At 55.6% G+C, this 57,671-nt stretch carries 28 protein-coding genes (1 of these 28 only partly in view); 15 read left to right on the top strand and 13 right to left on the bottom strand.

Features of this window, described 5'->3' with window-relative positions; translation table 11 throughout:
- A protein-coding gene (locus GSQ91_RS13385; protein ID WP_158822141.1) for a TonB-dependent receptor crosses the window boundary here: on the top strand, positions 1-3,311 show its 3' portion. 280 nt of this gene lie to the left of the window's left edge; the window shows 3,311 of its 3,591 coding nt (coding positions 281-3,591); the start codon falls outside the window, past its left edge; its stop codon occupies positions 3,309-3,311.
- Positions 3,312-3,459: 148 nt separating this feature from the next.
- Positions 3,460-5,469, top strand: a complete 2,010-nt coding sequence (locus GSQ91_RS13380; RefSeq protein ID WP_158822139.1) for a glycoside hydrolase family 97 protein — start codon at positions 3,460-3,462, stop codon at positions 5,467-5,469.
- A gap of 51 nt (positions 5,470-5,520) precedes the next feature.
- On the opposite strand, the gene GSQ91_RS13375 is transcribed toward GSQ91_RS13380, so the two are convergent.
- From GSQ91_RS13375 to GSQ91_RS13360, 4 genes are all read right to left on the bottom strand, one after another.
- Positions 5,521-6,603: a LacI family DNA-binding transcriptional regulator gene (locus GSQ91_RS13375; RefSeq protein ID WP_254064563.1), complete on the bottom strand. Its 1,083-nt coding sequence runs from the start codon at positions 6,601-6,603 to the stop codon at positions 5,521-5,523.
- Positions 6,604-6,776: 173 nt separating this feature from the next.
- Positions 6,777-8,996 carry a glycoside hydrolase gene (locus GSQ91_RS13370; RefSeq protein WP_216845224.1) on the bottom strand — a complete coding sequence of 740 codons (2,220 nt, stop codon included), beginning with the start codon at positions 8,994-8,996 and terminating at the stop codon, positions 6,777-6,779.
- A gap of 349 nt (positions 8,997-9,345) precedes the next feature.
- Positions 9,346-11,637, bottom strand: a complete 2,292-nt coding sequence (locus GSQ91_RS13365) for a GH92 family glycosyl hydrolase (RefSeq protein WP_158822135.1) — start codon at positions 11,635-11,637, stop codon at positions 9,346-9,348.
- Between the two features lie 60 nt (positions 11,638-11,697).
- Entirely contained in the window at positions 11,698-13,983 is a 2,286-nt protein-coding gene (locus GSQ91_RS13360) for a glycoside hydrolase family 3 N-terminal domain-containing protein (protein ID WP_254064561.1), read from the bottom strand.
- A 728-nt stretch (positions 13,984-14,711) separates the two neighbouring features.
- On the opposite strand from GSQ91_RS13360, the gene GSQ91_RS13355 reads away from it, so the two are divergent.
- Positions 14,712-15,944, top strand: coding sequence for a hypothetical protein (locus GSQ91_RS13355; RefSeq protein ID WP_158822133.1), 1,233 nt, complete (start codon positions 14,712-14,714; stop codon positions 15,942-15,944).
- Positions 15,945-16,676: 732 nt separating this feature from the next.
- On the opposite strand, the gene GSQ91_RS13350 is transcribed toward GSQ91_RS13355, so the two are convergent.
- Positions 16,677-18,659, bottom strand: a complete 1,983-nt coding sequence (locus GSQ91_RS13350) for a phospholipid carrier-dependent glycosyltransferase (RefSeq protein WP_158822131.1) — start codon at positions 18,657-18,659, stop codon at positions 16,677-16,679.
- A 372-nt stretch (positions 18,660-19,031) separates the two neighbouring features.
- Positions 19,032-22,376 (bottom strand): glycoside hydrolase family 38 C-terminal domain-containing protein, encoded by a 3,345-nt coding sequence (locus tag GSQ91_RS13345; RefSeq protein ID WP_158822129.1) that lies wholly within the window; start codon positions 22,374-22,376, stop codon positions 19,032-19,034.
- Between the two features lie 627 nt (positions 22,377-23,003).
- Between GSQ91_RS13345 and GSQ91_RS13340 the strand changes: the two genes are divergently transcribed.
- The 6 genes from GSQ91_RS13340 (at position 23,004) to GSQ91_RS13315 (ending at position 35,827) form a co-directional block, all read left to right on the top strand.
- On the top strand, positions 23,004-23,585 hold the full coding sequence (locus tag GSQ91_RS13340) for a carbonic anhydrase (protein ID WP_158822127.1): 582 nt from the start codon (positions 23,004-23,006) through the stop codon (positions 23,583-23,585).
- Between the two features lie 99 nt (positions 23,586-23,684).
- Complete coding sequence (locus tag GSQ91_RS13335; protein WP_158822125.1) at positions 23,685-24,356, top strand: HD domain-containing protein; 672 nt, start codon at positions 23,685-23,687, stop codon at positions 24,354-24,356.
- A 553-nt stretch (positions 24,357-24,909) separates the two neighbouring features.
- Positions 24,910-28,527 carry a TonB-dependent receptor gene (locus GSQ91_RS13330; protein ID WP_158822123.1) on the top strand — a complete coding sequence of 1,206 codons (3,618 nt, stop codon included), beginning with the start codon at positions 24,910-24,912 and terminating at the stop codon, positions 28,525-28,527.
- A gap of 447 nt (positions 28,528-28,974) precedes the next feature.
- Positions 28,975-30,084 (top strand): efflux RND transporter periplasmic adaptor subunit, encoded by a 1,110-nt coding sequence (locus GSQ91_RS13325; RefSeq protein WP_158822121.1) that lies wholly within the window; start codon positions 28,975-28,977, stop codon positions 30,082-30,084.
- A 231-nt stretch (positions 30,085-30,315) separates the two neighbouring features.
- The gene (locus tag GSQ91_RS13320; protein WP_158822119.1) at positions 30,316-33,498 is read left to right on the top strand and encodes an efflux RND transporter permease subunit; all 3,183 of its coding nucleotides are present in this window, start codon (positions 30,316-30,318) and stop codon (positions 33,496-33,498) included.
- 172 nt (positions 33,499-33,670) lie between these two features.
- Positions 33,671-35,827, top strand: a complete 2,157-nt coding sequence (locus GSQ91_RS13315) for a DUF262 domain-containing protein (protein WP_158822117.1) — start codon at positions 33,671-33,673, stop codon at positions 35,825-35,827.
- A 1,400-nt stretch (positions 35,828-37,227) separates the two neighbouring features.
- Here the strand turns inward: GSQ91_RS13315 and GSQ91_RS13310 are convergent.
- Positions 37,228-37,884: a rhomboid family intramembrane serine protease gene (locus GSQ91_RS13310; RefSeq protein ID WP_158822115.1), complete on the bottom strand. Its 657-nt coding sequence runs from the start codon at positions 37,882-37,884 to the stop codon at positions 37,228-37,230.
- A gap of 432 nt (positions 37,885-38,316) precedes the next feature.
- On the opposite strand from GSQ91_RS13310, the gene GSQ91_RS13305 reads away from it, so the two are divergent.
- On the top strand, positions 38,317-39,132 hold the full coding sequence (locus GSQ91_RS13305; protein WP_158822114.1) for a TIGR03435 family protein: 816 nt from the start codon (positions 38,317-38,319) through the stop codon (positions 39,130-39,132).
- Between the two features lie 116 nt (positions 39,133-39,248).
- On the opposite strand, the gene GSQ91_RS13300 is transcribed toward GSQ91_RS13305, so the two are convergent.
- Positions 39,249-39,653, bottom strand: a complete 405-nt coding sequence (locus tag GSQ91_RS13300; protein ID WP_158822112.1) for a helix-turn-helix domain-containing protein — start codon at positions 39,651-39,653, stop codon at positions 39,249-39,251.
- Positions 39,654-39,753: 100 nt separating this feature from the next.
- Between GSQ91_RS13300 and GSQ91_RS13295 the strand changes: the two genes are divergently transcribed.
- Positions 39,754-40,740 carry a chlorophyllase gene (locus tag GSQ91_RS13295; protein WP_158822110.1) on the top strand — a complete coding sequence of 329 codons (987 nt, stop codon included), beginning with the start codon at positions 39,754-39,756 and terminating at the stop codon, positions 40,738-40,740.
- A gap of 145 nt (positions 40,741-40,885) precedes the next feature.
- Here GSQ91_RS13295 and GSQ91_RS13290 read toward each other — a convergent pair whose 3' ends face one another.
- A complete protein-coding gene (locus GSQ91_RS13290) occupies positions 40,886-43,582 on the bottom strand; it encodes a glycoside hydrolase family 3 protein (RefSeq protein WP_254064560.1) in 2,697 nt (898 codons plus the stop codon).
- Positions 43,583-43,815: 233 nt separating this feature from the next.
- Here GSQ91_RS13290 and dcp point away from each other — a divergent pair, with 233 nt between their 5' ends.
- The gene (dcp, locus tag GSQ91_RS13285; protein ID WP_254064559.1) at positions 43,816-45,945 is read left to right on the top strand and encodes a peptidyl-dipeptidase Dcp; all 2,130 of its coding nucleotides are present in this window, start codon (positions 43,816-43,818) and stop codon (positions 45,943-45,945) included.
- A 180-nt stretch (positions 45,946-46,125) separates the two neighbouring features.
- Here the strand turns inward: dcp and GSQ91_RS13280 are convergent, their stop codons facing one another.
- The 4 genes from GSQ91_RS13280 to GSQ91_RS13265 form a co-directional block, all read right to left on the bottom strand.
- A complete protein-coding gene (locus GSQ91_RS13280; RefSeq protein ID WP_158822105.1) occupies positions 46,126-46,686 on the bottom strand; it encodes an alpha/beta hydrolase in 561 nt (186 codons plus the stop codon).
- A 22-nt stretch (positions 46,687-46,708) separates the two neighbouring features.
- The gene (locus GSQ91_RS13275) at positions 46,709-47,833 is read right to left on the bottom strand and encodes a formylglycine-generating enzyme family protein (protein ID WP_158822103.1); all 1,125 of its coding nucleotides are present in this window, start codon (positions 47,831-47,833) and stop codon (positions 46,709-46,711) included.
- 47 nt (positions 47,834-47,880) lie between these two features.
- Positions 47,881-49,317: a sulfatase gene (locus tag GSQ91_RS13270; RefSeq protein WP_216845222.1), complete on the bottom strand. Its 1,437-nt coding sequence runs from the start codon at positions 49,315-49,317 to the stop codon at positions 47,881-47,883.
- A 133-nt stretch (positions 49,318-49,450) separates the two neighbouring features.
- Entirely contained in the window at positions 49,451-51,790 is a 2,340-nt protein-coding gene (locus GSQ91_RS13265; protein ID WP_158822101.1) for an arylsulfatase, read from the bottom strand.
- Positions 51,791-52,570: 780 nt separating this feature from the next.
- Between GSQ91_RS13265 and GSQ91_RS13260 the strand changes: the two genes are divergently transcribed.
- From GSQ91_RS13260 to GSQ91_RS13250, 3 genes are all read left to right on the top strand, one after another.
- The gene (locus GSQ91_RS13260) at positions 52,571-55,711 is read left to right on the top strand and encodes a DUF1549 domain-containing protein (RefSeq protein WP_158822099.1); all 3,141 of its coding nucleotides are present in this window, start codon (positions 52,571-52,573) and stop codon (positions 55,709-55,711) included.
- Positions 55,712-55,747: 36 nt separating this feature from the next.
- Entirely contained in the window at positions 55,748-57,127 is a 1,380-nt protein-coding gene (locus GSQ91_RS13255) for a DUF1501 domain-containing protein (protein WP_158822097.1), read from the top strand.
- A gap of 266 nt (positions 57,128-57,393) precedes the next feature.
- Positions 57,394-57,671 (top strand): hypothetical protein (locus GSQ91_RS13250; RefSeq protein ID WP_216845220.1); only part of this gene is annotated, 278 nt, incomplete at its 3' end.

The following is a 57,671-nucleotide window of genomic DNA, read 5'->3' as shown; positions in this document are numbered from 1 at the left end:
CCACGGCAAAGGGATTTGGAACAACCAAGCAGGAGAACCTCCACCTCGATGCGGAACAGAGATTATTCGTGGTGATGACGCTTAAGCCGGGGGCGATAACGGAGACTGTCACAATTACCGAAGCTGAGCCCTTGTTGCAGACACAGGATTCAGCCGTAAGCCAGGTGATCAGCGCAAAAGAGATCAACGATACCCCGCTCAACGGAAGGAACTGGGTCTATATCGCGCAATTGACGGCTGGCGTTGCGCCGCCTTTTGGAAATACGCGCGGCAGCGGCAGCGGCGACTTCGTAGCCAACGGCCAGCGCGCCGAGCAGAACAACTTCATTCTCGATGGTGTGGACAACAACACCAATCTGGTAGATTTTCTCAACGGCTCCAGCTATGTCATGCGGCCTCCGCCGGACGCACTCTCCGAGTTCAGCCTCCAGACCAGCAACTTCAGTGCTGAGTTTGGGCACTCCGCAGGTGGTGTCATGAACGCCAGCATCAAGTCGGGGACCAACCAGATCCACGGCGATCTGTGGGAGTACCTGCGCAACACCAACCTGGACGCGATCAACTGGAACGCGGGTCCTGACGCAAAGGTTCCGCCGTACCACCAGAACCAGTTTGGAGCCACGCTCGGATTCCCCATTTGGAAGAACAAGCTCTTCTACTTTGGCGATATCGAGGCCAATCGTATTTCCATCAGCAACCCAACGCTGATCAACGTGCCGACGGCGTTGATGAAGCAGGGTAACTTCTCCGAACTACTGGACGGCACCTTGACCGGCGTCGGCGCACCAACCCTGCTGTATGAACCAAACTCAGCCGACAAGAGCAAGCCACTGACCTGCAACGGACAACTGAACGTTTTGTGCTCCAACCAGATCAACGCAGTCGCTTCGACTATCCTCAACCTGTATCCAGCGCCAAACGCCAATAACGGAAAGACCTATAACAACTACCTCGTCAATCTCGGCAACAGCGACAATGTTGTCCAATGGGATCAACGCCTGGATTGGAGCATCCGATCGAGTGATCAGGCCTATGCCCGCTACAGCTATCTGCACGAGATCAAGACAAACGGTCTTCCGCTAGGTCCACTGTTGGACGGCAGTGGCTATGGCGGTCAGTACGATACCAACCTGGCCATGAACTTCATGGGCAGCGAAACCCACATCTTTACGCCCACCCTGACCAACGAGTTTCGCTTCGGCTACAACTGGGGCGTCTTCAACTTCCAGCAGCCGAATGCCAACAATCCCACAGTCGCTACTTCTCTGGGGCTGGGACCGCAGTCACCCGATCTAAAACCAGGCCAGTATGGTCTACCGTTGGGTTATGTGAACGGCACGATCCAGCAGTGGGGTTCGGAGGCCATCAGCAGAGAGTCTCAGAACGTCTATCAGATCCTGGATAACGTAACGAAGATATGGGGCAATCACTCGCTGAAGTTCGGCATCTCGCTTCAGGCCGTCCGGTTTTACTACATTTATGCCCCCTCTGATCTTGGTGAGTATCACTGGAACGGTCAGTACACGGGGATACCTGGTACAGCCAATACCGGCTCAGCCGTCGCCGACATGCTGACGGACCAGGAAAACTATGCGACCGTCTCGCGAGCACCCAACGTCAACGATGCTCAGTGGTACAAGGCCGGCTACGCGCAGGATGATTGGAAGCTAACACGGAGGCTGACCCTGAACCTGGGCATCCGTTACGACTATTACCAGCCCTACAAGGAGAACGCAGGGCAACAGGCCAACTTTGTCGTGACCGGGCCGTTGGGCATAGGCACCGGCTCCGGCGCCTTCCAGTTGCCGAAGAGCCAGCAGAACGTTCCCCTGGGTGCGCCGTTCCTTAGCGTACTGGCGAAGGATCACGTCAGCGTACAGTACGTCGACAACGACCGGCTGGTAACAGGACAGAAGACGAACTTCGCTCCACGCATCGGCTTCGCCTACCAGGCACAACCGACCACAGTTGTCCGCGGCGGTTTCGGGATCTTCTATGGCGGCCTGCAGTCGGAAGGCAACGGAAACCTCGGAGCAAACTTCCCCTATTCCAACCAGGCGAGCTTCACGGCTCCAACCTGCTCCACGGAGAACTGCCCATCGCTAGCCGCGCAAGGCATCACGCTTCAGGCTGGACTGCAGCCCTCTCTCGGGGCAGGCCTGCAGACATTTGTCTCCCAGCCCGGATTCCACTCCATTGACCCGGAGGTAAAGACTCCTTACACGATGAACTACAGCTTTGGGGTGCAGCAGGCAATCTCTTCTAACCTTGCTGCCACCATCAGCTATGTGGGCAATGTCTCCCGTCACCTGGAGCTGTATTACGCACCGAACACCGCGCCCGGTCTATGGCGGCCTAACACCAATATCAACCCCTTCAATCCATTCCCGGACCTCGGCGGCATCGGCCAGATCCACTACGGAGGCGTAAGCACCTACAACTCGCTCCAGACCAAACTGGAGAAGCGCTATTCGCATGGACTGTCCTTCCTGGCAACCTATACCTGGTCACATGCTCTCGATGACGCCAGCGATGCAGGTGGGCTCTTCACGGGAATCGGCAACCGCAACCAGGCGCTGATTCCATTCATCGACGAGCTTACAAACTCGGTCTTTGATATTCGCCATCGCGTCACCGTCAACGGCAACTATGAGTTGCCGTTCGGTAAAGGGAAAGCATTCCTGAACCACTCGCGCTGGGTCGACGAGACGATCGGCGGCTGGGCATCGAGCCTGACCTGGGCAGCGCAGACCGGCGTCCCCTTCACCGTATCGCCGAACGTCAGCACGGCGGCCAATGGCAGCGGGCGCGCTATAGTCGTCCGCAATCCGTACAGTGGTGGCGGCATACCCGATCCAACCAACCCGAGCCTCACCTCCTGCCCCGCTGAGGTGCAGACAAAGCTGAACTACATCAACCCCTGCGCCTTCCGCAACCCCATTCCGGGAGAGACAATTGCGGACGCTACACACCCGGTGGGGTCCGTCAATTCGGATGGCGTTCCTGTCCTGTACGCTTCACCAGTCACCGACAAGGCTACGGCCATCGCTCTCCTTGGCGGTGTGCAGAATAACGTATACGGCCCGGGGTACTACCAGGTGAATATGTCTATCTTCAAGACGTTCTCAACCTGGCGCAAGCAGAACCTGCAGTTCCGTGCGGATGCTTTCAACATACTGAACCATCCAACGTTAGGAAGTCCTAACGGATCCATGAACGCGAATGGAGGTCTGATCTCTGGCCCGAAGACCTTCCAGAACAACACACCGGATGCTCGCTTCTTCCAGCTATCGCTGAAGTACGTGTTTTAGTGCCCGGTAAGTCACCTACAAAAGAAGATGAAGGGATTGCAGATGCAACTCTCTTCACCTTCTTTTGTGGTCTCCAACAGCTTTCATCTCCCACAAAAAATTACAAGTGACTCACCTCACATCTTTCCCCAAGAGGTTATTGCCATCTATGCACTTCCCTTTCAGAAAAAGCGCCCTTATCGCAACTGCTTTGACAGCCTTCTACAGCGGAAAGGGCTTCACGCAATCCGGATCGGCTACGCTGTCTTCTCCCGACCAGCAACTCGTCATACAGTTCAACACGACCAGAGGGAAAGACTCTACCAGCGCTGAGGGGAAACTTGTCTACTCTGTGATATTCCATGGCAAGCAGCTGCTTGATCCATCGGCGCTCGGTCTTGAGTTAGTCGATCAGCCAATACTGGGCAGCAACGTGCAGATCGCCTCAAACACTCCGGGAAAAGGAAGCGACGACTATACGCTTATCGCTGGAAAGTCCGGAAAAGTCCACGATGAGTACAACAAACTCGAGCTGCACCTGGTGGAGAACAGCGCGCCGAAGAGGTCACTGATCATTGAGGCACGCGCCTATAACGATGGCGTTGCCTTGCGTTATGTTCTTCCTGAACAAAGCGCGATCAAAGACCTGCGTTTGAAACAGGAAGACACGGAATTTCGGATCAGCACAGACGCAACGACCTGGGCATTGGAACTTCCGAACTACCGAAGCAGTTATGAGAGTGAGTACGTAAAGCTGCCAATCTCAGCCTTCAGCAACCAGGGAGGAGTCTCAAGCAGCTTCCTGATCGGTATGCCGTTGTTGATGCATTCCCCTGGAACCGCATGGATGGCACTTACGGAGGCCGATCTTGAAGGCAATTCAGGTATGTACGTCACCAATCCTTCAGGAAACTGGGCAGGACACTGGTTCGTGTCCAAGCTCTCCCCGCGATTCGACGATCCAAACTTAGCCCTATCAACAACGCTGCCATACCACTCTGCGTGGCGCGTTTTATTGGTGGCGGATGAGCCCAGCAGGTTGATGGAATCCAATCTCGTCACAGATCTAAACTCCCCCAATCGAGTACAGGATACGAGCTGGATACATGCTGGAAAAGCCTCCTGGAACTGGTGGGCTGGTGACATCGGACCGGATGGAAAATCGGCTTTCACCACGAAGAACATGGAGTACTACGTGGACTTCGCTGCGAAATCGGGATTTCCCTATATGCTGCTTGACGCCGGGTGGGCTGACGGCCGGAACATCACAAAACTCCGCGGCAATGTCGACGTGCCTGAGCTGGTGCGCTACGCCGCTGCCAAGAATGTCAAAGTATGGATCTGGCTATACTCCGGTTCGGTGATGGAACAGATGAAGGAGGCCTTTCCACTCTTTGAGAAATGGGGTGTAGCCGGCGTGAAGATCGACTTCATCAATCGTGATGACCAGGAAGGTATTAAGTTCTACTATGATGTCGCTCGCGAAGCCGCGGATCATCACCTTATGGTGGACTTCCACGGCGCCAGCAAACCATGGGGTATCGAGCGCACGTATCCAAATGTGCTGAGCTATGAAGCAGTTCTTGGTGCAGAAAACAACAAGGTTGGCCGACGGGATAGCCCGGTCGATCGCAGCGTCTTCCCTTTCACGCGCATGCTCGCCGGACCTTTGGATTACACTCCGGGAGGTTTTAACAATGCAACGGAAAGCGGCTTCATTCCAAGGGATCAGAGCCCCATGGTGATGGGTACTCGCGCGCAACAGCTGGCGCTATACGTTGTCTTCCAGACTCCGTTCCAGATGGTTTCTGATAGTCCCCAGGCTTACGACAATCAACCTGCATTCCAGTTCATCCACGACGTTCCGGCCCAGTGGGACTCCATGCACGTTCTCAATGGCGAGCCGGGTGAGTTCGTTACTATCGCGCGCAGCCATGGGAAGGAGTGGTATCTCGGAAGCACAACGAACTGGACGCCACGCGAGCTTCATGTACCTTTGGAATTTCTCGGCACAGGACAATACGTAGCTGAAATCTATGAAGATGGACCAGACGCGGCGATTCACCCTCAGCATGTAACCATCACGCGAAAGGTCGTAACCAGACAACAGCAGCTGACGCTGCGGCTGGCTGCGGGCGGGGGCTGTGCAATCCGGTTCTTCCCGTCACATGGGAAGTAGATAGGCCAGCTGTCCCTTCAGAGTTTGCAATGAATGTCTGGGGGACAGCGACTAAGATTCTTCAGGCTCTGCCAGGCTGTTCAAGCGGTCCGCGAAAAGATGAAGGTTGCTTCGAAAGATAATGTGCGGTGCCAGACGAATCATTGGAGCGGTCTTCTTATCTTCCAGCAGATACGTCACGAGGCTTTCAAAGGCAACCTTCCCTTGCGTAAAGGGACGCTGGTAGAGAGTTGCAAGAATTTTTCCAGTCTCGATCAATGGGACTAACTCCTGGAAAAGATCGGTGGCTACAACCTGGATCTTGCCGAGCAAACCTTCTTCCTCGAGTGCTTTCAGGACCGGAATGCTATTCGCCGTGCTGATGTACAGGCCTTGTGGTTTTGTCTCTCCATGAAGCAAAGCAATCGTCTGTCGATAGGCTTCCTTGGGTCGTTCATGAGACTCGACTGCCGGCAACAAGCTAAGATGTGGCGCAATCATAGCGAGCGTAGCCGCGAAACCGCGGAGCTTCTCCGCATGATCGAGAGTCGTGAGTTCGCCGGTGATGGTGGCCACATGCGTTTTGCGAACGAGCTTAAGCGCCAGAAGCTCTGCAGCGATTGCACCGCTGGTGTAAGCATGAGCCGAAACCAGCCCAATTCTCGCGCTGGCTGGCGCATCACTCGCCACACAAAGCATCGCCGTGCCCTGGCTGGCGAGGCGACGGATGATGGGATCTAATCTTCTGGGATTGCCGGGGGTAAAGATGATCCCGTCGCATTGATCCTTCAGCCTGGCCTCAAGCAGTTCAAGATCACCTTGGCCCAGCCGCGGATACTCGTAGAAGGTTACGTTCACATGCATTCCGACGGTTGCATCCGCCGCGGAGCGTATTCCGGCACGCAGAGGATCGAAGAAGTGAGAGATCTGCTTAGGAAGAACAACCGCTATTTCTATTCTGCGGTTGAGCTTCAAGGCTTGCGCGGCAAGGTTAGGTTTGTAGCCCAATTGTTCGGCCATCTGCAGAACACGGGCTTTGGTCTTTAAACTGACCCCCGACCGTTCGTGCAGAGCTCGATCGACCGTGCCGATCGAAATTCCGAGAGCCTTCGCTATGTCCTTGATACCAGCGGTTTTGGGTGTGCTATTCATCATGGGAACAAAAGTATCCGCTAAATTCTAAGACCCATGTTATTGCGATTCCTCGTCCTCCGCACAAACCTTTTGCAGCAGGTTCACTTCAAGTCACAGTCACTTGGCATCTTTGCGAGATTTGTTCAGGTTCCAGACCTTTGTATAGACCAGGTTTGTGTTCGCAGTGCACGCCGTCATTGGCTATCGCTGGAAAGACCAATTTGAACGGATCCAAGTTGCTTCGCCAACCGCGCAGGAGAACCACTCACGGGTGCAAAGCGCCGGTTCAGTATCGGCTCTCCATGCTTTTCGATGAGATACGTTGTACCGGCCACAGCTTGGAATGTAATGGTCGGCCCAACTGCACCTTTCACCACTTTCGTACCGGTTTTGCCGGCTACAACATCGACTGAATGCTCTGGCCACGGATTGCGAATCTTGAGTGGCTCTGTCGTTCCTGCCTCAATGACCAGGGCGGCTACAGCTCCATTCCGCACCTGTGCATCAACTTTCGTACGCCCTCGCACATAGACGCTGCCATCGAAGTCCCATCCTGCCGGAATAGCGGGTGCAACGCGTATCAGCCCGTCATAGTCCTGCACCAGTGCTTCCTGTAGTGCGTCTGCGACGACTCCGACCTGTTCTACATAGAACTCTCCATACGCGGCGTCCCAATTCGCCAAACCGTTCACAGAGTGCTGAGACCTCTCTGTAATCTTGATCAGAGTCGAGCCCACTTCGTCGCCCAACGAGAGCCGTGCAGCTTGAATCGGATCGAAGCTCCAATCCGCAACCGCCTGGAACGAGCGATGCGCATAGGTACGCTGCGCAAGGGCAAATAGAGGCGATGTGTCTCCGATCAAGTCATACGGCCAGACTGTCTCAAGCCCGATGTTTTCGGCATTATGACCGGTCGCGCCCGGAAGATACGACTCGGCAATCACATCTGTTCCATCAGCATCTGCCGACGAAGGCAACAGAGTCCGCGGGCCAGTCTCCTGGGTGCGGGGAAATGGCGGGATCTTCCGCAGTGCCTCCTGCAACTGCCGAACCAGATCAGCATCCCTGCCTAACAACTTTGCAGCCTGAATCGTAGCGGGATAAAGAGCCATGCTCGCGGCGATGTCGGTAGTCGGATCAGTCACGTCCCATTGTGTCTCGTGCGCATTGGATGGAGTTGTGTGCAACAACCCATCCGGTTCCTTCTTCTGGTAGGCAAGAAGAAAGCGGGCAGAGGAAGTCATGAGCGGATAATTGTCAGCGAGGAATTTTTGGTCATTCGCAGCTAGATACTGCTGCCAAACCCAAAGCGATACCTCCGCTCCTGTGGAGAGCGTCCGCGCGTTGTAGTAGGGTTGCCAGTCGGCATCGCAGTCGTGGCCGATACTGATCGGCTTCCAACTGGATTCATATTCAATACCCCGTCCATTGAAGCGCATTGTTTCAGGCACGCAACTTCCAGGACGTCCTTTCATGTGCTCCTTCGTCCAACTCTCGATGCTAGCCAGGTTCTCCCTGTAGAGATTGAAATACGGCGCATTGAGTTCCGTGAGGCCAGCTCCTATGTTGGCCGCGACCTGCATGCGAAGATTCCAATGCCAAAACGCAGACGAATCCCAGCGATGCGCGTCACGCGCGGAAGAAACCATGTCGGCGACGCCAGCCTGCGAACCGGGAAATTCGACACCTTTCTCGATAGCCGCAACAAAGAGATAGATATTCCGGAGATTCTCCATATACTCACCGGCACCATCCTTCGAGCTAACCTTGATTACCGCCGCGCGCTTCCAGAAATCCTCCCACCATGTTCGATGTGTAACTTCAGAGGCTGAAGAAAGCTCCGAGCGAACGATGTCCCCTGCATCTTCTTTGCCGTCATAGTGCGGCGACGCGACGATAACCCGAAAACTGCCATCCTTAAAGGGCCTGAACGAAACACTGATAGTCAGAGGATCCGTAACCGTAGCGGAGACATCGCGGCCTTGCGCGGTGATGCCCGATAGCGATCCGAAGGCGCGTCCTGATGACTCCGGATTCTTGTTATCCACCCACGCCTCTGGCAGTAAGCCGACCTGTCCCTTAGCGGATGCTTTTGGAGTGCGCGGCGACCATAGCCTGAGTTGCGCGGTTTGCAGCTCGTCGGGTTTCGCGCCAGTTACGGCGATCACCAGGCTATCGCTATGCGGCTGCACATAGGCTGTAACGGTCATGCCTCCGCCCTGCTCCTGAAACTCCCCGTGATACAGATCGAGGCGTCCCGTGTAGTCCTTAGCGTGTGTCAGTCTGGCGATCCCAGGCAGTACGACCTGGCCTGGAGAGAGACGATCCGGAAGTGTGTCGGCCCGGTTGAGTTGCGCTGTGAGTCCATCCGCTGACCATATGGCAACGCCAAGACGGCCATTTCCAAGCGGCATCGCCTGACCAGGCTCCACATTCGGTTTGCCTAAAACGATGTCCGATCGGCCGATTACATGCTCAACCTCGACCTGAAATCTGCCATCATGCCATGCGGTTGTGATATCCGATGCAGCGGATTGGGCCAGAGCACACGTTGTATACCCAGCACACAGTAAAAGGAGAACAAGTGTGCGCGTAGTTCGCCCATTATGCAGGTAGCGAAAAATAAAACTCTTCTCACACATGAGACTCTCCCGAATGAGGAATGTGTATTCGAACACGTCCGATGACAAATAAGCTACGCAACGATATTTACAGCATTCTTGATTCCAATCTGGAGATAACTACTGATGTCGCGAATCCTTGCTACTGCACAGCAGCTGTCATAGACGGTGGCGCCTCCAATGGAGAGCTACCCCAACTGGTGTTTGGGCTGTCTGCCATTTCCAGAACTAGTGTTCCTCCACCAGCGATATCTGATTGCTGAAACCACGGCTTGTTAAGGGGCTTACCGTTCAGTTGAGCTGACTGAATATATTTGTTGCGCGCCGAGACATGATTCGCTATGACGGTGAACTCCTTCCCACCACTCAGCTTTATAATGCTTCTCGCGAAGATCGGACTTCCAATCTCATACACTGCGCTGCCAGGGCATACCGGATAGAAGCCAATTGCGCTGAAAACATACCAGGACGAAGTAGCACCACCATCGTCATCTCCGGGAATCCCCAGTGGGCCATCCCCATACCAGACATCCATCAGTTGCCGCACTCGCCGCTGTGTCTTCCATGGCTGCCCGGAGAAATCATAAAGATAAGGAATATGAAAGCTAGGTTCATTGCCTTGGGCATAAAGACCAACTAGACCCGTGGCATCGGGAAACTGATCGAGAAAATGGAACTTTGAGGTCCCGTACTGTTCTATAAACAACTGATCGAGCTTCGTGTTGAAGGCATCGCGGCCTCCAAGCAGATGAATTAATCCCGCGACATCCTGCTGAACGCTGAAGGTATAGAGCCACGAGTTCACCTCAGTAAAGTAATCTCGTCCTCCCTGTCCTCCACCTAGCTTCGGATCGAAATCAGCCACCCACTTCCCGTCGCTGCTTCTTGGAGCCATAAATCCAATTGCCGGGTTGAAAACATTTTCGTAGTTATGCGCCAATTTGCTGAAATAGGCCTCGTCCGACTGTTTGCCCAGCGCCTTGGCAAACTGCGCGACACACCAGTCGTCATAGCTATTTTCCAGGGTTACAGAAACCGACTGACGCCGCTCGCCAGTCACCTCCGGAACCGTTTCCTTTTCCCCGATAGCCAGTGCAGGGAAAAATCCTTTGTCGAAATACACACGGTCCAAACTCGTGAGCGGTCCTCGGCTCCACGGAAGCATAGTCGCTTCCGTAGCATTTTTTCGCATAGCCGCATAGGCTTCTTCGACATCGAAATCGCGGTAACCCTTAACGTAGGCATCCAGGATAAAGGCCGCCGCATGGTGACCGATCATAACCGCCTGATCCCCGGCCACAGAAGGAAACGAAGGCAACCAGCCGCTCTGCTCATACATACGAAGATAGGAGCGAACCATATCCTCTTGTTGTCTGGCATCGAGCAAAAGCTGCAGAGGATGGAGCGATCGGTAAGTATCCCAAAGCCCATCGTCTATGTAGAAATCATGCCCACCTGCGTCGTGAACGGTGTGATCGTAGCCACTGAAATATCGGCCATCCTCTGTAATATCGGTCATTCGACCAAGAGAGCGATAGAGAGCCGTATAGAAAATCGTGCGTTGCCTCTCCGTTCCGCCAACAGTTTGGATTCCTCCAAGCGCCTGGCTCCAGAGAGCGCGTGTATCTGCTTTTACGCGCTCAAATGTCCAGCCGGGTATCTCCCGCTCGAGATTTTTGCGAGCCTGTTCTGCACTGATATAGGACAATCCCACTCGAACCTCGACCCGCTCTCCTGCAGCAGAAGGAGAATCCGTAACAAACCCAATGTGATTGCCGGTCTGCTTCGAGGTGTCACTTAGTTTGCCATTCTGCCATGTCTGGTAAAGATTGAAGGGACGAGAGAACTCTACATAGAAATACTCCCTCGTCTCGCCGCCCTCGTTTGTAATCTGTCCAACTGGGCCGGCGATGCGTTGACTCCCTTCCAGCGCATGGTTGCCAACTACTTTAAGTTCCGCATTGTCTCCCATGCTGAGAGCCAGATGAGCATGAGCACTGGCAGGAAAGGTAAACCCGTAGTACGCCGCCTGATGGCTTGCTGTAAGTTCCGCCTGAATCCGCCACGTCTGCAGATCTGCTTCGTAATAATAGGGCGTAGCGGTTTCGAAATCGTGGTCGAAGTCAGACGCATACGCCGATGGCTTTGTGCTGATTTCGCCGACAGAGGCCATCAGAGTCGCAGGCCCCACAGGAAAGCCGTAGATCTTATCCGCAAGATAGCGGTCGCCGATACCAGGTGTAGTAATAGGAGCGAGCCGCGCCATCCCATGGGGACACTGCACATAGGGAATCGTCGCGGTGAGCAATTGCCCGATCGTCCCAATATTCGGCGAACCATAGTCCACAGGTTCTTTTTGATGTTGCCCAAAGCCGGACAAACTACTGCCGCCCAAAATGGCCGATACGACTAACAACGTAACTGCACTCTTCATCGCCATCTGTCCTTTGTCGCTGCGTCCACTCAGCCGGAGCCTTATTCATTTTTGAATAAATTACGGCTTTAGAAGGAACCCCTTTGATAAGGCTGCCTTCGAAGATCCGCCTACCCAGGCTGTATAGTTGCCCGATTCCACGGCCCATGTCTCTTTCGCATTCCAGACAGCAATCTGCTCCTGGGGAACACGGAAGGTAACAGTTTTCGTCTCCTGCGGCTTGAGGTGTATCCGGGAGAATCCTTTTAACGAGCGATCGGGAGTCTCAACGCTACTCACATCTTCCCGCAAATAGAGCTGGGCAACTTCGTCCCCTTCCTTGTCCCCGGTATTTGTAACATCGACCGTGACCTGAATATCACCCTTGCTTCCGGACGCTGGAACCTGCACCGCGAGATGATCGTACCGGAAACTGGTATAGCTCAATCCAAATCCGAAAGGAAACAGCGGCTCGCCGTCGTCGTCTACATACTTATGGACGCGTGACGGATCAGCGTTGTAGAAGTCCGGTAGTTGTCCTGTGTTGCGCGGGAAGGTGATCGTCAGACGGCCAGCCGGATTATTCTCACCAAAAAGCGTCTCGGCAATGGCCTGACCTCCAAACTCCCCTGGATACCAGGCTTCGAGGATCGCGGGTACATGTTCCTTCGCCCAACCAATCGTGAGAGGCCGCCCATTTTCGAGCACCAGTACCTCGGGCTTACCAGTAGCAGTAATAGCTTCGAGCAGTTGTTCCTGATTGCCCGGCAGATCAAGGTTCGAGCGGTCGAAGCCTTCTCCTGAAATTCCCTGCCATTCTCCCAGTCCGAGAATGACAACATCCGCCTCTTTCGCCAGCGCTACAGCTCGGGGAATATTCTCGCCGGCGTCGAATGTGACAGTGGCCTGTGGAAGCAGCTTACGAATGCCGTCCAGAAGGCTAATGTGCATACCATTCGCTTCTTTTTCGTAATCGCCATACCTCGCTACATTTCCATTGGGGCCGATCACCGCAATGTGCTGGACGGAGCGGGAAAGAGGAAGCACGTTTCCCTCATTTCGCAACAGCGTCATGGACTCACGTGCAGACTTCAGAGACAAAGCCAAATGCTCCGGAGACCTATCTACTTTGGCATTCAAGCCAGTGTCCACCAGAGGATGATCGAACAGACCCAGAGCAAATTTGACCCGAAGAACAGAAGTAACTGCCCGGTTGAGATCTTCCTGGGACAGCGTTCCTTCATGCACGCAATCTATCAACGCCTTTTGAAAAACCGCGTGCTCAAAATCATAAAACTGCATATCGACGCCTGACTGGATAGCCATGCATGACGCGTCCTTGGGCGTTGCGGCAACATGATGCGCGTCATAGAGTCGCCGAATCGCACCCAGATCTGAGAGCACAAACCCTTGAAAACCCCACTCGTCACGCAGAACCTTCTTCAACAGAAAGGGGTCCGCCGTAACCGGGATGCCATCGATCTCGTGATAGGCGGCCATTGTCGCCATCGCATGCCCTTCGCGAAACGCTGGCTCGAACCCACGCAGCATATCGCTGCGCAACTCGCGTTCTCCCATATGCACGGGCGACGTATTCGTCCCCCCTTCTGGAGAACCATGTCCGGCGAAGTGTTTCGGCTCGGCGACCAGGGTGTGATCCGTATTCAGACTCTCTCCCTGGGCACCGCGCACGTAGGCCAGGCCAAATTGACCGGTAAGATATGGATCTTCTCCGAAGTCCTCCTCAACCCGTCCCCATCGCGGCTCACGGGCAAGGTCCAGCACAGGAGCCAGAATCATGCCAACGCCTGTAGAGCGCGCCTCAGCTGCAATGGCCGCGCCTGTCCATTGTGCAATATCCGGGTTCCAGGTGGCAGCCAGATTGATCGGAGCAGGAAACACTGTTCCCGTGTCGAAGCCATGCAGGCCCTCTTCCACAAACAGGGCGGGAATGCCAAGACGATTGTGTGCAATGACCCAGCTCTGGATGGCGTTGGATTGCGTCGAGGTCGGATAGACGTCATGAATACCACCAACTCCAAGCGCTCCCCACATCTCTTGTGCTTTGCCTGGGAGGAAGGCTGCATCAAGAGCGACATGGTCCTTACCGGTATGCTTGTCCTCCAAGGTTCCGACGCTCGCATACAGATCGAGCTGCCGGACTTTCTCCTCCAGAGTCATGCGGCCCAGCAGATCGTTGATGCGGCGCTCGATCGGCGCACTTGATTGCTTGTACAACGCGTCTGCGGGTACCTTCTGGTCCGCCTGTTGCGCCTGAGACGAAGTGGACTGGATAGCGAGAGTTAGACAGGCAGCCAACAGCACGGCGCCCCCGGAGACAAATTGGATCAGGAATGGCGCCCTCACTTTTCTTCTTAGATCCCCATCAATCTCTGGCGATGTACATTCATCGCTCGCTAGCCCTGAGTTGATATTCCGCATGTCGACCGAACTTTTACCCACACTCGTATTGTTATGTCTGCTCACTTTGCGTTTTTACTCCCAATGCTTTTGCCAGCGCTAACCACCCTAATAGGGCGTACGGAGGATAGCAACGTTAGCTCCGCTTCTAACTGAATTTTATTTCTATGAAAATAAATGCCTTTACTAGGCTACGAAGTGCTAACAGTAGATACGTTAAAGCGAGTCCCATCATAAGGGTATCTGCGAACCATCCGCAATTCTTTTCTGTCTTGGAACAACTTGCGTCGAAGTGAAAGGATCACCTCGCAGCAACAAGCAAGGCTCATCTATTAATAGCGGCCTGAAGGAAAGTTGATAAACGTCGTTCGATCCAGCCCAAAGATCGCCACGTAGCTACTGTTACGGCTGCTTATCACCCATAAAATTCATTTATTATCAGATACTTGCCAACGCTCCAAGCTCCAGACATAACCTTGTTTTGGAGCTAACCATCGCCTACAGTGGTCTTCAGGATTTGCATCGGACACTGGATGAGATGTCCGTGCATGAAGCCTATCTTCTATGCGGATCAATCCCGTGCCGAGGTAGCTCGGGTGATCCTGCCACAACGCCTCAGCGTATCGAAGTTGTTTTCGGCGCAAAAGGTGTGAACTTTTCCTCGTGGAGGCTTCGTGGAAAGACGGCGTTTTCTGACATCCTCTCTTGAGGCGTCTGCCTTCGCTCTGGCAAAGAGAGCATTCGGTAGCTTTCCATCGGCATCTCCCCAACGTAGCTACGAGTTCCACCGGGTAATCTCGCGTGAGGTGCTCGGTCACTATTTGTCCCGAGCGATCTCGATGGAAGGTCTGCTCAACGGCAGAGGCAATCTCGATGACAACATTCGCATGCTCTCCTCTGTCGGCGCAAAGTACATCGGGCGTAGCCTCTGTCTGTGGGGTGGCGAAGCCAGGCTGCTGCAAAATTTCGAACGAGCGAAGAAGCAGCTTCCGCAGGTCCACGCCGCCGATCCAGAGATGATTCTCGAAGCCTGCATCTTTGAGATTGTTACTCCTGAAGTGGAACAGGTTCCCGTGCCGGACTGGGCCTTTATCGCGCTGGGCCTCCCGGTGGAGAAACGAAGTTTCCGCTATGAAGCGATGCTGTATCCCCCGGCACAACGCAAGCGCTCCTGGGGAAATGGCGGCATTCCCGATGTGAGCCAGACGGAAACCCAACTCTGGTTCTATTTTCTGGCTGCGTCCTATATCGACCTGGGTTGCGAGGGCCTTCACTTCGGCCAAATGGAAATCATGGATCTCAACGATCCCGATCTTACCCACTATGCTCGCGTCTTTGCCTTGGTACGCGCTTATGCCGAAAAACATGCGCGCCGCGGCATGGTGCTCTGCAATGCTCATGTTCCGAGCGGAGGCCTGGTGCGCAATGGTCAGTTGCTGCTCGACTTCCATGCCTTCCCGCTAAGAATCAAGGAGGTTCCCGACCGACCGCAGGAGGCAATTCTGGAAGTCGGTTTCTCCGACGGTATCTATGGCCGCAGCAAGGGTGGGGGGACATACAGCGGCTGGCAGTGTGAGCACCTTCCGTATCTCGTGGAACTCGATAACTGGGGAGCCAGTAAGCAACCAGGACAGGCTCGCGCGGGAGAGAACTGGGTTTGGGGGTATGACGAAATTAGCTGGTTTGCTCACCAGAGCAAACAGTACCGTAGCCAGTGGCTCCGCTATGCGTGGGATTGGGTCAGAAAAACGGATCCCAGCGGCTATCTCGAAATGCCAGGCAGCCGGACAGAGACCTCACCGCTCGATGGTCACCGCTGGTACTACGCCAATGCGCCAAGTCCCAAGGTGCCAGAGGGACTCGGCGATGAAGAAGCGATTCGCACGATCTGGGGAAGCGATCGATAGTAATCCTGAAGCTGACTCAGGGTTGCGCTCGATCAATTGAAGTGCGCTTGGTAAACGGAAGCGAGTTCGCTGGTACCTATACGGCTTACATGCATTCCGGCCTCTCAACGTTATCAAGAGGCCGGCTTCAAATGGCTCGCCGCTTGGAATCCTCCCGATCTTTTACCTTTGAATAGAGGACGAAGGCGACTAGAGCGACAGTCATCAATAGAAAGATGTAGGCAATATTCCGATCTTTGCGACTCTTTACAGCGAAATCTTCAAGGGAGATCATCGTCAGTTTTTGAGAGTCGTAGTAAACCACCACGGTATGTCCGAGCAGACGATAGGAATCGGATGCGCTATCGCCTGTGTATGGCTCTCCGTCAACTGGGAAAACATAACTGCAGTGATATCCACTACGCCCGGATCGCTCACAGTCGCTGATCGTCCCGAAGCTTGTTCGCTGCCTGCACGCCGCATCGTTCTCTGTCGCTGCCTGTGAGGCGAAAATCAAGAAGCCAACCAGACACGGAAGGGCCTTCCACAGGGAATGCCAGGACTTCCAATCATTCTTAGAGCGAGGCGCGAAGAGGTCCACACCTTATTATCCCGCGCGGAATTCGGAATGTCAGCAGTTTCTGTAAGATCAACGCTCCCCGCAAATTCGAAGTCGTCACGTGGTGAGCGATCAACGCTGAACGGCTAGGTTCATCCCGGAAAACGGCATTTCAGCAACCGGGAGAGACGACATCATGGATGCAGCTTCTGCTCTAAATCCGGCACAAACAGCGGCTGCGCGTCAGCTTCCAATTTATGCGCTGCCGCCAGCGCCAATTCATAGGCAGCTCGTGCACTTTTTTTGTCGCCTAATGCCGTCTGGGCATCTCCCAAGGCCGTTTGCGCCAGTAAATTCTCCGGCTGCAAAGCGACCGCCTTCTTTGCCGCAACCAAAGCCTCTGCGGGCTTATTCTCCGTCAGCAGGATCTTCGACTTTTGGACTGCTCCCAACGCTGCCGCTTCAGGCACATGGAAATCGCCATGGTACACAAACACACTGTGATCGATCTGCTCCGCCATCGGCATCCACCGAAATCGCTCGAAGACATTCAACTGGTCGCTGGGCCAGTCACAGGCTTCGAGATCGTCGGCGCTTAACAGGAGGTTGCCATGGATGGTCTCTGGCACGTCGACCGGCAGGATCTCTCCTCCGGTATGGGCCGTGGGCAGCGGGTGGCAGGGAATGCCGTAGGCTTGCGGACGAAGATCCGGATAAGCGGAATAGGCGAACCAGCACTCCTCGCCAGGATGGGCGTCAACCCATTGCTTGACGTGTGGCAGTTGCTGCGCCCAATCCACACTGGAGTCGCTCAGGTATTTGTGAGTGTTTGCCGTTCCGCCCCAGGCTTCGTTGGCGTACGCCATCTCTGCCGGAAACACCGCCAGGGCAGAAACGACATGACACGCCACCAATCCTCCACCGATCCAAATCCAGCGTCGGCCATGCTGCGCGAGCGCTGTCAGACCCGCTGCTGCCAGCAACGCGGCCAGTGGATACAAGAACAGAACATGACGAGTGCCGATGTTCATACCGCTGAGGATCGCCACAGCCAGATAGATAGCGCCAGGCACAACCAGGTACGCCAATTCTCTTTTCTGCCTGAGCCGCCTGCTGGTCAGCGCAATACCGGCCAAAACCACCAGACCGATCAAGCCCAGAGTGGTCTTGATGGATAGCGCGACTGGAAAGTACCACCAAACACCGTGAGCATAGTCGTGCCCTAGCAGAAAGATGGGGTACTGCTGCGCTGCATAGTGGATGTCAGTCATCCCCATCAAGTAGGATTCTGGCAGCAACCGCCAGTTGGCGAGATGTCCTATCACCCAACTGTTCATCCCAGTGAGGGGTGCAGCGTATTCGCTCAGCGTCGGGTTCATAACCAGCCCTGCCGATCTGGCCACATAGCGAAAACCGTAGAAAGCCCAGAGCACCACAACCGCGAGGATCACGATGGCTGCAAACCCGCCAAACAGTGTCCCAGCCATCCGCTTGCGCCGTCCCCGCTCGGCACAGGCGATCTCTACCAGGGTCAATCCCAGTAGCATCGGAGCCAGCAAAATCCCGCTGTGCTTGGCCGACAGCGTGAGTCCAGCAGCCAAGCCGGTCAGCAATAGACGAAGCACAGATGGCTGCCTTGCGTAACGGTAGAAGCAATAGATTGTGGCCAGAAAGAAGCAAGCGACTCCCATATCGGTCGTGACCAGATCACTGTTGGCCAACACATTGGGCTCGAAGACCACCAATAGCAAAGCCAGCAAACCAGCGGACTCGCCAAAGAACTTGCTCCCCATCAGAAATACCATCACCGAGAAACCCACGGCAAAGACACCTGCGGCCAGGCGCATGCGGAAGAGCAGGCGATGCCTTGGGCCATCATTACGTTCCAGAAAATCACGGCCATCCCGGTACGCCTCTGTCTTGAACATTCGCTGTTGCAGTGGAGGCACCCAAAGCTTCTCCTGCAGCAGAGGCAGTGTCGCCACCAGCTTCACCAGCGGCGGATGTTCGGGATTCAGACCGTAGTCGCCACTATGCCACATCATGTAGCCGGCGAAAATATGGTCGCCCTCATCGAAGGTGAGCGACTCGCCATGAACGATGATCGCAACCAGGATCATCTGCAAGAGGATCAATCCGCCTGCAAAGGACCAGACGGGCATTTTCAATCTATTCACCGACCCTCCACCTCCAAAGATTTACGGGTGCAATGCAGTAACTGATGAAAACGCTATGCGCAATGATTCGCGCCTCCATTATAGGGAGTTCCACGAAGGACCTTTTTCCGGACGGATTCCTCCGCACTTCGCCGTGTAACGTGCCAGCGTCGACATGCCCTTGGCTTGGTTGTCGCGCACGATTGAGAAACAAAAAACGCGCTTCACTTTACCGATACTCACTCTGGACGAATGATAAATCTCTGATGCACTCATCGAGCACTTGGGACCCTATGGATTCAAGCTGAGCCATAACCATAGTGCGCGAGTTTGTCCTACCTTCAGTCCTCGAGACACCGTCAGATTAAGAAATCTTACTCTTGTTCTCGATGGCTATTGAATCGGAGCAGGATATTCCACCTTGACCGTCACAATCTCATAGGGATGTGTAGGAACGGAGACACTGTCTCCATTTTGAATAGCGAGCGGGGAGCCTTCGGGCTGTTCCAGCAAATTCGCCAATCTAGCCGTCGTTGCTCCTTTCGGAATCTGAATCCGAACGTCGCCGTCCTTCCCTGCCCATTCATAAAAGCGAAAGATCAGTGCATTGTTGTCTTCCGCCTTCTTCACTGCCGTTAAAACGACGTTTTGAGCGGCTACTTCTACGAAGGAATGCCGCAGAGGCAACGTCCCTGTATGCGCACCAACCTGTATGCTCTGCAACTTGTAGTTGTACTCATAACCCCGCCTCACAGTCAGCGCCTGTTTCCAATCCCCGGCATGCGGATAGAGAGCGAAGCCAAAGTGATGATGCCCGCGGTCGGCGTCCGGATCGGGATCAGTGGGAGAACGCAACAGCGAGATTCGCAACGTGTGACCTGCAGCGTCATACCCGTATTTGGACTCATTGATCAGGCTGAGCCCGTGCTGTCCGTCACCGAGATCCGCCCAGCGTATCGCTGGTACCTCGAACTTCGCATCTTCCCAACTGTTATTGCGAGTCGTAGGCCGCTGGATGGTTCCGTAGGGAATCTCATAGGTCGCAAACGGACTCGAAGCCGCAAGATCGAAAGCCGCTTTCAGCAGAACGTGAGTTTCGTGCCAGTCGATGTCGTTGACTACGTTCACTTCATCCGTGCCGCTGTAGAGCACAATGTCCTGCACAAACTTTGAGCTCTGCCAGGAATGCGTCACCCGAATGACAGCGCGCAGAGGTCCACTTTCAACGAGCTGAACGGAATCGGCCTTATCCAACTTGGTAGAGGATTTTTCGAAATCCGCATCGATATTCCAAGCGTCGAACATCTTAGGCTTGTCCGTAAAAGCAATTAACTCATTGCCGCAGCTGTTCTGGGTCAGAGTTTCAAATTGAGCCTTCTTGTCATAGAGGCTGGTGATGCATCCCGTCTTGGAATCGACAGTCACCTTTAATGCAGAGTTCTCAATCGTCGTCTCGCTTGCTTTCAAGTCGCTAGCAAAGCTCCGCTGGTTCGGCACAACCCGGACGACCTCATACCCGAGCGACGGAATACCCTTGGCTGCGATGAGCAGATGAAATGTGTTCGTTGCCTTATCGCTCGATAGGATCTCTGAGGGCAGAACATGCCCTGTCGAATCAAGAACAGAAAGACCCGCGGCCGCGGTCGGCATCTGGACATCAGCCTCGATCATGCCGGAGCGCTCCCATCCCAGCGGGTTCACGATCAGCAGTTGTACCGAGCCGGGAACAGACCCGGTCTGTGTATCGATACGCGTCTTGAGCGTATCCAGGGACTTGGAAGCTATCTCCTGTGTAGCCCACCGCACGTCATCGTAGTCCTTCTGCGCATCCTTATAGATAACGCCGATCCCCGACCCGGCGGCCAGATCGTGAAACTGATTGAAGACTACCTTCTTCCAGGCATCCGTCAGTTCCGTCGCGGGATACGGCTGACCGTCGAGCCACGCCAGCGACGCATACTTCTCCGCATTCAGGACCAGTTCTTCGCTCTCCCGCATATTGCGCTTGTGATTGCTCTGCGTGGTAAAGACTCCCCGATGAAACTCCAGATAGAGCTCATCTTTCCAGGTTGGAATGCTGGTCTTCCCTTCCGCAGGTGTGGGAAGGTTTGTCTCACCCTTGGCCACCGTTTCATAGTTCCACACCGGAGAGTTGTCGGAAATACTGCCCTGCACCTCGTTGAAATAGGACTGCGCTGTGCCAAACTTCGTCTTCGCGACAACTCTGTCGGGCGCCATCCATTGCAATCCCTCATCCAGAAGCGCACGGGTCGGGCCGCCGCCGTGATCCCCCACCCCGTAAAGATCCATAGTCTCGCTAATGCCCGGATCGACTTTTCTGGCATGGGCAAAATCATTCGCGAGGCGGACCGGACTGAAGTTGGTGTTGCCGTAGCCCTCCGGGAAGTAGGTCAGCACCTTGCTCCCATCCGGAGACTCCCACCAGAACAGTTTGAGGGGAAGCTGGTTGGTTTCATTCCATGACATCTTCTGCGTAACAAAGTAATCGATGCCCGACTTCTTATAGATCTGCGGCAGTTGCCAGTTATAGCCGAAAGAATCCGGATTCCATCCAATCCTGACATCGACGCCATACAGATCTTTGAACGTGCGTTTCCCGATCAGCAATTCGCGAGCCTGGGACTCTCCGTCCGGCATGTTGAGATCCGGCTCGACCCACATGCCACCTACCACTTCCCAGCGGCCTTCATCGATCCTCTGCTTGATCTTCTGGTTCAGGTCCGGATACTTATCCGCCATCCACACGTTGTACTGCGCAGCCGATTGCGTGTAGGTGTACGTCGGATATTCATCCATCAACTGAATAGCACTGCCGAACGTGCGCTTCACGACATCCACTGTCTCCGTCCACGGCCAGAGCCACGCAGCGTCGATGTGGGAGTTCCCTGTAAGCTGTGTCGTCGCCGTCCCGAGAATCTTCCGGATCGGTTCCAGGTCCGATGTTGCCTTGTTCAGTGAAGCATCGAAGGCCTCCTGGTTTCCTGCGTCCAGAGCCTTCAGATCGACCGCTGCGATCGACTGCTCCAGAGCATCCTTCGCCGAGGCATTGCCTGCGGCCAGTGACGGAACCAAAATCGCCGCCGATAAAAACTCTGTATACAAAACCTTTGGATTCGGACGATTCGAAGCGAAGTCGACGTGCAATTCCATGCTGCGGAGTTTTTTAGGGGCTGCCGTTTTTTCAAACCGGACCGCGAGCAGCAGTTTATCCCCTGGTTTGGCGGAGTCGAAGAGCACGATCGGCTCCATATCCTCTCCCCGGGCTACCCGCTGGCCGTTCGTGTAAATCGTCACACCGCCACGTGAGCGAGCCTGAAGCCAGATCTTCGCACCCGCCGGACTGTAGCCATCAAATGTCTTCGGGACTTCGATCCATCGCCGCAGCCAGATAGCATCAGCTGAAGCAGTGAAAGGCATCTTGATGGTCTTCCAGGAAGAATCGTCCAGGTTGACGCTCGCGCCGTTCGGAAGATCCCCCTCGTAGTAGCGAAGATCGTCGATAGGCAGGGATCCTATCTTGGACAATCGCGTCATCACCGCCTGCGCTCCCGGGGAAAGACTCTTCAACGCTGCGTCCGTTTGTGCATCTGCCGAGTAGGTGACGCCGATTCTCTGGGCGAGAGTGGCCTCACCGGTACAAAGCGTAATGACTGCCAGGGCTACGAGAAAGGGGGAGCAGAGCTTTCTGAATTGTCTTTGCCGGAACTGCAGATTCATGACTACCTCTGAACACTGGAATATCTTTCTTCCTGTTGCAGAATGAATGTGCAATTCTGCGAAACACAAACCGCTATCCACGCTACGCCTCTCCACGTGGGCAATGTCAACGTTACGTCCCTCGTAACGGCATAACGCAACCACACATAAATCAATGAGATATCAAAAGGGAGCACTTCTAACGGTAGAGACCGTCCGTGACAGACGTCCTCAACCGGTATGAGAGCGATGATCCCCCAAAAACAGGTATTGGCATCGTTACCAAAGGCTTCGTAACTATGACGAGTCAGCATGTACGAAAGTTTGAAACAATTTCAAAAACTAGAATGGATTTACCTCACGATGTCAGCAGAACGACGACGCTCTGCTTGACGCGCTTCTATCGAGCAAGTACCTTCTCGGTATGCACTCCAGCGCCTCAACCTGTTGTCGCCCCTGCAGCTCTTTGTCCAGCCGTTCCTGCTGACGAAACTTCAGGCTTCCGAGTGCCTTTCGCTCCGTACAATCCCAGCCTTTTATCTCTCGCAAAACGGTTTGCCATTAAAGCACCGTGAATGGGTACGACCATGTGGTCATAGCCTGTTCATTCCTTTCACACCGCACGAGCAACAATAGGAGCCATTAGCGATGAGCCAGATTCTCACCGAAGTTCTAGCTGCAAACCAAGCCTACGCCGACAGCTTTGGCGATAAAGCCTCCCTCGCCCTTCCGCCAGCCCGCAGCTTCGCCATCCTCACCTGCATGGACGCGCGGCTCGACCCAGCCAAATATGCCGGCTTATCCGAAGGCGATGCGCATGTCATCCGCAATGCCGGCGGTCGAGCCTCCGACGACGCGATTCGTTCGCTGGTCATCAGCTACAAGCTGCTCGGAACCCGCGAGTTCTTCGTTATCCACCACACCGATTGCGGGATGCAGTTCTTCACCAATGAGGTCATCCGGGGTCTGCTCGCGAATAGCCTCGAGACTGCCGCTTTGACGCCGGAAGGCTTCAAAGATGTGGGCAAAGGACCAGGCTCGACGGCTGCGGAGTTTGTCGAATTCCTCACCATCAAAGATCAGGTGCAATCCGTACTCGCCGACGTAACCCGTATCCGTACCAGTCCGCTGGTACCCACGTCCATACCCATCTATGGCTACGTCTATGACGTCCACTCAGGCAAGCTCATTGAAGTTCCGTCAGCTACTGAAGCTGGCCGCGTTCAGTAAGTAATAGTCATGTCCGAAATTGCTGTATCTGCGTCGTGGAAGTGTCTCTGGATCGAGGCTATGGTTAGTCCTGTGAGAAGACTCACAGGAGGTATCAAAATGGCTACTACCGCACATCTAGAGCACACCGCACTGGAGTCGATCTCTGGCGTTGGCGTTCCCGACACCAGGCTCGCACGAGAGATCAAAGAGTTCATCCGGGACACCGAAACCGAACTGCTCTTTAACCACTCCAGCCGCGTTTACTACTTCGGCGCGCTTGCAGGAAAGCAGCGCGGGCTGAAGTTTGACGCTGAATTACTGTATGCGGGCGCCATGTTCCATGACCTCGGCCTCATGCCAGGCCATAGCAGCCCAACCGATCGCTTCGAGGTCGACGGTGCCAATGCCGCGCGCAACTTCCTCAAAGAGCGCGGAATTCCTCAGGCCGATCTCGATACTGTGTGGACGGCAATCGCGCTCCATACAACGCCCGGCATTCCGCAATATATGCACCCAGTCGTCGCCCTGGTAACAGCTGGCGTTGAAATGGACGTCCTGGGTCTTACCTATGCCGAGTACTCGGATGACGTACGCAATGCCATCGTCTCAAAGTATCCACGTACGTCCCACTTCAAGGAAGACATTCTGCAGGCGTTCTACGATGGCATCCATCAGAAGCCCGAGACAACCTTCGGGAACGTCAAAGCTGACGTTCTGGCGGACAAGGACCCGAAATTCACTCGTGGCAACTTCTGCAGTGTCATCCGCAACTCCGCTTGGGTCGGTTAAATCTGTCTTTCGCGGAATGAAGAAGCCCTGCTCCTGCGAGCAGGGCTTCTTTCTTTGGGCGTCATGACGGCAAAAGCTTCTCGACCCATCCCAGATGAGCCCAAATAGAGGAAAAGGTTTACCAAGAAGAGGCGCCATTGGAAGCCGACGCGGTGTTTTGCCTCGCCCCCAAAACACCGCGAAACTCTCCTCGCCGATCTCTAAGGCTCACTGGGTGAATGGTTTACCCCTGAAATCACAAATGCAGGAATAAAAGACAAATTTTGCATTTGTCGAAAATAACTCATATTTGTGATTTTTAAATGGCTATTCGCGCATTTATGTTTTATTTTTTGTTAACTAACAATTACCGAAAGACACATCAAGACCTCCCTCGTTTGCCTTGCAGAGCCTGTTTCGAGGTGGGCGACCCTATCCAAAAATCTCCAATTTGAGGCCTCCTATGACGTCGACACAGCATCTCCAAGCATCCCCGTCCACAAACTGCATCGTCCGCCCCTCCTCTCATGGAGGAACATGGAATTTCATTGGCGCAAGCCCTCTACAGAGGTTATTGAGTAGGTTTCTGGGTATTCTGCTGCTGGCCTTCGTCTCCGCGGGAGCCTTTGCCCAGGTGGATCAGGGAAGCATTTCAGGAACGATCACCGACTCCACCGGAGCCATCATTCCCGGCGCGAATGTCGTACTGACGAACACCGATAACAACCTGACGTTCACGCGCACCACAAGCAGCGCTGGCGAGTATACGTTTACTCCTATAAAAGTAGGAAATTATTCCATCAAGGTCAGCTCTCCCGGATTCGCAACGGTTCAAAGAGACCACATCCGCGTGGATGTGAGCGGTTTCGTGGGTTTAAATCTGAAGCTGAGCCCCGGTGCGGTCAGTGAAGTCGTCGAGGTCAAGGCGATAGGGGACTTGCAGACGGAGGACGCCTCCACCGGGCAGGTCTTCAGCGCGGCGCAACTCAACGATTCCCCACTCGAAGACCGTAACTACCTCTTCCTGGCCCAACTGACGACCGGCGTGAGTTCGCCAAACCAAGGCAATTCGCAGACGTCAGGCTCGGGGGCATTCGCGTCCAACGGCAGTCGCGTCTCCCAGAACGACTTCATCCTCGATGGCGTCGACAACAACTCCAATATGCAGGACTTCCTCAACGGCGCGACCTATGCTGTTCGCCCTCCGCCGGACGCGCTGGAAGAGTTCAAGGTGCAGACCAGCAACTATAGCGCCGAGTTGGGGCGCGCGACCGGAGCCGCGGTCAACGCCTCCATCAAATCCGGCACCAATGTTGTCCACGGCAGCCTGTGGGAGTACTTCCGCAACGACCGACTGAAAGCCAGAGACTACTTCCAGACCTCGGGCACAACCGCCTACCACGACAATGTCTTCGGAGCCACACTGGGTGGCCCCATCCTCAAAGACAAACTCTTCATCTTTGCCGACGCGCAGGGAACGCGCATCTCCTCTTACGTTGGAGAGCAGCCGAATAACACCGTTCCAACGGATGCCATGAGGAACGGCGATTTTTCCGAGATGCTGAATCCAGCCAACACCACGGCGCTTACCACCGGCCCAGTCCCTCTGTACAAGACAGGCGGCAATATCTCTCTAACGCCTGGTGGCGCTGAGATCACGAAGAATCCAAGCCTCTACTACTCCTGTCCCTCCGCGACTGCCGTCTACCCGACATCCATTCCCGGCCAGAACGTGATCTGCCCGAACGCCATCAATCCAATCGCCCAGCGGATCCTCAAGCTGTTCCCAGAACCCAATCAGGGACCTGCTGGCACCGCCTTCGATAACTACACGATTCCCGCCACCGCATTCACGAATGACACCACCCAGTTCGATGTTCGCGTCGATTACAACCCCTCTTCCAAAGACCAGGCCTTCGCCCGTTACAGCTACTCCAACAATCCCACAAACTATGCTCCTCCCTTCCCCATCCTGGACGGCGGCAGCTTTGGCAGCGATGGCCAGACTTCCAACTATGCCAAGGGTGGCGTATTCAGCGAGACGCACTTCTTTTCACCGACGCTGTCCAATGAGTTCCGGGTCGGCTACAACTATCTGCACGCGGCTTATTTGCAGGTGGGCAGCCAGGCCAACGTAGCAGCTGAGTACGGTCTGGGCGGTATTCCGTATGGCCCATCGCTCGGCGGCTTCCCCGAGATCAATTTCGGCGGAACCATCGGCGGATACGTCAATGGCATCGGTATTCCAGCTTATTTACCCTCCGACGAAAAGCAGAATGTGATTGAGTTTATCGATAACGTCTCCAAGGTCTGGGGAAAACATACCCTCAAGTTCGGCGTCAACATTCAGCACACGCGGTTTTATGGTTTGCAATCGCCGAACCCAACCGGCAGCCAAACCTTCAGCGGACTCTACACCAGCGATCCCGGAGACCTTAACCCCAATGACAAAACCGGTTCAGGCGTTGCCGACTTCCTGCTCGACTCGATGCACAATTCCAGCCTGAACAGCGATACTCCGGTCAACGACTTGCGCTGGTATGATGCGGCCTACATCCAGGACGACTGGAAGGTCCGTCCGAACCTCACCCTGAACCTTGGGCTGCGCTGGGAGTATACCCAGCCGTTCGTCGAACTGCATGACATGCAGGCGAACTTTGTTGGCAACTACGCCGGCATGAACCAGGGCAGCGGAACCTTGCTCATCCCTCAATCGCAGAGCAGCTACCCGATCCCTGCGGCAATTGCGGCCGACTTCGCCAAGGACAACATCACGGTGCAGTACACCTCCAATCGGTCCCTGGTGAATCCCGATTACCATGAGTTTGCACCCCGTCTCGGATTTGCCTATCAACCCAATGCAACGACAGTTATTCGCGGAGGTTTCGGTATCTCCTACGGTGGCCAGGAAAACATCGGATTGGGTCTGAACCTCTTCAACAATCCTCCGTTCTTTCTCAGCGCCGCCTACAATCCCACCCCCGCATCCTGCTACAACACGGCCACCACTGGCGTTGTATGTCCGACCAATGGCCAGACTCTGGAGACGGGTTTCGGCGCGGCAGCCAGCTCGAACACCGCCCTGGGAACGAACTTCAGCGGATACCCGTCGCTCTTTGGGCAGGATCCCAATGCGAAGAGCTCGTACACCGAGTCCTACAATCTGACCTTGCAGCAAGCCTTCACTCCCACCCTGTCTTTCACGCTGGGCTACCAGGGAAATCAAAGCCGCCACTTGCGCGTCAGCTATAGTGCCAACCAATATCCGGGTGTAGTCCCCGTGGATATCGCAACCGCTCAGACCTATCAACCCTTCTATGACATCGGCACCATCGATGTGGTCACGAACGAGGGTCAGGGTCGTTACGACTCACTCCAGACAAAGCTCGACAAGAAGCTTTCCCACGGTCTGTCTTTCCTGGCGGGATATACCTGGTCGCACAGCCTTGACGACGCCGTTCAACCCCTTCAAGGCACGGATGGCGGCGAGGCAGGCAATCCTGCCTTCCTCGGCCTGAAGTATGAATATGGAGCCAGCAACACCGACGTACGCAACCGCTTCACCTTCTCCCCGCAGTACGACCTCCCCTTTGGCAAAGGTAAGGCGTTCCTGAACCACGGGGGATTCATCGACGAACTGATCGGCGGATGGAAGACGACGGCTATCTTCCAGGTGCAGACGGGAACGCCGATCGCCCTTCCACAGCGGTTCCGCGTTGGCAACCCATTCACTCCAGGAGGCACCGCCAACACGACCACTCAGGCGAACGAGTTCTGCTCCTCGACAACGAGAACGTTGGCACACTGGTTCAACCCCTGTGCCTTCAGCCAGGCGCCCTCCGCCTACCTTACTGAGGCAGATCTCCTTGCGGCTGAGGCTAATGGGCCAGTCAATGGGGTCCTTCTGAGCCAGGCCGGAACCCTGCCTTACGGGCAGCGTGGCAGACTGACGGTCAATGGCCCTGGTTTCAACCGGCTCGACCTGTCTCTCTTCAAGAGCTTCCATCTCCCCTTCCGTGATTCCGCCCTCCAGTTGCGTGCTGACGGATTCAATGTATTGAATACTCCCTCCTTCAGCGATCCCAGCAACGGCATTACGGGATCGAATGCAGGCGACATTACTTCGGTCAAGTTCAATGGCATCCTGCCCAACGCTCGCGTTATCCAGGTCGCCGCACGCCTGACTTTCTAACCCAAATCGCTAGTCATCACTGAAAAGAGCGCGGCCCCTGCTGGGGGGCCGCGCTCTTTTTGGGGCAGAATGTTGAAGACCTCAGCTGCTGACTGCAATTGCAGTGATCTTGACCAAGAATTCTTGTTCGATATTCGCACATTCTTTGTTTCAATACGGACCGGGTGGCAAAAAGCGGCTTTTACTGCAAAGCCCAACAGTCTTCGAAAGAAGCACTCTCTATTGTCAGCAGCGGTGTATTACCATTCCCTGAGATTTAATGCTGTCCTTTTTACCGTCTGAAAAGTACCCAGCACGACAGGGTCTGGGTGGCTTTTGGCTCTGAACAGATCGTTATGGGCTGGTGCTAAAGAATTAGCACCTTTGTTTGCCTCGGGTTCATCCATTCAACAGATAACCAGACCTGAGACACTAGACAACAGCATCTCTTCAGGAGTTTCCGCACTGATGAAACGTTTGACTTTTCGTAGCACCGTCCCCGTTCAACTGCTTCTTGCTTCTTCGTTCGCGATCGGGCTCGCCGGCTGCAAGCAGGCCCCGCCAGCTCAAGCGGCTGGTGGCCCTCAAGCCATGCCCGTGCAGGTGTCGACGATCTCCTTGTCGTCCGTACCCGCAAGCGATACCTATGTCTCCACCATCAAGAGCCGGCGTTCGGCCACCATGCAGCCTCAGGTGGACGGTAACATCACTCGCATCCTGGTTAAGTCTGGCGACCACGTCAAAGCGGGCCAGCTGCTGATAACCATCGACCCGCTCAAGCAGCAGGCCACCGTCGCGCAGCAACGCGGCACCGAACTGCAGAAGAAAGCCGTCGTCGACTACAACCGAATCGAAGAGAACCGCCAGAAGCAGCTCTTTGAGGCTGGCGTGATCTCGCGCGATGCCTACGACCAAGCCGTACAGTCGCTCGGCAACTCGGCCGGCGATTACGACGCAGCCGTACAGGGCAGGCAGACCCAGCAGGAGCAACTCGCCTACTATCAGATCCGCGCTCCCTTTGCAGGCATCATCGGCGACGTTCCCGTCCACCAGGGCGACTATGTTTCGCCGACAACGGTACTCACCACCGTGGATGAAAACTCCGGCCTGGAAGCCTACATCTATATTCCGACTGAGCGCGCTACGCAGGTGAAGCTTGGCCTGCCTGTAGATTTGCAGGACACCGCCGGCAACACCATCACGAAGTCCACCATCAGCTTCCTCTCGCCGCAGGTGGACAACGGCACCCAGACCATCCTCGCTAAAGCCGAAGTGCCTTCCGGAACCGGCGCATTGCTGGTTCGCAATCAGCAACTCATCAATGCGCGCGTCACGTGGTCCAGCAACCCCACACCGGTAGTTCCGGTACTTGCTATTACCCGCGTCGGCGGACAGACCTTCGTCTTTGTCGCTGCCTCTGGAGGCAACGGATACACCGCGCATATGGTGGCAGTCACGCTCGGCGACACCCTCGGCAATACCTATCCAGTCCTCACCGGTCTCCACGCTGGAGACAAGGTCATTCTCTCCGGTCTGCAGTTCCTTCAGGAAGGCATGCCGGTCAAACCACTTAGCTAACTGTTTTTTGTTTTGCGACGTCATCCTTAGCCGTACGGGAACTTCCAGCGAATGTTCTTTGCTCCATGGGATGTTTCAGCAAAGAGCCACCGCCGATGTGGTGGTATCAACTACGGGAGGGCTTTTCAGCCTTCCCCTTCGCGTTGTTCAGGTCAAGGATTCGGGATAGCGGCGAAAGCAAGCAGACAACCAAAGCTCTTTATTTTTCTGTGAAGTACGAGGTACGCACTCTTGTTCGTAGACTTTTTCATTCGCCGCCCGGTCTTCGCCTCCGTCTGCGCCCTGCTCATCGTGCTTGCCGGAGCGGTCGTTATTCCTGGCCTGCCGATCTCACTCTATCCGGATCTGGCTCCACCGCAGGTTCAGGTAAGCAGCGTCTACATCGGCGCCAACTCCCAGGCCGTTGAGCACGACGTCACAACGCCGCTCGAAGAGTCTATCAACGGCGTTGAAGGCATGCGCTACATCACGTCCTCCAGCAGCAACGATGGCAGCAGCAACATCACAATTACCTTCCAGACCGGCTATGACATTAATATCGCCGCCGTCGACGTGCAGAATCGTGTCTCCAGCGCACAGGGCCTGCTGCCGCAGGCCGTCAAGAACACCGGCGTCACCATCACCAAGTCGAACCCGAACTTCGTCTTCGCAGCCGGCTTCTACTCCGACAACAACCGCTACTCGCAGGACTTCATCTCCAACTACATCGACCTGTACGTCAAGGATCCGCTGGAGCGCATCTCCGGTGTCGGCGCCGTACAGATCTTCGGTGTTCGTAAGTATGCGATGCGCCTCTGGCTGGACCCCACAAAGCTGGCTGCGCGCCAGCTTACAGCTACCGACGTCGTCAGTGCGCTGCAGGAGCAAAACGTCGAGATCGCCGCAGGTAACGTCGGCCAACAGCCCATGTCGCCGCCGCAGGACTTCCAATATTCGGTTCGTGCTGTAGGACGTCTCACCACGCCGGAGCAGTTCAACAACATCGTCCTCAAGAACGGGCCTACCGGCATCATCCAGCTTCGCGATGTGGGCCATGCCACGCTGGGCGCCGAAGACTACGGCTCGAACCTCAACTTCTCCGGCGCTACTGCCGTTGGCGTAGGCGTGCAGCAGCTATCTACCGCCAACGCACTCGATGTGGATCGCAAGGGCAAGGCCGCACTGCTCGAACTCTCCAAGAGCTTCCCTCCCGGCCTGCACTACACGGTTGCGTTCGATACCACTACAGTCATCGGCGACTCCATCCATGAGGTTGTTATCACCCTCGCGGAAGCCATCATCATCGTTATTGCCGTCATCTTCCTGTTCCTGCTCGACTGGCGCGCGACGATCATTCCCGCCATCACGATTCCCGTCTCGCTGATCGGGACGTTTGCCTTCATTAAGATCTTCGGCTTCTCCATTAACTCACTCACGCTGTTCGGCATCACACTTGCCACAGGCCTGGTCGTCGATGACGCGATCGTCGTCATCGAAAATGTGCAGCGACATCTCTCCGAAGCGGACCCCAACAACCCGGACCACGATCCGCACAAGGCGACCTCTGTCGCCATGGCCGAGGTCACCAGCGCTGTTATCGCAACTTCGCTCGTGCTGATCAGTGTGTTCGTGCCAGTCAGCTTCTTCCCCGGCACCACGGGCATTCTGTACAAGCAGTTCTCACTGACGATCGCATTCGCTATCGCGATCTCGGCGTTCAACGCGTTGACACTTTCGCCCGCACTCGCTGCGCTCTTCCTGCGTGGAGAAGAAGACAAGTACAAGCTTTTCGACTGGACGCATGTCGATATCCTCAAGCGAGCCTATCGCGGTTTTGTACACCTCGTGGACAACTCGCTCGCGGCACTTGCCTCCGCGTATGGCCGCGCGATTCACTTCATCCTGCGCATCCGCTGGGTCATGATGGTGCTCTTCGCCGCCGGCCTTTGGGCCACCGCCTACATGTATCAGCATGTGCCGACGGCGTTCGTCCCCGGAGAAGATCAGGGCTACTTCATCCTGCAGGTGCTTGCCCCGCAAGGCGCATCGCTAACCTATACAACCCATCTGGCCGATCAGGCGCAGGCGATTCTTGCGCAGGATAAAGATGTGCTGGGTACCTTCTCCATTATGGGTTTCGGATTCGCCGGCACCGCACCGAATCAGGGCCTCATCTTCGTTCCGTTGCAGCCGCAGGACAAGCGCCTGGAGAAGGGCCATGCCGACACGGACATCATTGAGCGAGTGACTCCAAAGCTCTTTGGCATTCCTGGCGGCATCGTCGTGGCCTTCCCGCCACCCGCGATTCAAGGCCTCGGCAACTTCGGAGGATTCCAATTCGAACTGCAGGACCAGGGCCGCAATACCTTGCAAGACATCGATCGGGTGGCGCACCAGATCGCCGGTGCGGGCAACGACCCGAAGTCAGGCCTCGTCGGAATGTTCACGAGCTTCACCTCCAATGACCCACAACTGCTGGTCAACATCGACCGCGAAAAGGCCAAGACTATCGGCGTACCCTTCTCGCAGATCAGCGATGCACTCAGCGTCTACATGGGATCGGAGTACGTCAACGACTTCGAGTTCAACAACCGCTCGTACCGCGTCTATATACAGGCAGATGCTCCGTTCCGCCGCACGTCGAAAGACATCCGCCAGTTCTACGTCCGCAGCAATACTGGACAGATGATTCCGCTCGACGACCTGGTCACGATCGATGAGAGCTCGGGACCGCAGACCATCAGCCACTACAACCTCTTCCGCTCGGCTGAGATCCTCGGCTCTGCCGCTCCAGGCAAGTCTTCTTCGGAAGGCCTCTCTGCGATGGAAGCCGTTGCGAAGAAGAACATGCTGCAGGGCATGAGCTTCGAGTGGTCCGGACTGGCGCTGGAGGAGATCGAGTCCAGCGGCAAGGCGATCGTCATCTTTGCCCTGGGTCTGCTGGTGGTCTATCTGGCGCTCTCGGCGCAGTATGAGAGTTTCGCGCTTCCGTTCATCATCCTTCTCGCCGTGCCGATGGCCGTGCTCGGTGCGCTGTCCTTTGTCGCAATGAGGGGACTGGTAGACGACGTGTACGTGCAGATCGGCCTGGTCATGCTGATCGGTCTCTCGGCTAAGAACTCGATTCTTATCGTCGAGTTCGCGGAGCAGATTCGCGAGAAGGGCCTCAGCATCTCGGAGGCTGCGATTCAGGCCGGCGAACTTCGCCTGCGCCCGATTCTCATGACAAGCTCCGCGTTCATCCTCGGCGTTCTGCCGCTGGTGTTCGCAACCGGCGCGGGTAAGCTGGGACGCCACTCGGTCGGTACAGCTATCGTCGGCGGCATGCTTCTCTCTACTGTGCTGAACCTGTTCTTCATCCCGGTTCTGTATGTGCTGCTGAAGACGTTCCTGGAACGATTTAGCAAGTCGAAGAAGAAGGTTGTCGAAGCGTAACTATCACGCAGGAGAGGCTTGTAGTTTGCTCATACTCAATGATGTTTTTCGACACAACCCTATTCTGACCAGAATAGGGTTGTGTTGCTTGATAGATGGATCTTGAGGCTCATACTTTCCGATGTATTGAGGCTTCGTTCGCCCCCTGTCTGATAAACTCCTCCCAACCCATATGGAAGCAACGCCAACACTTGTTATCAACTACTTCAGTGGATTCAAGCAAAATGTAGTGCCTCTGTTTCAGCGTCCGTACACCTGGGCCGAGAAGCAGTGGCGTACGCTTTGGGATGACGTGTTGGTGTTTTACCCCGCAGATGACGTCAATGACAAGGCGACCCATTTCATGGGCGCGGTCGTTACTATGCCTGCGAGGAGCGTTCCAGTAGGCGTTTCCAAGTTCCTGATAATCGACGGCCAACAGCGGCTCACGACAATTTCGATACTGATGTGCGCAGTTCGTGACTCTCTTGCTGCTGATCAGCAGAGTGCCCACCGACGCATCCAGCAGTTCTATCTCACCAACGACGGATCAGAAGGCACGGAGTTTTTCAAGCTCCTTCCTACCCAGGGCGACCGAGATGCTTACGCTCTGTTGATTCGAGAAACGCCAAATCTAGTGGAGGATTCGCAGTTCAGAAAGTCCTACGACTATTTTAAGAGGCGGTTGCGGGACGCGGATAGCGACGGAAATAAGATCGATCCTAAGAGAATTCTGGACATCATTGAGAAGCGATTGATGGTGGTCATGATCAACCTCAGCGATACCGACGATCCATATCTGATTTTCGAAAGCCTAAACTTCAAGGGTTCGCCGTTGGAGCAATCAGATCTAGTAAGAAACTACTTCCTGATGCGGTTTCCCGTTTCAGATCAACAGAGCGTATACGACGAGCTGTGGCTACCAATGCAAAATCGGCTGGGTCAGGGCCTAACCGAATTCATGCGCCATTTCCTAGGTGCAGAAGGCGAGGAAGTACGCAAAGGTGATGTCTACACGGCGATAAGGCGCCTGGTGATCAATTCAGACACAGCGTCGGTACGTCTCCTCATGACTCGGATGGAGAGGCTTTCCATCCTATATAGCAGAGTCTCGGGTGCCGCCACCGAACCACAACTCGAATTGGCCAAGTACTTCGATTATTTTCGGCGTCTAGACTTCGGAAGCGTCTATCCCCTCATCCTTGCCCTATACGAGGACTACGCGGACGGGCAGCTCGGCCTTGCTGAATTTGTCGCGAGCATGGGAATCCTCTTTTCTTTCATATTGCGTCGGATGGTCGTAGGGGTGCCGTCAAATTCATTGTCGGGATTGTTCATCGGGCTCTGCAAAACCAAGCCTGTAACAGAGACGCCATCTATCTGGCTTTCGGGTTCGCTGGCACGCGAAGACAAAAACCGCCGCTGGCCGACCGATTCCGAATTCGCAGAAAGTTGGATTCGAAAACCCTTATATGGAAGCCGGGCTTGTCAGATCGCCCTCGAATGCATTGAGGAGTCTTATGGGCATCACGAGATCGCCGGATTCGAACAGTCGAGCATCGAACACGTCATGCCACAAACATTGACACCCGAATGGTTCGAAATGCTAGGGATAGATGCTTCGGAAATTCATGCCGAGTGGCTGCATACGATTGGGAACCTGACGTTAACCGGTTACAACCCTGAGCTCAGCAATCGTCCTTATCAGGAAAAGCGCACGTTGTTTGCGTTGAGCCACTTTGAGCTAAATCGCCATTTCGGTGACTACGAAGGTTGGGGCGCGCGCGAAGTTGAATTTAGGGCGCAATCAATGTTCAAGATCGCGACTCAATTGTGGCCACGCCCAGAAATCGTTATCGTCGAAGCACCTTCCGGAACAGCCGATAAAGGTACACCGGCTGCATTCCATGCCGATTGCGTAAAACTGGCTCAACAACACCTAGGGGTGCATCTTTCAAAGCTCTCCCAAACCAGATATGAGTCTGGCGACGGAAGCATCCGTCTGTTCTGCGCGGTTTCAACCGCCCATGATGAATCGAGAGAACTACCCTATTTCTGGTTCGGCCTTCACAAAGCTCAAGTGGAATTTCTCAACGCTGCGCAATCGCCCTATCTTTGCCTCGGATGCTCCTCGGCGGAAACAACACTGTTGGTCCCACTGGCAGTCGTCTTAAACATTCTGAGCCTAGTCAGCGTCACCAAGACTGATGACCGGCAATATTGGCATTTAGTGATTCAGAAAAGGTCAGGAAGATTCGTACTGCGTCTTCTCGGCGGCAAAGACGGCCCTGACCTCACCGAATTTGACATTGGTACCGGGAGCCCGTCAGCCGAATTGCCACAAAGCTGAAGGTAGCAGCTCGGTCATTCGGCCCGAAGTGGGTCAACGCGACTCGACCTTCAGACTACCTCCGAGCGAACGGCTCTCAATGAGTGCGCAAAATCGCCATATCGCTTGTCGAGAGCATGCACCCACATTAGCGAGTAGTGCGCATTTTCGGGCATGTGGTTGTTCAGTTATTGAGTTTCAAGAGCGAACGTTCTTCCGCAATTACAGAGCCCTGAATGGGCGATCTATCAACGGCAGTGGTAGCAAGATAGATCGCCCATTCAGGGCTCTACTTTTTCTGGGACTGTAACCCAGGGTTGCGGCGGCACAGCGAGCAAAAAACGCTCGCCAGCCGCCTCCACCCTGGGCTGGTATATATCGCCCCGTTGGGGCTTGTACCCGTAGTCAGTTGAGCATTTCCACTCCATTGAAATTGAGTGCGGTAAGCGCGGTATATTGCGGCAGCACGATATATCGCCCCGTTGGGGCTCTACCTTCATTTGGTCTGTAACCCAGGGCTGCGGCGACACGGCGAGCAAAAGCGCTCGCCAGTCGCCTCCACCCTTGATGCAGAGCGTGATGCAAAGATTTGTGGCGCGCGTGTTGCCTCACCGCTCTGGGCTGGTATATATCGCCCCTTTGAGGCTTGGACTCGTGGCCGGTTGGAGCCTCTATGCTCCATTCAGCCTTCTGTGCTCTGTCTCGTCTCTGCGGGCTTTGTGCCCGTACGAACAAGCTGCAGGTCTCTCCGCTACGGCCGCAAAAGCGCGGCCTACGGTCGAGATGACAGTACCCGTGGTGGTTCTAGCTTCTACGCACCATTGAAATTGAGTGAGATAAGCGCTGTCTATTGCAGCAGCACGATAGTTCGCCGGTGCGACCGAGATATACCGGGCTTTCAGCCTAATGCCACTTACTTTCCACAGGGAAGGAGCCAGTGTAGGCCGGACTGTCCCATTTGGCTTCTTTGGTCATGCAGCCATACGTGAAATGCAGGGGTTTCTCCGCTCCCGTTGGTCGGTCGAAATGACAGGTATGAGGTAGTTTCTAAATACAACTGCCGTTTCAGTTGAAAAGCAAGTGATATTGGCTTTCAGCCCTCAACCTTGTGGTGGTCTGTTTCCTGGGGCTTGCGCCACAGGCTGGGATATACCGCCCCGTTGGGGCTTGGACCCGTGGCCAGTCGACAGCTAGTGACGCTGGTAGCATCACACCGCCCCTCCACCGGGAGTCTGAGGAAACGGAAGGATGGGCGGGAGCGGTCGCCCTTCTGGCGATACCCACCTTAGGCGCAAAGAACGCGCCGAAGATGGGGCACCCGGCCACTTGCCGTCTTCCGGGGACTTATCTCCGGACGCAGTATTTTGGGCTCTACCTCGAACAAGTCTTGTGTCTACGTTGGCTGGGTTGGGGAGGTGAGGTTAGGCTGCGCGAGTGCCATCGCGCGGCCGTATCAGTAGCATCCCGACGACAAACCCGGTGACTAAGCCACCGAAGTGGGCGGAAAGGTCTGTCGTTCTGGTGATGGAACCGTAGACGACGTTGTAGAGAACGAAGATTCCTGCTGACTTGGCAATGCTCTGGGTCACCGCTGGATCGAGCGACCGTCGATTTCTGAGAAGAAAACCGAACACTGCGCCGTACAGGCCGAAGATGGCGCCCGAGGCGCCTGCGCCGACCGCGTGCGGATGCACCCACACACTTACGAGACTGCCTCCGAGGCCTGCGAAGAAATAAATCAGCAGATAGCGTACGCGTCCGAAGGCCCTTTCAATGAACGGCCCGATCTGGTAGAGCACGTACATATTGAAACCGATATGGATGATGCCGAAGTGAAGAAAGCAGGAGGTGAGCAGACGCCACCATTGGTGTGCGCCTACGGTGAGCGGGCCGAAGTCACCGCCCCAGTTCGCCACGTCGAGAGGCGTCGGCTGGATGAAAGAGACGCCGCTTGCGACCATGGCGGCAAAGACCAGAACGTTGATCGCAATCAGCGTGTAGGTGATGGCGTAGGGACTGCGGGCGCGGGGCGCGCCGGATTGCCGGGGGACGGGATTGGGGATGGCGGTGTGATCCATGTGTCTACAGTTCTAGCACTGCCGGAGGTTAGGACGGGAACGGACAGAGCGTGATGCAAATATTTGCGGCGTGCGCTTTCCGTCGCTATCCTAGGCTGATATATACCGCCCTTTAGCTCTTCGTTTGGTGCCGGGCCAATGAGTCGAGGTCTGAAAGCCTGGTATGTCTAGCTCGTGCAACCGAGATATACCGGGCTTTCAGCCCTCAATCTTGTGATGGTTTGTTTCCTGGGGCTTGCACCTCAGGCTGGGATATATCGCCCCCTTGGGGCTTGTATCCGTGGTTGTTTTAGCCTCTGTGCTCCCTTGAAATTTATTGGGACGTCACGTGAACCGTAACTCCCGAAGAGACTTTTCAGGCAGCTCGCAAATCGCCCGCTCACCAACTCCACTTCCATTCCGTCCAATTTGCATTCATAAGAGACTCCCCTCATGCATCTACGTAGGTCCCTCACGCTCGTCGTTGCCGCTCTCGTCGGATGCGCAGCCGTAGCTCAGCAAGTCATCACTCCTGCACCAACCGTCACGACCGCAGTGCCTGCCTTTGAAGTCGCCACCATCAAGCCCTCCGGCCGCACCGACGGCTCCTTGCGCCTCGAACCCACCCCCGACGGTTTTACCGGCATGAACATCTCGCTACTGAACCTGGTCGGCGAGGCCTATGGGATCTTTGACGCTCAACTCATCACGGGCGGACCGCCTTGGATCGATCGCGACAAATTTGACCTCGAAGCCAAATTCAACGCTGCCGAAATTCCCGATGCAAAGAATCTCACCTACCGTCAGCGCGGCGAGATGCTCCAATCTCTGCTCGCGGACCGCTTCCACCTCAAAGTCCACTGGGAAAAGAGAACGTTCCCCGTTTATGACCTCGTCATTGCAAAAGGGGGCCCCAAACTTAGAGAGACGAAACCCGAAGACGTCTTTCAAGGCGTTGGCGGAGCGAGCTGCCTATTTCGCGGCAGCCGCAGGGGATACATCCAGGTCCAGGGCTGCAGGCCTAAGGATCTGGAAGATCATCTCCGCTCTGCGACCGGCCGCACCGTGATCGACAAAACCGGCATCACCACTCGATCCGACTTCGAACTTCGCTGGACACCCGACAACACCCCAGCCGATGCCCCGGAATCCACAGGCCAATCCATCTTTACCGCACTTCAGGAACAACTCGGCCTCAAACTCGTACCCGCCACCGCTCCACTCAACATCCTTGTCATTGACTCCGCATCAAGACCCTCCGAGAACTAACGTAGACACCGTTGATCGTCGTTACCGCGATATGGAACTTCAAAGACCTTCTGCTTTTTGGGTTCATAAACCAGCGAGGTATATCGGGGCCAAACGATTGCCATGGCCTGAAAACATCAGTGACCGCGCGCGTCGAAGCGTTCTCGTGTCTTCTTTATGGAACTCCAGTTCGTTCCGATCCAATGCACCAGTTGCTGCATGGGTACCAGCAGGGTCAATCCAAGAGTGGTCAATTCATATTCCACCCTTGGCGGCACTTCCGGGAAGACTTCCCGTGAGAGCAAGCCATCCCGTTCGAGATTGCGTAGCGTCGTCGTCAACATCCGTTGAGAGATTCCATCGACCATTCTCTGCAGCTCTGAGAACCGGGCACGATTCTTTGGGGTCTTTGCCAGCATGACGATGAGCAGGATGCTCCATTTATCACCAACCTTGGTTAGGAACTCCCGGACGGCCTTGGATTCTTCGTTGTGACACATGAGAGCTAATGGCTCTTTGTTGTACTTGCGCCGCTTTTCCATGGGTTACCTCAATGTGCGTTCCTGCGGCGAAAGTGCCGTCTTCCAATCTTAGCGCTCTCACTTCATGATGTAAGTATTTATTAGTAACCAAGGAGAACCTATGCCTACTTCATCATCGGAAACTTCGGCACCCATCAAGCTTGACATTGGACTCGGCGAACCTAAACCTGTCCTATCGGTATGCCCGATCGAGCTGCCGGCTCCGGGGCGCGACGTCGCTCTGCAACTTCGGGTCTCAGCACCTGTAACTGGAAGTCAGTTGCCAGTCATTGTCTTTTCGCATGGCTTCGGCTCTTCCATGGACGGCTATGCCCCGCTCGTCCACTACTGGGCAGCTCACGGTTTTGTCGTGATCCAGCCCACCTTTCTTGATTCAAAGACACTGGGTCCAAATCCGGCTGCGACGCATAGCGAGGCTGTCAAAGCCTATCTCAGCGATCCCCGGAAATTTGAGATGTGGCGTTATCGCGTAGAAGACGTGAAGCGCATCCTCGACCAGTTTGACTTCATTGAGGATTCCGTCCTGGGATTGAAGGGTCGTCTTGATCGAAGCCGCATCGCCGCCGCTGGGTATTCTTTCGGCGCTCAAACGGCGGCGATGTTATTGGGCGCGAGAGTGATCGGGCTGGACGGTAGCTTAGGGGAGAATCTCTCCGATGCGAGGATCAAGGCAGGTGTGCTGCTATCCGCAGGCGGCCGGGGAGGGGACGCTCTTAGCCCGTTTGCGATCGAGCATTTTCCGCACCTCAATCAAAGCTATGCAAGGATGGAGACACCAACCCTTGTGGTGGCCGGGGATAAGGACGACTCACCACTCACTGTTCTCGGCCCTGAGTGGTTCACGGACGCCTATAACCTCAGCCCAGGAGCCGATTGGCTGGTTACCCTGTTCGGCGGAGAGCACATGCTCGGCGGTATCTCCGGCTATCAGGTGACAGAGACAACGGATGAGGACCCCGAACGAGTTGCGGCGGTACAGCGACTCACTTGTGCCTATCTCAAACGTGCGCTCGGCTTCGGAGACTCATCCTGGGAAGCCGCACGCACTGGTTTCGCGGATAGCGTGGGACAAATTGACGGCAAGTGAAGAATCCAGCTGCAGGTCTCTCCGCTACGGCCGCAAAAAGCGCAGCCTCCGGTCGAGATGACAATTCTGAGGTAGTTCAGCCATTCATCACGGCATCACGCTAACGGCGAAACCGCTCAGCTTGGGGCAGAACTGGAGGCGACGATCAATTGACCGTCGCTTCTAGTTTCAGGTCACGCGAGGAGGAGCCTGCTTTCAAGGTGCGGCTTCCGGTTGGGAGAACCCACGCGTTGGTTGACGTCGACCAGTACTGGAACTGGCGAGGCTCAATCCGGAGAGTTACTTCTTTGCTCTCGTTTGGCTGCAGCGTCAGACGATCAAACGCCACCAGCTTGCGCTCAGCAAACTGCACCCCTGCAGGCCGCTTTTCCGGCGCTTCGAGGTAGACCTGGGGCACTTCGTCACCCGCAACCCTTCCCGTGTTCTTGATGCGGATGGAGACCGTGGCACCGCCATCCGGAGATCTCGTTGCCTTCATATCCGAGTACTCGAAGTGTGTGTAAGAAAGGCCCTCGCCAAAGGCGAAGAGCGGGTCGATCTTACGATCGTCGAACCAGCGATAGCCCACCAGTACACCTTCTGAAAACGTAGTCTTTCCATCGACCCCTTTGGCAGAGCGTTCGGGATGCGCCGGATCGGTTGCAGGGTAATCGCTCAGTTGCTTTGCCCAGGTGAAGGGCAGCCGTCCAGCCGGATTGTTCTGGCCCAGAAGGGTCTTTGCCGTTGCCCATCCCCCTTCATCGCCAGGCCACCACATTTCGAGCACCGCTTTCACCTTCGGCAGCCAGGGCATGGCGATGGCCTGGCTGGTGTTGAGCACAACGATGGTGTTCGGGTTGACGGCAGCAATCTCTTCGACCAAACGGTTTTGTTCGCCCGGAAGGATGAAACTCGGCTTGTCGCGGGTCCAAAGGAATACAACCGCTGTTCTGGCAGAGCGAGCTGCCGTCAAAGCCGCCAGATGATTGGTTTGCCGTGCCGTCGGCGTCATCCAGTTGAGGCGAATCTGTGCCGGCGCCTGTGAAGTGTCTCCGGAAATTTCAACCGAAAGTTTGTGGGAGCCCCGGGTGAGTTGAATCGCACGGCGAACATTATCCAATCCATCCGTCGTTGGGAGCCCGTTGTCCTGCGAAGAGTGCTGGATGTCGCCGTGTACCGTGCCCTTGGTTGCACCAGTACGACCAAGTTCCTTTCCATCGATCAGCAGGCGTCCACGTGTGCCTATGGCCTGCAAGTAAAGCCAGTAGTCGCCGTCGGCGGGCACGGCGAGTTCGCCCGTCCAGGTGATCGCACTGTTGGGAGGGAGGGCGCTGTGATTGGTCTGCGTGAAATCAAGGACAGGATCGACACTCTTCTTGCCATTGGTCTCCGTGCGCAACAAGCCTGGCTGGCCATCATGCGACAACAAGCTCGCAGGAACTGGCGTGCCTGTCATGTCGTCATCCACCGCGTAAACGATCTTTGCGTTGGGAGCGAGTTTTTGCAGGGCTGCAAGCGGGCCGACCTGGCGCTCCGGAAGGCCCGGAGAACGCTCGCCAAAGGTGCCAATGGCGGCGACCTGGCCAGCGGTTGGGCCGATGAGCACGAGGTCGGCGAGGTCCTCCGGCTTAAGAGGAAGGGTGTGGTCGTCGTTCTTCAGGAGGACCGCAGCATCCTCCGCGGTCTTCTCGATGACGGCGGCGTTGGCCTCGATGTCCTGCGGAGTGACGTTGTGTTTCTGCTTGCCATCGAGGTAGCCGAAGCGGTCGATTTCATAGAGTACGCGACGTGCGGCCTGGGTAATGGTGGCCTCTGTGATGGAGCCGTCCTTAAGAGACTCGTTCATGGTCTTCGGATCAGCGTCGCGCGGGAAGGCACCAAGATCCAGTCCGGCTTTGCGCGGCTCTTCTGGAATGGCCCCGCCCAGTATGCCAGCCAGGTCATCCGCGTTCAGCGCGCGGGGCGCACCGCCTTCTACAGTCGCCGTCCGGAAGAAGGTATGCATGAATGCTGCGAAGGGACTGTCGGCTGGGACCTCTCCGGGCATCTCCATATCGAGACCATGATTGATGAATTGAACGCTGTGTACAGCGCCCCAGTCGGATGTGACGAAGCCGCGGAAGCCAATCTGGCCGCGGAGGATCGTCTTGAGTGTGTCGTCGTTGCCGCAGGCGAATGGTCCATTGAGCCTGTTGTAGGAACACATGATGGAAGAGACACCCGCGCGTACAGCTTCTTCGAAGGGGGCGACATAGACCTCGTGAAGTGTCTGCTGATCGATGAAGACGTTATAGGAGTCCGTATCGTAACCGACGTAGTGCTTGGCCTGCGCCATCACTCCCTGCGACTGTGCTCCTCGTATCTCGGCGGCACCCATCTTCCCTGTCAGGAAAGGGTCCTCTCCGAGGGTGTTGTAGCCGCGTGCGAAGGTGAGGTCGCGATCGATATTGATGAACGGCTGAAGCACGACATCGATGCCGAGCGATCTCGCTTCACGCCCAATGACGACGCCATTCTGCTCCGCGTCGTGAAGGCTGAACGTAGCGGCAACACCCATGGTCGCGGTCTCGGCCTGCGATGGAACACGGGTCAAGACCCCGGGAGGTCCATCGGCGAAGCGAAGGGAGGGGATGTGCAGACGGGGGACTCCGGGAAGATAGCCGGCCTGCCCCTGGTACTCCGACTCGGGTTCCACACCGCCCCGAATAAGGTTCATCTTCTCTTCCAGGGTCATCTGATGCAACAAGCGATCGATGCGGGCTTCATTCGCCTTCTCCGCCGGGACAGCCTGGGCACAGGATGCGATTGGAACTGCGACCATAAAACAGACGGAAGCAAACAGACGTATTCTTTCGAGTCTCACCACAATCACTCCTTTTTTCGGATGCCTTTGGAAATATGTTGCTAGTGGGAACAAGATGCGCCATCCATATTACTCACATCTCTTGATCATGGGCTTCGCGGTAATCGGCTTAAGGGGTCGCCGTCGTGGTATTTGCAATGAAGTATTCTTCCTGAGACAGCAGACATACGCCAGTAGTCGCTCAGGAGTAAAACAACATGGCAACAAAGCAAGTTTTCAGGAGGACACGGGCCTTGGCACAAACCGGAATCATTCTCGCAGCGGGTGCGCTCAGCGCCGCAGGAATAGCCCAACAGCCTGCAGCCTTCGGGCCGTCGAACCCTTTCTACGCGGCAAGTACCTTGCCCTTCCACGCGCCGCCTTTCGACAAGATCCACGACAGTGACTATCAGCCAGCGATCGAGGCCGGCATGGCCCAACAACGTGTGGAGATCAACGCGATTGCGAACGATCCAGCCGCACCGACCTTTGAGAACACCATCGTTGCGATGGAGCGGTCCGGCCAACTTCTGAATCGCGTGATGGGAGTCTTCGGAGGAGTCACAGGCGCGAACACCAATCCCACACTCCAGAAGGTGCAGGAGATCGAAGCTCCAAAGCTCGCCGCACATCAGGATGCCATCAATCTCGACAGCAAGCTCTTCGCGCGTATCACCAAGCTTTATGAACAGCGCGAGTCGCTCAAGCTAGAGGCAGAGCAACTGCGTCTGCTGGAGTTCTACTACCGTCAGTTTGTCCACGCTGGAGCGAACCTCTCCGAGGACGACAAGACCAAGCTGAAGAAGCTGAACGAAGAGGACTCCGTTCTCTCGAACGCCTTCATCACGAAACTGCTTGCCGCCACCAAGGATGCCGCGTACGGCACCACCGATAAAGCCACGCTTGCCGGCCTGAGCGACCCGCAGATCACCGCCGCAGAGCTCACCGCGAAGGACCGCAAGCAGGAGGGCTTCGTCATTCCACTGCAGAACACCACGCAGCAACCTGACCTCGCGCAACTGACCGATCGCACCGCTCGGCATACCCTCTTCCAGGACTCATGGACGCGGGCCGAGCGTGGTGGAACCAACGACACTCGCGACACGATCGCACGTATCGCGCAGATTCGCGCACAGAAGGGACAGCTGCTCGGCTTCCCCAATTATGCGGCGTGGAACCTGCAGGACCAGATGGCGAAGACTCCCGAGGCTGCGCTGCACTTCATGGATGCGCTCGTACCGGCCGCAACCGCCAAGGCCCAGAGCGAAGGCAAGGACATTCAAGACCTGATCGACGCGCAGAAGGGCGGTTTCAAACTCCAACCCTGGGACTGGAATTTTTACTCCGAGCAGGTTCGCAAGGCGAAGTATGACCTCGACGAATCCGAGGTGAAACCTTACTTCGAACTGAATCGCGTGTTGCAAGACGGCGTCTTCTACGCGGCACATGAGCTCTACGGCATCAGCTTCAAGGAACGCAAAGATATCCCGGTCTACAACCCCGACGTGCGTGTCTTCGAGGTCTCGGATGCCGACGGCAAGCCGCTCGCGCTCTTCTACTGCGACTACTTCAAACGCGATAACAAGAACGGCGGCGCGTGGATGGATGTCTTCGTAGGCCAGTCGAAGCTGCTCGGCACACTGCCGGTGATCTACAACGTTGCCAACTTCGCCAAGCCCGCGCTCGTCGGACCGGCGCTGATCAGCTTCGACGACGTCATCACCATGTTCCATGAGTTCGGCCATGGCCTGCATGGCATGTTCGCTAACACGACGTATCCCAGTCTCTCGGGAACGCAGGTGCCGCGCGACTTTGTCGAGTTCCCTTCGCAGTTCAACGAGCACTGGGCGAGCTATCCGCAGGTCTTCAACCACTTTGCACACCACTACCAGACCGGCGCGCCCATGCCTGCGGAGCTGGTGGCAAAGCTCAAGAAGGCCGCGACCTTCAACCAGGGCTATGGGCTCACCGAGATCCTCGCAGCGGCAGAGCTGGATATGCAGTGGCATACGATCTCACCCTCCGCACCGATCCAGAACCCGGATACCTTTGAACAAGCCGCTCTGGAGCGCACGCATCTCTCGCTGGGCACTGTTCCGCCGCGCTACCGCTCCAGCTATTTCATGCATATCTGGGGCAATGGTTATGCAGCGGGCTACTATGCCTATCTGTGGAGCGAGATGCTCGATGACAACGCCTTCCAATGGTTCGAAGACCACGGCGGCCTCACACGAGCCAACGGCGACCGCTTCCGTAGTATGGTGCTCTCGCGAGGCAACACTGAGGATCTGGAGAAGATGTATTCCACGTGGCTTGGTGCGGAGCCGAACGCTAAGCCTATGTTGAAGTATCGCGGGTTGACTGAAGACGGTTCGGCCAAGTAGCTGTGTGGGCCAATCTATGAGCAACTTCATCTGCTCATGGATTGCCCACGCCTCTTACTACAACGTGTCCCCAGGCTTCTTCGGTGGCACGAACATCTGCACAATACAGGGGTTTCTCCGCTCCCGCTGGTCGGTCGAAATGACAGGTATTGGGGCAGGTTTACAAGCACAACTGTAGTACTAGGTAGCCGTGGCTTGCAGGTCAGTGATGTATTGAATTCCCTCCGGCCAGGGGCCGAAACCGTTAGAAACACTGATGTGCCCGCAGGTACCGAGTGTGATCAACTTGCTTCCCCAAGCCTCGGATAGCGTTGTAACTCGTTCGAGCGAGATGTAGGGATCATCGGTGCTCGCGATTACTGTGCTTGGAAAGGGTAAGCGACGGGTGGGAACCGGGGAAAAGCCGGTGGTGCCCTCCGGAAAGGTTGCGGCCTCGGTGTCACTCGGCGCAACGATGAGGGCACCGACGATTTTCCTGCCATAGTGATTTGCCCAGTGGGCGATCGTCACCGATCCCAGCGAGTGCCCGACGAGAATGACGTGATCATTCTCTTTTCGAATAGCAGTGTCAAGAACTGTGATCCAGTCGTGACAGATTGGAGTATTCCAGTCGAGTTGGTTCACCCTAACGAACTCCGGGTGTTGCGTCTCCCATTGCGACTGCCAGTGTTCTGGCCCAGATCCGTAGAGGCCGGGGATGATTAAGATTTTGGCGGGCGACGAAGTGCTTTGGACTGACATCTTCCTTATTGTAAAACCGCTGTCAGCGATTCAGCCGCAAGTCACGAACGCAGCGGAACCCAATATGGTTGCTTGCGCTGCTCGCTTCTCCTTTGCCCCGAGTGCCTATGATGAAGCGAGTGCAGTACTGCTCGGTGCAGATAAAAGACCCGCCTCGTTGTACACGCTTCTGAACGCCGGGTTCATTGGGATCGTTTGAGTTAGCGGGACCATGCGGATTGTGAGCTACAGCGTTGGTGGCACTCAACTCCGAGTAGTAATCTGCGCGATACCAATCAGCAGTCCACTGCCAGACATTTCCTGTAATGTCGTATAGCCCATAGCCGTTAGCTGGAAACTGCGCGACTGGAGCGATGCCTGCAAAGCCATCTTCAGCGGTATCGTGATCGGGGAAACTGCCCTGGTGGGTGTTTATCATCCACGTTCCATGGGGGTGCATCTCGTCGCCCCAGGCGTAGGGTTTCCCTGTAAGACCCCCGCGAGCGGCAAACTCCCACTCCGCCTCTGTAGGCAGGCGTTTGCCCACCCACTTCGCATAGGCGCTCGCATCCTCAAAGGCGACATGGACAACCGGATACTTCGCACGACCATGAAGATTGCTGCTGGGTCCGAGTGGATGGCGCCAGTTCGCTCCGGGCACATAGCGCCACCACTGCGTGTAGTCGTCGAGCGCGACAGCATGTGTTGGAGGAGTGAATACGAGCGAACCAGGCACAAGCTGCGAGGGATCGACGCCCGGAAAATCTTCGGGGCGTGGTTTACGCTCTGCAACGGTTACATATCCTGTAGCGCGCACAAATCGTTCGAACTCTTCGTTGGTGACATCGGTCTTGTCCATCAAGAAACCATCCACATAGACGCGGTGGATGGGACGGCAGTCTTCCATGGCCTCATGGCCGCCGTGAGGGAGAGATCGAGGGTCGTTGCATCCCATCGAAAATTCGCCGCCAGAAATGAGAGTCATGCCTGCGGGAATATTCGCTGGAGGCTTGATCTTGTTCGGTACTGTGGGCAGGAAGATGTTTCGACCTGCAACCGGTCCGCTGGCCAGGACACGGGCCCCTCCGTGTATCAGCAATCCAATTGAGGCTGCGCTCAAAATCATAAGAACGAGAGCCAGACCTAGCAGCATCGATCTACGTTTCATTGCTTACCATCACTCCTTTCCAGCGATGCGGCCGGCGATCGATTCGGCTAAACAGGGCGCACCGGTTCGTTTGGCGAGATGCCGTCAGGATTGTTTACTACTGCTCCCGCAGGAGCTTTCACCGGTCCATGAAGAAGGGGATCCTGCGTTGCGATCATCCACCGGTTTAGACGATCACGCATCTCCTGCAAGGTGGTCTGGTGTTCTGCCTTGTCAGCCAGGTTGTTGTGCTCTGTTGGATCGAAGAGTAGGTCGTATAGGCTTTCTTGTGCCAAGAGTTGCTTCCCCCACCCTGCCTGCAACCATAGATCCTTGCTGGGGCCATCATCGCAGTTAGGAAGTACGGGAGTGTGCTTGTCTCCGAAACGCTTGATGTACTTCCAGCGTGATGTACGTACAGCGCGCAATGGCTCGTAGGCAGCGTGATAGTTTACTTCCGCAAAGATCTCTTCATTGATCTGATCTGTTTTTCCGGTCAGAACCGGCAGGAAAGATTTACCTTGCAGCCACGCTGGAGATTGAATGCCGAGGTAATCGCAGAGGGTTGGAAACACATCAAGTTGGGAGATCATAGCGTCCTGCGCAACGCCATGAGCAATGCCTGGGCCTCGAAGGATCAGGGACACACCCCAACCATCGTCCGTGAGATTGCACTTCATACGCGGGAAAGCGATGCCATGATCTGTCGTACTGATGATGAGCGTGTTATCCAGATAGCCATTGCGTTCAAGGGCCTCGAGGACCTTCGCTACACCTTCATCCAGAATCCTTGCGCTTGCCCGGAAGCTGGCAAAGTCCTTGCGTGTCGCCTTGGCATCGGGAATCGGGCGGGGCGGCGCCACATAGTTCAATGGATCATCCGCTGTGGGCTCAGGATAGTTCCTGTGAGTTTCGAAGAATCCAACGTCAAGAAAGAATGGGCCCTGTGGGCGGCTATCCAGATAGGCTGCCGCCGCCGGCGCGACGATCCGCGCACTCAATCCGTTTTGCCCCGCAGCCGCTGGCTTGCGTGGGAGAATCCGGTCGTAGCCGATCGTCTCGGAGACCTTTGCTACATGTTGCATACCTGCGAGCACTGACGTATAACCCACCGTTTTGAGGGTGTGAATGATGTGCTGCTGGTAATCATTTAGAGCAAAGCCTCGGTGCGCCAAGCCAAGCATCCCATTGTTGTGCGGATAGAGACCTGTGAGGAGAGCCGCTCTGCTGGGCGAACAGGTCGGCGCTACGCTAAAGGCCTGGCGAAAGATCGTCCCCTCATCTGCCAAACGCTGCAGGTGAGGTGTCGGTACGTTATAGCCGTACGGCTGAAGATAGCGTCCGGAGTCATGCGAGTGAATATAGACGATGTTGGGCCGGAATGATTGCGTCTCGCCGGGCGTAGCGAGTGCGGGCCGCAGGTGCGACGCCATTCCAGTCGCAGCAACACCTTTGAGAAATAGACGTCTCGATATATCCCGGCCTACCACCCCTTCTTCACTCATCGTATTCTCTCTTCTCCCTGAAATATCTCTGGCTAACTAAACCTCAAGAGCCATGCGCACGACCTAGAGACTGGGCGTGCGCATGGCTTGAGCGATCCGGACATAAGAGCCGGACTGTTGTCTGAAGACGAGGTTACTTCAACTCGATCGTTACGGTCTTGATCGAGCCTGTAAAACGATTCGGGCTTGCGTACTCCGTGCTTACCGGAGATCCCAGATCGCTACCTACATCGAGTGTCTCTGTTGGGGAAGCACCGAGGATATTGGCGAACTCCTCCTCCTGCTGCGTTCCATTGACGTTGAGCTGCACTTTACCTGGCCGAATGCCACGTGGGCCAAGGATGGTAAGCGCACCCGCATTCGGAGTGGCTGCATCGGGAGTTACCTGCAACTCAATGTGTGCGGGACCAGGGGCGAGTGGCTCGGTCGAGACGATACGACCTGCGCGCTTGCCATAGGCATTCACTTCATAGATGACATGGCGATCCTTGATGAAGAGGGTGTAGCCTCCGTAGCGGGAACCCTGCGCAAGAATAACGCCGTCGCCTCCAGATGCTGGGATGACTACGTCCGCGTTGATCTGATGAGGTCGTCCGACAAGTTGAGGTCCCACGCGATTGGGCAGTCGCTCAACCCCTTCGCGAAAGACGAAGACCGTTCTGCCATTGAAGGATGAGGGCTGCTGCGCCAGAGTGGGAATCAGCGGATAGGCATGGTTGCGCTCTGCTTCCTGGTTGAAGAGTACCTGCAGCTCCTTCAATTTTTCTGGATACTTTGCGGCCAGATCGTGTGCCTGGCTGTAGTCGTCGTTCAGGTTATAGAGCTCCCACGGATGCCGATCGAGATCGGTATGCGGCCCGAGGGTAAAGGCGCCCTTCGGTTCCCACGTCCAGGCATAGCGATCACCGGCCCACCAACCATCCTTGTAGATGGCCCGGTTGCCGCTGGTTGCGAAGTACTGCACATGGTGATGGCTGGGCTCATCAGGATGGTCGAAGGTATAGAGAAAGCTCGAACCTTCCAACGGAATTTGTTGGATGCCTTCGAAGGTATCGGGGAATTTAATTCCTGCGGCTTCGTAGATCGTCGGAGCGACGTCATTGACATGCTGGAACTGGCTGCGGAGACCGCCGGTGTTCTTGATGCGGGCGGGCCATGAGATGACCAGCGGATCGCGCGTTCCACCAAGATGTGACGCGTCCTGCTTGGTTCCCTGGAAGGGAGTTCCAAGAGCCCAGGCCCAGGCCGCTGCATAGTGATTCATGAAGACTTCACTGCCCAGCTCATCGCTAACGGCGAGCCGCTCAGGAACGGTTGCAGGCGCCCCAGCATCGTTGAGTAGATCGGTTCCTTCGATACCGCCTTCAGCGCTGCCGCCGTTATCTCCGAAGATTTCGAGGACGAGCGTGTTGTCGCTTTTGCCTTCTTCACGGATCGCCTGCAGGACGCGGCCGACTTCATAGTCTGCCTGTTCGGCAAACCCGGCGAAGACCTCAGCCTGATGGGCCACCAGCTGCTGCTCATCGGCGGAGAGTGAGTCCCATGCAGGCAGCCCGGCAGGGCGTGGGGTTAGTTCCGCATTCGCCGGAATTACACCCAACTGCTTCTGGCGCGCGAAGGTCTCTTCGCGCAGCTTGTCCCAGCCTTGATCAAAGTGGCCCTTGTACTTATCGATCCATTGCTTCGATACCTGGAGCGGCGTGTGAACGGCACCAGGCGCAAAGTAGAGGAAGAAGGGCTTGTCCGGTGCAATTCCATCATGCGCGTGCAGCCAACGGATAGCGTCGTTGGCGATGTCCGTGGTGAGGTTGTATCCCTCCTGTGGCGTGGATCCGGGCTCGACGGGAACCGTATCGCGGAAGAGGCGAGGATAGTACTGATTGTCGGCGCCTTGAATGAAGCCGTAGAAGTGTTCAAAGCCGCGCCCGGTGGGCCAGCGATCGAATGGACCGGCGGAGGTCGTCTCCCAGAGTGGCGTATTGTGCCATTTGCCGAAGGCGGCTGTGCTGTAACCATTAGCCTTAAGTACCTCTGCAAGAGATGCTGCGTTCTTTCCCCACTGTGCGTTGTATCCCGGATAGCCGGAGGCTGCTTCGGCAACCGTTCCAAAGCCAACCTCATGGTTATTTCGGCCGGAGAGAAGTGCTGCACGGGTCGGAGAGCAGAGAGAGTTCACATGAAACTCGTTATAGCGAAGACCCTGCCTGGCCAGTCCATCGAAGGTTGGCGTGGTGATCGCACCGCCAAATGTAGCTGTTGCGCTGAAGCCAACGTCGTCGATCAAGATCAGCACAACATTCGGCGCACCCTTTGGTGCCTGCGGGCCTTTAGGCCATTCTGGAGCAGGAGTGGCTGTGGCGCTATGCGTCCCTTCCGCGTTCGGCTGCGGCTGATTCGTTTGAGCCTGTGCAGATAAAGAACGAAGTGAAAGCAGGAGAAGCGCTGCCATCACGGATAAAGTTCGGTTTTTCATGGTCTCCTCTGGAATGATTCCGTGTACTCAAAACAAATACCGGGGTCGCTCCCTATGGTTTGGTGCACCCTCAGTTGAATGACATCAGTGTGTGCGCAGGCATAGACAGAGTGCCTCAAGCGACACGAGTGGAGGCCACCCTTTGTTATGTAAAGTCGAGAAATTTAGATAGGGAATGGATCGTGCCCAGCAGCACTGCGGAATGCTGTAAGTGGCGTACTATCCAAAAGTTATCTCGGGTGGGGAGAGACTCAGCGGCTGTGGCTACAACATATCCCGGCGCAACGCAGACAACACGAAGCACAACAGACATATCTTGATGGAACAGAAGGGTTCGTCATTGAGTTTAGTGAAGCTATAAACTTTCCTCAAGCTACACACCCCCTATTTGCATGTCAAGCAATGGCACTTTGGCGCCGGCGCATCTTTCACAATGCGAGGACATAGCTTTTAGAACGTACTACAAACTTGTTTTAGGAATGAGTTAGCCCACTTTAATGGTGTTTACGTTGGACAACTCTTGACTTTTCCATGTATCCATGGCTCAATCAATAAAGCAATGCAGAAAACATACACATCCTTGTTTGCTTCTACGTTCGCTCCCTGCGCGACTCCCCGTCGCCTTTGTTGCTAGTTACCCGTAACACCCCCCTCTAAATCCCTCTCTGTTTCTGGCCAGTTCTGCAGGTAAAGCCGTCAGTGTGCTTGCCTCTAAGACATATTCCGCCTATCGCGTGATCCACATGCAGGGCATTTTATTTCGCGTTCTAAAGGGCTTGAATGAACATACATTTCAAAAAAGTCAGGCCAGTATACGCAGGCCTTCTTGTCACTACTTTCTTGCTTGGCGGTCTTATCGTCTCTGACGTCATCACACCAGTGACTGCAGCTCACACCTCACCTCAGGAAGCCACTGCCCCTCCCCAGGTGCCTACTCCTGAGCAGACTGCCTTCTTTGAGCAAAACATTCAGCCGATTCTTACCAATCACTGCTATGACTGCCACTCGACGCAGACTCGGTCTGCCGGTGGCCTGCGTTTGGATGATCGGGATGCTCTGCTGACGGGCGGCAAGTCTGGTCCAGCGATCGTCCTCGGAAAACCCGATGACAGCCTTTTGTTTCAGCGCGTTATTTCTACGGATACCAAGACGCGCATGCCCAAAGGCGAAGATGAACCGCTCTCCGCAAAAGAGATTGCCGACCTGAAGGCATGGATACAGCAAGGCGCAGTATGGTCTGCCGGTAAAGGCGCAGCTCCAGCCGCCACCGCAGGAAAACCTGCGCATGCCGCAGCCGTTGCTTATCCGAGACCAGCGACTCCCGAACAGTTGGCGTACTTCGAGAAGAATGTTCGTCCTATTTTGGTCAACCGCTGCTACAACTGCCACTCGGATGCTTTCAAAGAAGCCGGTGGATTGCGTGTAGACGTGGGAATCAGCATCTTTGCGGGCGGAAATGACGGACCTGTGATCGTTCCCGGACATCCGGAGAAGAGCCTGCTCATTGAGCGGGTAAAGACCGCAGACAGCAAGAAGCGCATGCCTCAGGAGAGCGACGAGGCACTGCCCGCGAACGAAGTTGCGATTCTGGAGACATGGATTAAGAACGGCGCGGCGTGGCCGGATGAGACCGAGAAGCTGCCGCAGACACCTGCCCGGCTTGCAGCGGCCTATCCAAAGCTGCGTGCTCATTACTGGTCCTGGCAGCCGCTTACCAATCCAACGGTTCCTACTGTTGCCGACCCCACATGGTCCTCGACGAACATCGACCATTTCATCCTGAGCAAGCTTGAAGAGAAGAAGCTCGCACCGGTCAAGGATGCCGATCCAATTACGCTGATTCGCCGCGTGAGCTACGACCTCACAGGTCTCCCACCCACTCCGGCAGAGGTGAAAGCGTTCCAGAAGGATCATTCTCAGCAGGCTTACATCAAGCTCGTGGATCGTCTTCTGGCCTCGCAGCAGTTCGGCGAACGCTGGGGCCGTCACTGGCTGGACGTCGCGCGTTACGCTGAGTCCTCCGGCCCTTCGCGCAACATGCCTTATCCCAATGCGTGGCGCTATCGCGATTACGTCATTGATGCCGTCAATCGGGATGTTCCTTACAATCGCTTCCTACAGGAGCAGCTAGCAGGAGATCTACTTCCTGCAGCGACGCCGGCTGAGCATGATCGTTTGCTGATCGCGACCGGATATCTCGCTCTGGGCCCCAAGGATGTCAATCAGCGTTTCAAGGCCCGCTTCAAGATGGACAACGTCGATGACCAGATCGATACTGTCACTCGCTCCACGATGGCCCTCACGGTATCCTGCGCGCGGTGCCACGATCATAAGTTCGATCCCATTCCAGCCACCGACTACTATGCACTGGCCGGCATCTTTACAAGCACAGTAGATGCCGCAGGGTTGGGAAGCAAGATGGGCGGCAGCAGCCTGGCTTATTACGAGCCCAAGCAGCTCGGATATCTGAGCACAGCGTCTCAGGCGCCCGCGATCCCGAAAGAACAGGTCGACAAACTAAAGGCTGAGACAGATGCCGCCAAGAAGGACTTCGACGCTCTCCAGGTCATCCTGAAAAAGGAAGAAGAGGCAAAGAAGACCAATCCTTTACCTCCTCCGTCAGCGGAAGAGAAGCATAGACGTCTGACGATCACAGCGAACTATATCCAGCACAAGGAAGACCTGCAGCTTCTCACCGATCTGGGAGAACGCGGCTACGCGGTACATAGCGTGCATGATGGTGCTATCGCCGATACCACGGTCCGAATTCGCGGTGTGGAAGAGCGCCATGGGCCAGCTGTACCCCGAGGCTTCCTGACGCTGATCAGCCTGCCCAATACGCCGCAGATTCCTGCGGATCACAGCGGACGTCTTGAATTGGCGGAATGGATTACACGTCCTGATAATCCGCTGACGTCGAGGGTGTATGTGAACCGCGTCTGGCAGCATCTGTTTGGCACGGGTATCGTCAGCAGCCTGGACAACTTCGGAGTTACAGGCGATCAACCCTCCAACCCGGAACTGCTCGACTATCTTGCTCAGGACTTCATTCGCAATGGATGGTCGACTAAGAAACTCGTCCGGGAGGTTGTGCTGACTCGCGCCTACCGGCTCGGTTCGGATGTCCCGGCTGGGTATCGTGACATCGATCCCGCAGATCACTATGTATGGAGGCATGCACCGCGCCGTTTGGAATCTGAAGAGATTCGCGACAGCATTCTGGCTTCTTCCGGACAGCTTGATCTCAATCATCCCAAGGGCTCGCCTTCCATGGCCCTGCGGATGATCGAGATGCGCGACGATGGCCCGGTGGTTCACTCTATTCTGTCTGCGGCTGATCGCAGTCACTACCGGAGTGTCTACCTGCCACTACTTCGCGACGAGATTCCCCGGCCGCTGGCAGCTTTCGATCCTGTCACGCAAACGCTTGTGACCGGACAGCGTGACACAACGACAGTTCCTTCGCAGGCGCTGTTCATGCTCAACTCGCCGTTCGTTCGCCAGCAGTCCTTGAAGCTTGCCGACAACCTGCTTGCGAATCGCTCCGAGAGCGATGCTGAACGGATTCGACAAGCGTATGAGCGAGTACTGGATCATGGCCCGACACCTCAGGACACGGCAAGAGTCACGGCCTTTCTGACTCGTTACTCGGACACGTGGAGGAAATCACATCCGGCTACTGCACATCTAGTTACTTCTAGTCCGGGATCTGCGCACGTTGCACTGGTAGGGGGTCAGAACTCCTCCATCACCAACGGCATCGTTCGCTCGGATGGGCTGGCACAGGATGATGCAGTCGATAACGCCAACGAGAAGCAGGACGACACGCCCATTACCGCGCCAGACAGTGCCAAAGAAGCAGCCTGGGCAGCCTTTGTGCAGTCGCTATATGGTTCTGCTGCCTTTCAGTTCGTCAGGTAGCACACACGTTTGAAAACAATTATGGAGAAGCCAGATATGTCGGAATATAAACCGCTCATTACAACTCGCCGCAACGTTCTACGTGCCGCCGGTGCGGGATTCGGTCATCTTGCACTGGCCGGCCTTCTCGGCTCCATCGCGAAGAAGGCCGCCGCCGCAGAGCTAAATGCCCTGAACCCACTCGCACCGAAACGGCCACCGCTTCCAGCGAAAGCCAAACGCATTATCTTCCTGTTCCAGGAAGGTGCCATGTCGAGCGTCGATACCTTTGAGTACAAACCGGAGCTCGAGAAACGCAATGGCAAATCCGGACCTGGTGGCGGCACCATTACCGCTTCCAAGTTCAAATTCAAACAATACGGAAACTCCGGGGCATGGTTCTCGGAGCTGATGCCGAATATTGCCAAACATGCTGACGATCTCTGCTTCATACGCGGTCTCTACACAGATACACCGGCCCACCCACAAGCTGTTGTGCAACTGCATACGGGTAGCGCTAACGCCTCGCTAACTCGCCCCAGCATGGGTTCCTGGTTGCTGTATGGTCTCGGTACAGAGAATCAGGATCTTCCCGGCTATGTCACAATCAACCCGCCTGTCGCTTTCGGCGGAGCTTCGAACTACGGCAGCGCTTTTCTTCCCGCCTACTATCAAGGGACAGCCATTAGCGATGCGGGCGGCATGCCGAACATCGCAGCTGCGACGTCCAAAGAACTTGAGCGCGAGCAGATCGACCTCATCCAGGATCTCAATCATGAGGTGGCAGCTAATCCAGGGGCGCCCGAAGCTGTGGATGGAGTTATCAAGTCCTATGAATTGGGCTTCCGCATGCAGGACAGCGTGCCTGCCCTACTGGATATCTCAAAAGAGCCGCAACATGTTCTGGATGCTTATGGGGTTAAACCGGGTCTGGATGGTTCCTTTGCACGCCAGTGCCTGATGGCTCGCAGGCTCAGCGAAGCTGGTGTACGGTTTGTCGAAATCCGCCAGCCTGGCTGGGATCATCACACGAATCTACACAACGGCCTCATCGAACAGAATCGCAGAATCGATCAGCCAACCGCCGCGCTTCTGGAAGATCTAAAACAGCGTGGCCTGCTCGAAGACACTCTTGTGCTCTTTGGCTCAGAGTTCGGACGCTTGCCGACATCGCAGGGAGCCGATGGACGAGACCACAACATTACTGGCTATGCGATGTTCCTCACCGGCGCCGGAGTAAAAAAAGGATTTAGTTACGGTGGCACCGATGAGCTAGGCATGGCAGCCGTCGACGGTCGCATGCACATCAACGACCTGCACGCCACATTGCTGGGACTGATGGGTATCGACCACGAGCAACTTACCTACCGTTATGCCGGTCGCGACTTCCGGCTAACGAATGTCGCCGGGGTCGTTCAACGACAGGTGTTCGCCTAATCCTATGAATATTACCCATCCAAATTATTGTTGTTCCGCCATGTACCGTTCGGGCACACGGCGAACAGCGATCTATATCTCCAGCTGACGTTAGGGCTGCATTGTGGACAGGCCCGCTCGCCAGCATCTTTGGAGCGAGCTTTTCTATTTTTAGCCGGGTGCACTTTCCAACTAGCGAAGCTCAACCAGAGAGGAACTATAAAATGCCGCAAAAGATAGTCAAAAATGCATTGAATAAGATAGTGGCAGTTGGGGTTATAGGTCTCATGTCTACCGTAGCGTTTGCGCAACAATCCTCTGATTCGACTCAATCATCGAACCATGCGCAGGAAACACTGCCTACCTCAAAGGCTAAGAAACTGACACGTGCTGAGTTCGATGCCCTTTTGGCTCATCCCGACCAGGTATTGCTTATCGATGTTCGCAGGCCCGATGAGATCTCTTCGATCGGAGGCTTCCCTGTTTATCTCAGCATCCAGATCAAGGACCTGAAGAATCATCTCGGCGAGATTCCAAAGGACAAGCTCATCATCACAGTCTCGAA

The sequence above is a fragment of the Granulicella sp. S156 genome (genome assembly GCF_009766105.1).
Taxonomy (GTDB): Bacteria; Acidobacteriota; Terriglobia; order Terriglobales; family Acidobacteriaceae; genus Granulicella.
This window is presented reverse-complemented; position numbering and strand designations above follow the sequence as displayed.

Excerpts from the sequence above, each read along its gene's own strand:
- GSQ91_RS13380 (WP_158822139.1), top strand. The coding sequence starts at position 3,460 with ATGCACTTCCCTTTCAGAAAAAGCGCCCTTATCGCAACTGCTTTGACA.
- GSQ91_RS13375 (WP_254064563.1), bottom strand. The coding sequence starts at position 6,603 with ATGATGAATAGCACACCCAAAACCGCTGGTATCAAGGACATAGCGAAG.
- GSQ91_RS13370 (WP_216845224.1), bottom strand. The coding sequence starts at position 8,996 with ATGCCGCTTGGAAATGGCCGTCTTGGCGTTGCCATATGGTCAGCGGAT.
- GSQ91_RS13365 (WP_158822135.1), bottom strand. The coding sequence starts at position 11,637 with ATGAAGAGTGCAGTTACGTTGTTAGTCGTATCGGCCATTTTGGGCGGC.
- GSQ91_RS13345 (WP_158822129.1), bottom strand. The coding sequence starts at position 22,376 with ATGAATCTGCAGTTCCGGCAAAGACAATTCAGAAAGCTCTGCTCCCCC.
- GSQ91_RS13340 (WP_158822127.1), top strand. The coding sequence starts at position 23,004 with ATGAGCCAGATTCTCACCGAAGTTCTAGCTGCAAACCAAGCCTACGCC.
- GSQ91_RS13335 (WP_158822125.1), top strand. The coding sequence starts at position 23,685 with ATGGCTACTACCGCACATCTAGAGCACACCGCACTGGAGTCGATCTCT.
- GSQ91_RS13325 (WP_158822121.1), top strand. The coding sequence starts at position 28,975 with ATGAAACGTTTGACTTTTCGTAGCACCGTCCCCGTTCAACTGCTTCTT.
- GSQ91_RS13315 (WP_158822117.1), top strand. The coding sequence starts at position 33,671 with ATGGAAGCAACGCCAACACTTGTTATCAACTACTTCAGTGGATTCAAG.
- GSQ91_RS13310 (WP_158822115.1), bottom strand. The coding sequence starts at position 37,884 with ATGGATCACACCGCCATCCCCAATCCCGTCCCCCGGCAATCCGGCGCG.
- GSQ91_RS13305 (WP_158822114.1), top strand. The coding sequence starts at position 38,317 with ATGCATCTACGTAGGTCCCTCACGCTCGTCGTTGCCGCTCTCGTCGGA.
- GSQ91_RS13300 (WP_158822112.1), bottom strand. The coding sequence starts at position 39,653 with ATGGAAAAGCGGCGCAAGTACAACAAAGAGCCATTAGCTCTCATGTGT.
- GSQ91_RS13295 (WP_158822110.1), top strand. The coding sequence starts at position 39,754 with ATGCCTACTTCATCATCGGAAACTTCGGCACCCATCAAGCTTGACATT.
- GSQ91_RS13280 (WP_158822105.1), bottom strand. The coding sequence starts at position 46,686 with ATGTCAGTCCAAAGCACTTCGTCGCCCGCCAAAATCTTAATCATCCCC.
- GSQ91_RS13275 (WP_158822103.1), bottom strand. The coding sequence starts at position 47,833 with ATGAAACGTAGATCGATGCTGCTAGGTCTGGCTCTCGTTCTTATGATT.
- GSQ91_RS13270 (WP_216845222.1), bottom strand. The coding sequence starts at position 49,317 with ATGAGTGAAGAAGGGGTGGTAGGCCGGGATATATCGAGACGTCTATTT.
- GSQ91_RS13265 (WP_158822101.1), bottom strand. The coding sequence starts at position 51,790 with ATGAAAAACCGAACTTTATCCGTGATGGCAGCGCTTCTCCTGCTTTCA.
- GSQ91_RS13260 (WP_158822099.1), top strand. The coding sequence starts at position 52,571 with ATGAACATACATTTCAAAAAAGTCAGGCCAGTATACGCAGGCCTTCTT.
- GSQ91_RS13255 (WP_158822097.1), top strand. The coding sequence starts at position 55,748 with ATGTCGGAATATAAACCGCTCATTACAACTCGCCGCAACGTTCTACGT.